Consider the following 57254-nt stretch of genomic DNA (forward strand, 5'->3'; position numbering starts at 1 on the left):
GTTCGGGGAAGGCGCCGACGAGGCCGGAGGGCCCGTGGCCGGCCGCGCGCATCCAGTCGATCATCGGAACCGTCAGGAAGCGCAGCGGCGACAGGCCGAAGATGAGGTTCAGGGTGCAGACGCCCAGCAGGACGAGGATAGAGGTGCCCGTCGAGCGGATGACGGCGCGGCTGGTCAGCGCGCCCAGCGCGGTCGCGGCCAGAGCCGACAGCGGGCACAGCGTGGCGCCGACCGCCATGGCCTGGGGGTTCAACCCGGAACCGGCGGCCTGGGCGAGCAGGTAGACCGGAGCGACCAGTGCCAAAACGGCGCTGAAGACGAACGCGGAGAGCAGGCCGGCGATGAGGGCCCGCCGGCGGCCCGCGGTGACCGCGGACACGTGCCGCTGGACGTCCGGCTCGGTGTCGAGGAGCCCGCGCGCCGCCCAGGCGCAGATCGGGAAGATCAGTACGGCCGCGTCGGCGATGGCGGTGACCGTCCCCTTCCGCACTTCGGCCGGCGTACCCCCGAGCGGACTGGAGAACATGATCGCCAGCAACAGCGCCAGCGCGAGCACCGGGTGCAGCGCACGCACCGACCGCAGGTACCCACTGAGCTGGAAGCGCATTACGGCGATCGTCGACCGTCTCTCGGGGGGCGGCGAAACCGGGAGCGGCGGCCGCCGGCGGTCGAGGTCCGTGTTCATCGGCGGCGGGCGTGGTAGCCGTCGGCGGTCAGGCGCTCGACCAGAGCGTCGGCCTCGTCGGAGCGTACGGTGACCTCCACGATCGTGTGCTCGTCCGGTATGCCTCCCACCGTCACCGTGTGGCCCGACACCCGCCACCGGACGACGCCCGGGAGTTTCCGCAGGTCGCCCTGGTGATCGCTCACCACCACCGACGTGCCGTCCGCGGTGAGGCCGGACAGGAGCGACGGCAGTGCCGCGCGCGTCTCGGCGTCCAGGCCCGCGAAGGGTTCGTCCAGCACGAGGAGCTCCGGCTCGGCGAGCAGCGCCTGGATCAGGCCCGCCTTGTGGGCGCTGCCCTTCGACAGGTCGGGCAGCCGGGTGCCGAGCAGGCCGGAGAAGCCCAGGCGCGCCGCCCACTTCGCCACGGCGGAGTCATCGACGCCCCGGATTCTCGCCATGTGGCCCAGGTAGGCGCTCGCGGTGAAGGGCTGGGCGGCGGGGAAGAGCTCCGGGGCGTACCCGACGCGCGGCGGACGGCCCGACACACGCCCGCGCACCGGGGGCACCACTCCGGCCAGCAGCCGCAGCAGCGTGGACTTGCCCGCTCCGTTGGCCCCACTGACCTCGATGAGCCGCCCGCGGGGTACGGTCAGCGTCACATCGCGGAGCACCCACGGCGCGCCTCGCCGGTAGCGGAAGGCGACCTGGTCCAATTGCACGACCCCGGACTCTACCGGCGTCACATAAGCCCAACGTAAGCGGAAGAATGCCACCATGGACTGCGCGTTCTGCGAGATCGTCGCGGGGAGGCGACCCGCCCACGTCGTGCTGGACGACGACGGGCCCGCCGTGGCCTTCCTCGACACCCGGCCTCTGTTCAAGGGGCACACGCTGCTCGTGCCGCGGGAGCACTACGAGACCCTGCCCGACCTGCCGCCCGAGCTGCTGGCCCCCTACTTCGGCGCCGCCCAGCGGCTCGCCGAGGCGATGGAGACCGTGCTCGGCGCCGCCGGGTCGTTCGTCGCGATGAACAACCGGATCAGCCAGAGCGTGCCGCACCTGCACACCCATGTCGTGCCGCGCAACCGCAAGGACGGCCTGCGCGGGTTCTTCTGGCCGCGCACCAGGTACGACTCCGACGACGAGGCACGCGAGTACGCCAAGCGCCTGCGCGAGGCGCTCGGCTGATGCTCGCCGAGGCCACCGAACCCCGCACCGGCGTGCCCCGGCGGCAGGCGGTGGCCGTCGGCGCGCTCACCGTGGTCGTGGCGGCCGTGTACTCGATCTACTCCCTCCTGCGGTTCTGGGCCTTCCGCACCACGACGTACGACCTGGTGATCTTCGACCAGGCCGTACGGTCCTACAGCCGCCTCCACCTGCCCGTCGCGATCGTCAAGGGCGTGCACAACGGGTTCGGTGCGCACTTCACCGTGCTCGGCGACCACTTCTCGCCGATCCTCGCGCTGCTCGCCCCGCTGTACTGGATCCACGACGGGCCGCAGACCCTTCTCGTCGCCCAGTCGGTGCTGCTCGCGCTCGCGATCGTCCCGCTCTGGGCGTTCACGCGCCGCCGGCTCGGCAGCGGGCCGGCGTACTGCGTCTCCGCCGTGTACGCGCTGGCGTGGCCGGTGGCCGAGACGCTGGCGTTCGACTTCCACGAGATGGCGTTCGCGCCGGTCCTGTCGATGCTCATGCTCGAACGCCACGAGGCCGGCCGGCGGTGGCAGAGCGCGGCGGCGGCCGGTGCCCTGCTGCTCGTCAAGGAGGACATGGGCCTGCTGGTCGCCGGCTTCGGGTTCTACCTGCTGATCCGGCGGGGCGAGCGGAGACGCGCGGTCCTTCTCGTCGTGGCCGGGGTGTTCTGGACCTGGCTCGCCTCCCGGGTGCTGATCCCGGCCTTCGGTGGTTCGGCCGACTACTACTGGGCCTACGACGCGCTCGGCCGCGACCTGCCGCACGCGGCGGCCGGCGCGCTCACCCATCCCTGGACGATCGGGAAGCTCCTGGTCACCCCGCACGTGAAGGTGACGACGATGCTGTGGTTGGTGGCGCCGCTGCTGCTGCTTCCGCTCCTGTCACCGATCACGCTGTCGGTGCTGCCGCTGCTGGCCGAGCGGATGCTGTCGAGCCGGTTCGGGCACTGGTGGGAGCCGCGATTCCACTACAACGTCGCGCTGATCGCCCTGCTCGTCGCGGCCGGCGTCGACGGCGCGGCCCGCCTCGGCCGGCTGCTGCCCCGCCTCCGGCGGCGGCTCGAACGCCGAGAGCGGCCCGGCCTCGGACAGCGGCTCCGTCTCGGGAGGCCGCTGCCGCGAGCCGAGCGCGTCTGGCCGGTGGCCGCCCTCGCCGCGACCCTGCTGGTGGTCCCGCACTTCTCCTTCGCCAAGTTCGCCGAGCCGGACTTCTACCGGCGCGACGCGCGGGCCAGAGCCGCTGCCGCGATCCTGCCCGCCGTACCCGACGGCGCGCTGATCGAGGCGCCCAACGGAATCGGCCCGCAGCTGAGCGGCCGTACGCGGGTGCTGCTGTGGGACGACCGGCCGCGCTGGGCCCCGTGGGTGCTGGCCGACGTGGCGGCCCAGGACTTCCCGTTCCCCTCGGTTCAGGCGCAGCGCGACCGCGTGAGCCTGCTGCGGCGCGAGGGCTATTCGGTGGTCCGGCAGCAGGACGGATACGTGTTGCTCAACCGCCCGAGGTCGGTTCCCGACCTGCGCCCTGCCCGCTGATCGCTCGTACCCGGCAGCGCGGCAGTGGAGACCGCCGTCATGGCGTACAAGAGCCACAACCTCGGCGGAGTGAGCCCGCGCACCTCTTCGCGCACTCGCGGCGTGGTCCTGCCCACGAGATCAAGACCGGGACGGGCGTCAGAGCATCGACCCGCCACTCGTGTCGATCCACTGCCCGGTCACCCATCGTGCGTCTTCGGAGGCGAGGAAGGCGACGACGTCGGCGATGTCGTCCGGCTGTGCGACTCGGTTCAGCGGCGACAGAGCGGCGATCGCGGCACGGCCCTCCTCCGTCGCGAGCCTCGCGGTGTTCATGTCGGTGTCGGTCGCGCCGGGGCCGACCGCGTTCACCGTGATCGCGCGCGGTCCGAGCTCCTTGGCCAGGGTCGCCGTCAGCGAGTCGACCGCGGCCTTCGACATCGCGTACGCGATCAGCTCCGGGATTCGCGCGCCGTGGGTGAAGCGGGTGGAGACGTTGATGATCCGGCCGCCGTCGCGCAGCCGCGACAGGCCGTGCTGGGCGAGGAAGAACGGCGCCTTGGTGTTGACCGCGAAGACCTCGTCATAGCTCGCCTCGTCGATCTCGGCGAAGGGGACGCGCCCACCCAGCACGCCCGCGTTGTTGACCAGAATGTCCACACCGTCGGCGTGTTCATCGAACGCCGCCCACACCGTCTCGGCATCACCCGGGAGTCCGAGCCGAGCCTGGATCGCGAACGCCTGGCCACCACCGTCGCGGATCGTCCGAACGGTCCGTTCGGCGGCTTCGGCGCTGCTGCCGTAGTGCACGCCGACTCGGGCGCCGTCGCGAGCCAGCCGAAGCGCGATCGCCTGGCCGATTCCCCGGCCCGCACCGGTGACCAGCGCCGTCTTACCCGTCAGCGATCCCATGAGGACTCCTTTCTCTAACGACTGTTACAGAACGAACCGTAGCACATTGTCTAACGTTCGTTATAAAATGGGCTCATGACGACGACGCGTGGACGCCCCTCCTCCTTCGACCGGGACGCGGCCCTGGACAAGGCGATCCGGCTGTTCTGGCGGCGGGGCTACGCGGGCACCTCGGTACGGGATCTCAGCGAGGAGCTCGGGATCGGTGCTCCGAGCATCTACAACGCCTTCGGCGACAAGCGGCGGTTCTTCGCCGAGGTCCTCCGCGTGTACGACGAGAAGTACGGCGGGTTCATCGACGCCGCCCTCACCGAGGAGCGCACCGCCAAGGAGGCCGCCGCACGCGTGTTCGCCGAGGCACCGGCCCGTTACAGCCGTCGCGACCTGCCGGCCGGATGCCTCATCATCAGTGGCGACGCCGGCACCGCCGACGCGGAGGTGACGACGCGGTTGCGGCGCATCCGGGAGGCCAAGGTCGCCGGGTTCGCCGACAAGATCCGCGCCGACATGACCTCCGGTGAGCTTCCCGCCGACACCGACGCGCAGGCATTGGCCCGCTACACGATGTCGACGCTGAGCGGAATCGCGCAGGCGGCCCGCGACGGCGTGCGCAGAACCGAACTCGAGCACGTCACACGGATCGCACTGAACGCGTGGCCGTGAACGTCGAACCCATGCTCTTGTCCTTGACCGGCTCGATGCCGTACAAGTAGCCGTCGCCGACGATGCTCAGCCGCCCGGGATCCGTCCCCGGCCTGCGTCCTGAGTGAACAGCGCGGCGATGTGGGCGGGCACCGGGAGGCCGTCCGGGAGCGCCGGGTCGGGTACGGGCGGGCGGCGGACGACCTCCAGCGGCACGACCCCGGCCCAGAGCCCCAGCGAGGCGTCGGGGCCGTCGCCGTCTTCCGGCGGCCCCTCCGCGACCTTCACCGAAGCCTCCTCCAGCGACAGCGCGAAGATCGCTGTGGCGGCCAGCTCCTTACGGCTCGGCCGCCGCGCGTAGTCCCACTGGCCGGGCGCCGCGTGCTCGGTCAGGACGCGCAGCCCCTCGAGCTTGGCCTCGCCGGACAGCGCGCGCGGCAGCCCGTACACCATCGCACTGCGGTAGTTGACCCCGTGTTCGAACACCGAGCGCGCCAGCACCAGCCCGTCCACGTGCGTCACCGTCACGCACACCGTCCGCCCGCCCGCCAGGCTCCGGCTGGCGACCGACCCGTGGAAGTACAGGAACGAGTCGTCGAAGCCGTACACCGTCGGCACGACCATCGGCGTGTCGTCGACGACGACGCCGAGGTGGCAGACGAACCCGGCGCGCAGCACCGCGAACAGGGCCGCCCGGTCCGTACGGCCCTGGTCGCGCAGCCGCCGCAACCGCGTCCGGTCGGTGGACGACAGCGGGGTCACAGCCGCGTCCACGCCTCCGTCAGCACCGACCGTAGGATCCGCTCGATCTCCTCGAAGTGCTCCTGGCCGCAGATCAGTGGCGGTGCGAGCTGGATGACCGGGTCGCCGCGGTCGTCGGCCCGGCAGACCAGGCCGGCTTCGAACAGCGCCGGCGACAGGAACCCGCGCAGCAGCCGTTCGGACTCGTCGTCGTCGAAGGTCAGCTTGGTGGCCTTGTCCTTGACCAGCTCGATGCCGTAGAAGTAGCCGTCGCCGCGTACGTCGCCGACGATGGGCAGGTCGTTCAGCCGCTCCAGGGTGGTGCGGAAGCCGGCCTCGTTCGCGCGGACGTTCTCGAGGATCTTCTCCTTCTCGAACACCTCGAGGTTGGCCAGCGCGACCGCGGTGGAAACCGGATGCCCGGCGAAGGTGATGCCGTGCAGGAAGGTCGCCGTGCCCTCGTTGAACGGCTCCATCAGCCGGTCGTCCACGAGCATGCCGCCCAGCGGTGAGTAGCCGGAGGTCAGGCCCTTGGCGAAGGTGATGATGTCGGGCCGGTAGCCGTACCGCTCGGCGCCGAAGTAGTGGCCGAGCCGCCCGAACGCGCAGATCACCTCGTCGGAGACGAGCAGCACGCCGTGCCGGTCGCAGATCTCGCGGACCCGCGGGAAGTAGCCGGGCGGCGGCGGGAAGCAGCCGCCGGAGTTCTGCACCGGCTCCAGGTACACCGCGGCCACGGTCTCCGGGCCCTCGCGCAGGATGGCCCGCTCGATCTCGTCGGCCGCCCACCGCCCGAACCGCTCCAGCGAGTCGCCGTGCTCCGGCGCGCGGTAGAAGTTGGTGTTCGGCACGCGTACGGACCCGGGCACGAGCGGCTCGAACGGCGGCTTGATGCCGGCCAGGCCGGTGATCGACAGCGCGCCCATCGAGGTGCCGTGGTAGGCGATGTCCCGGCTGATCACCTTGTAGCGCTCCGGCTGCCCGACCAGCTTGAAGTAGGCGCGAGCCAGCTTGAACGCCGACTCGACCGCCTCGGACCCGCTCGTGGTGAAGAACACCCGGTTCAGGTCGCCGGGCGCGAGGGCGGCCAGGCGCTCGGCCAGCTCGACGGCGTTCGGGTGGGCGTAGGACCACAGCGGGAAGTAGGCCAGCTCGCCGGCCTGGCGGCCCGCGGCCTCGGCGAGCTCGGTGCGGCCGTGGCCGAGCTGGGAGACGAACAGGCCGGACAGGCCGTCGAGGTAGCGGCGGCCCCGGTCGTCGTAGACGTAGGGCCCCTCGCCGCGCACGATGACCGGCACGTCGGTGTCGTTGTACGCCGACATCCGGGTGAAGTGCAGCCACAGATGACGTTTGGCCGAATCCTGTGTGTTCATCAGCCGCTCACCCTCCTTACGCTGGGTCATCGCGTTCCCCAGGAGTAGATCTGCTTGCGCAGCTTGAGGTAGACGAAGCTCTCGGTGCTGGTGACGGTCGGGATGGCCCGGATGCGGCCCAGGAGTTCCAGGAGGTGGTCGTCGTTCTCGCAGACGAGTTCGGCGAGCAGGTCGAAGGACCCGGCGGTGATGACGACGTAGTCGATCTCCTCCATCGCGGCCAGCGCGTCCGCGACCGCGGTGAGGTCGCCCTCGCACTTGATGCCGATCATCGCCTGCCGCAGGAAGCCCAGGGACAGGGGGTCGGTGACCGCGACGATCTGCATCACGCCGGCTTCGAGCAGCCGCTGCACCCGCTGGCGCACCGCCGCCTCCGACAGGCCGACGGCCTTGCCGAGCGCGGCGTACGAACGGCGTCCGTCCGCCTGCAGCAACTCAATGATCTTCTTTGACGTCTCGTCGAGGGTCACACCGGTGCGCCGTCCGTTCGGCGTCTGCCGGACGGACGGGGGGTGTTCGTCGCTCATCGAGTCCTCCTCGATGCGACATCGTGTCATCTATGCCTAGATTGTCAAGGAATCCATCGTGAAATCCGATTGTAACAACGGAATCCCTTGTCTCCCCCCGGTTGTTCTGCCATGGTCGGGGCCATCCGTTCCGGACCCCGGAGGTCGAGGATGACTCTGCGAAACCTCGTGGGCGGCGAGTACGTCGAGACCAAGGACGGCCGCGTCTCCGATGTGGTCGACCCGAGTACGGGCGAGCCGTACGACCAGGCTCCGGTGTCGGGACCCGCGGACGTCGACGCGGCGATGACCGCGGCCGAGGCCGCCTTCCCGGGCTGGCGCGACGCCACGCCCGGCGAGCGCAGCCTGGCCCTGCTCCGCATCGCCGACGCCGTCGAGGCCAGGGCGGAGGAGTTCGTCCAGGCCGAGTGCCGCAATACCGGCAAGCCGCTTCAGCTCACCCGGGACGAGGAGATCGGCCCGATGGTGGATGAGTTCCGGTTCTTCGCCGGCTGCGCCCGCCTGCTCGAAGGCCGGTCGGCGGGGGAGTACCTGGCCGGCCACACCTCGATGATCCGTCGCGAGCCCATCGGCGTCTGCGCGCAGGTCACGCCGTGGAACTACCCGATGGTCATGGCCACCTGGAAGATCGCCCCGGCGCTCGCGGCGGGCAACACCGTCGTGCTCAAGCCCTCCGACACGACACCGGTCACGACCCTGATGCTGGCCGAGATCGCGGCCGAGTTCCTCCCGCCCGGCGTGCTCAACGTCGTCTGCGGCGACCGCGGCACCGGGCGCGAACTCGTGGCCCACCGGATTCCGCAGATGGTCTCGGTCACCGGGTCCGTGCGCGCCGGCAAGGAGGTCGCCCGGCAGGCCGCCGACACGCTCAAGAAGGTCCACCTCGAACTCGGCGGCAAGGCGCCCGTGATCGTCTTCGACGACGCCGACGTGGAACGTGCCGCCCAGGGCATCGCCGAGGCGGGCTACTTCAACGCGGGCCAGGACTGCACCGCCGCCACCCGGGTGATCGCCGGCCCCGGCGTCCACGACGACTTCGTCGCCGCCCTGGCCGAGCAGGCCCGCGGGACCAAGGTGGGGCCGCCGTCGGAGGAGGACGCCTTCTACGGCCCGCTCAACAACGCGAACCAGCTCGCCCGCGTGAGCGGCTTCCTCGACCGCGCGCCCGCACACGCCGACGTCGTCGCCGGCGGCGAGCGCCTCGGCGACCGCGGCTACTTCTACGCGCCCACCGTCGTCACCGGACTCGCCCAGGACGACGAGATGATCCAGGACGAGATCTTCGGCCCGGTCATCACCGTGCAGCGATTCACCGACGAAGAACAGGCGCTGCGCTGGGCCAACGGCGTGGAGTACGGCCTGGCGGCGAGCGTGTGGACCACCGACCACGGCCGCGCGCTGCGGATGGCCAAGGGCCTGGACTTCGGCGCCGTGTGGATCAACACGCACATCCCGTTCGCGTCGGAGATGCCGCACGGCGGCTACAAGCACTCGGGGTACGGCAAGGACCTGTCGATGTACGGGTTCGAGGACTACACGCGGATCAAGCACGTGATGAGTCACATCGGAGTCTGACTTGACGGAGACGACAGAGGCGGGCACCACCCCCGTCGGGACCGACCTCGCGGCGATCGAGCTGAAGGGCGTCAAGAAGACGTTCCAGGCGCACGGGGAGGCGGTCTTGGCGGTCCGGGGCCTCGACGTGGCCATCGGGGAGGGCGAGTTCTTCTCGCTGCTCGGCCCGTCCGGGTGCGGCAAGACCACGACGATGCGGATGATCGCCGGCTTCGACGAGCCCACCGAGGGCGAGGTCTTCCTGCACGGCCAGAACGTCGTGGGCGTGCCGCCGAACAAGCGGGACGTCAACATGGTGTTCCAGTCCTACGCGCTGTTCCCGCACATGACCGTGCTGGAGAACGTCGCGTTCGGGCTGCGCCGCAAGGGCGTCGCCAAGGCCGAGGTCGCGCGGCGCGTCGGCGAGATGCTGGAGATCGTCGACCTGAAGGGCCGGGAGAGACGCCGCCCGCGCGAGCTGTCCGGCGGCCAGCAGCAGCGCGTCGCGCTGGCTCGTGCCCTGGTCAACCGTCCCCGCGCCCTGCTGCTCGACGAGCCGCTCGGCGCGCTGGACCTCAAGCTCCGCCAGGCGATGCAGGTCGAGCTCAAGCGCATCCAGCGGGAGGTCGGCATCACGTTCGTGTACGTGACGCACGACCAGAACGAGGCGCTGACGATGTCGGACCGCATCGCCGTGATGAACGACGGCCGGATCGAGCAGCTCGGCACGCCGCGGGAGATCTACGAGCGGCCCGCGACGGCGTTCGTCGCCGGGTTCATCGGCACCTCCAACGTGCTGTCCGGCACCGTCGCCCGCGCCGGTGGGGGCCGCGCGGTCATCGAGCCGGGCCCAGGGGAGCGGATCGTGGTGCCGTGCGACGCCGCGCCGGGTGAGGAGATCGAGCTCACCGTACGGCCGGAGAAGATCGACGTGCGCTCCGACCCTCCGGCCGGCGACGGCTGCGCGCTGCGCGGCACCGTGACCGAGGTGGTGTACCTCGGCATGTTCACCAACTACAACGTGGCGACCTCGACCGGTGCCGAGGTCGTCGTCTTCGTGCAGAACGTCTCCTCCGCGGACGACGTCGCCACCCGGGGGGACAGCGTCTGGCTGTCGTGGGATCCACGCCACTCCTACGTGATCGGAGCCTGACACCTATGACCACAGACCCCGCGTTCCTTCGAGGCATGACGAGCAGCCGCCGCGACGCCCTGCGGCTCCTGGGGCTCACGGGTGCCGGGCTCGGGCTGGCCGCCTGCGGCGTCAAGGGACAGAAGGCCGCCCCGCCCAAGCAGAACGACGTGCAGAAGTACTGGGCCGGCAAGACCAAGCACGGCCACGTGAACTTCGCGAACTGGCCGCTGTACATGGACAAGGCCCGTACGCCGCTGAAGGCGTTCACGAAGGCGACCGGCGTCACGGTGACCTACCGGGAGGTCATCTCGGAGATGCCCCAGTGGTTCGGCAAGATCGCGCCGCAGCTCCAGGCCGGGCAGTCGATCGGCTACGACCTGATGGTGGTCACCAACGGCGTGGAGTTCACCAAGCTCAAGGAGCTCGGCTATCTCGTGCCGCTGGACCACTCACGGCTGCCGAACTTCGCCAAGTACGCCGCGGAGATCTACCGCAAGGAGTCCTTCGACCCGGGAAACGTCTTCAGCGTTCCGTACCAGACGGGGCTCACCGGCATCGCGTACGACCCGGCGAAGACCGGGCGCGAGATCACCAGCATCCAGGACCTGTGGGACCCGGCGTTCAAGGGCAAGGTCGGGATGATGTCCGATCCGCAGGAGATCGGGAACTTCGGGATGTTCGCCATCGGCGTCGACCCGGAGAAGTCCACCCCCGCCGACTGGAAGCGCGCCGCCGCCAGGCTGCAGGAGCAGAAGAGCAAGGGCATCGTCCGCAAGTACTACGAGCAGGACTACATCGACGCCCTGACGCGCGGCGACGTGTGGCTCACCATGGCCTGGTCCGGCGACATCTTCCAGCAGAACCTCTCGGAGAAGTCGAACCTGAAGTTCGTCATCCCCAAGGAGGGCGCGACGCTCTGGACCGACAACCTGATGATCCCCAAGACCGCGGAGAACCCGGTCGACGCGCTCATGCTGATGGACTTCTTCTACCTGCCGGACACCGCCGCCAAGCTGGCCGAGAGCGTCAACTACGTGACCCCGGTGCCCGCCGCGAAGCAGGCCATCGAGGCCGACGCCGCCAAGGCCACCGGCGCGGACCAGAAGTCGCTGCAGCAGATCGCGGGCAGCCCGCTCGTCTTCCCCTCCGACGCCGACTACGCCAAGCTGCGGCACTACCGCACCCTGACGACGGCCGAGGAGAAGGAGTACAACACCACCTTCCAGCACATCACGGCGGGCTGACGATGCGCCGGCGCCTCGCCCCGTACGCCCTGATCCTGCCCGGAGGGCTGTGGCTCGCCATCTTCTTCGTCGTGCCGATGGTGGTGATGCTGTCGTTCTCGCTGATGCAGGGTGACGTCGTCAACGGGTTCCGGCTCACCTGGCACTGGCAGAACTACAGCGACGGCCTGTCCACCTACGCCGACCAGCTCATCCGGTCGCTCGTCTACGGCCTGCTCGCCACGGCGGCCTGCATCGTGCTGGCCTACCCGGTGGCGTACTGGATCGCCTTCCGCGGCGGCGCGCGCAAGACGACGTACCTGTTCCTGATCCTGCTGCCGTTCTTCGTGTCGTTCGTGCTGCGGACCTTCTCCTGGAAGTTCCTGCTGGCCGACGACGGCATCGTGCTGTCGCCGCTGAAGGACGTCGGCCTGCTGCCGCAGGACTTCCACGTGATCGCCACCGGGTTCGCGGTCGTGGCCGGGCTCACGTACAACTACCTGCCGTTCATGGTCCTGCCGATCTACGTGGCGCTGGAGCGGGTGGACCCGAAGATGATCGAGGCGGCCCAGGACCTGTACGCCTCGCCGGCGCAGGCGTTCGCGCGGGTGGTGTTCCCGCTCTCGCTGCCCGGGGTCTTCGCCGGAGTGCTGATGACGTTCGTGCCGGTCAGCGCCGACTACGTGAACTCCACCGTGCTCGGCGGCACCAACAACACGATGATCGGCAACATCATCCAGAACCTCTACCTGGTCAACACCGACTATCCGCAGGCCGCGGCGCTGTCCTTCACGCTGATGGCGATCCTGCTCATCGGGATCTTCCTGTACGCCAAGGCGCTGGGCACCGAGGACGTCCTGGAGGTGGCGACGCGATGACCGCGACCGTGGTGGAGGACGGCTCCCGTACGGCGCGCAGGGCGCGCGGGCGCTGGAGCGATCGGCTGCTGTACGCCTACACCTGGCTGATCATCATCTGGCTGTGCCTGCCGATCGCGGTGATGATCGCGTTCGGGTTCAACGACGCCAAGGGCCGGCTCAACCTCACCTGGCAGGGCTTCACGTTCAAGTGGTACGGCCAGCTGTTCTCGGTGCCGGACCTGACCACGGCGCTGGTGAACTCCCTGACGATCGCGCTGATCGCCACGGTCGGCAGCGCGGTCCTCGGCACGCTGATCGGACTCGCCCTCGGCAGGTACCGCTTCCGCGGACAGGGCTCGCTGAACCTCGTGCAGTTCGCCGCGATCTCCGCGCCGGAGACGGTCATGGGCGCGTCCCTGCTGTCCTTCTTCGTGCAGCTGAACATCGGGCGCGGCTACTGGACGATCGTGATCGCGCACATCATGTTCTCGCTGTCGTTCGTCGCGGTCACCGTGCGCTCGCGGGTGCTCACCCTCGACCCGGCGATCGACGAGGCGGCCCGCGATCTCGGGGCGACCGGCTGGACCGCGTTCCGGCTCGTGACCCTGCCGATGATCTTCCCGGCGGTGCTGGCCGGCGCCCTGCTGGCGTTCGCGCTGTCGATCGACGACTTCATCATCACGAGCTTCAACAGCGGCTCCACCCTGACGTTCCCGCTGTGGATCTGGGGCGCGCAGAAGAACGGCCTCCCGCCGCAGGTCAACGTCATGGGCACGCTGATCTTCGTGGCGGGCGTGCTGCTCGCGGTCGGCAACGCGGTGCTCGCCCGGCGGCGCAGGTGAGGCTCTGATGGACGCACTGAGGGCACTGGCCGAGGCCGAGCCCACGCCGTACTGGCTGACCGATCCGGCGGCGCCCGAGCCCGCCGCCGCGCTGACCGGCCGGGTCGCGGCCGGCCTCGCGGTCGTCGGCGGCGGGTACACCGGGCTGTGGACCGCGCTGCGCGCGCGGGAACGCGACCCGTCGCTCGACGTCGTCCTCCTGGAGGCCGACGTCGCCGGCGGCGCCGCCTCCGGGCGCAACGGCGGCTTCTGCGCGGCGAGCCTCACGCACGGGCTGGGCAACGGCCTGGCCCGCTGGCCCGAGGAGATCGCCACGCTGGAGCGGCTCGGCCGCGAGAACCTCGACGGCATCGAGGCCGCGCTCGCGCGGTACGGCATCGACGCGGAGTTCGAGCGCACCGGCGAGCTCGACGTCGCCACCGAGGACTGGCAACTCGCCGACCTCGCCGAGCTGGCCGAGCGCGCGGGCGAGGCCGGGCGGCACCTCGAACCGCTCGACGCCGATGCCGTGCGGGCCGAGGTGAACTCGCCGACCTACCAGGGCGGCCTGTGGGACCGGGACGGTGTCGCGCTGGTGCATCCGGCCAAGCTCGCCTGGGGGCTGCGGCGGGCGTGCCTGGCGGCCGGAGTGCGGATCTTCGAGCGCACCCCGGTGCTCGCGATCGAGGAGGCGGGAGGCGGGCTCCGGCTGCGGACGCCGTACGGCACGGTCACCGCGGGGGAGGTCGCGCTGGGCACCGGCAGCTTCCCCGCACCGCTGCGCCGCCTGCGCCACTTCATCGCGCCGGTCTATGACTACGCGCTCGTCACCGAGCCGCTCTCCGACGCGCGCCTCGCCTCGGTGGGCTGGCGGAGCCGTACGGGCGTGGGCGACTCCGGCAATCGGTTCCACTACTACCGGCTGACCGCCGACAACCGGATCCTGTGGGGCGGCTACGACGCGATCTACCACTTCGGCGGCGCGGTCCGCGCCGAGCTCGAACGCCGGCCGGCCACGTTCGCGACGCTCGCCGAGCACTTCTTCACGACCTTCCCGCAGCTCGACGGCGTGCGGTTCACCAACGCCTGGGGCGGCGTCATCGACACGTGCAGCCGGTTCTGCGCGTTCTTCGGCACCGCGTACGGCGGGCGGCTCGCCTACGCCGCGGGATACACCGGGCTCGGCGTCGGCGCGACGCGGTTCGGCGCCGACGTCATGCTCGACCTGCTGTCGGGCGAGGAGACCGAGCGCACCCGGCTGGCGATGGTGCGCTCCAAGCCGGTGCCGTTCCCGCCGGAGCCGCTGCGGTACGGCGCGGTGCAGCTCACCCGCTGGTCCCTGGCCCAGGCGGACCGGCACGCGGGCCGCCGCAACCTGTGGCTGCGCACCCTCGACGCCCTGGGCGTCGGCTTCGACTCCTAGTGGTCGCGTCTGATGGTCGCGCTCGCCTCCTCACTCGCTACGCGGACGGCTCGTTCCTCACCGGCCGCTCCGCTCGCTCGTCGGCTCGCCGCTCAGTCGTCCCCATGGCCGAACGCCACCGCGGAGATGTCCAGGTAGATCGACTCCGGCTCGGGGACGTACTCCACTCGTGACAGGGCCTGGTCCTGACCGGCGGACTCCAGCACGATCGTGCCGTAGCCCAGCATCCGGCCCAGGATCGAGCGGTCGACCGTCAGGTCGGTGACCTTCGACAGCGGCATCATGTCGACGCGGCGCGTGACGATGCCGTGGACGAGGATCGCGCGCACCTTGGTGACCGCGAAGAACTCATCGGACCACTCGAACACCTTGAAGACCAGCCGGGAGGCGACCATGAGGAAACCCACCCAGATCACCGTGACGGCGGTGGAGTTGTGCACGAAGCCGGTGAGCACGCCGGCGAGGATCAGCGCGCCGAGCGTCTCGAAGACCTGCTGCAGGAACACGGCGGGATGACGACGGATCAACACCGTGTCATCGTCCATCTCCTGCGGAAGCAGGTACTTCTGGAGATGGTGCGGATTGACGTTTCGTACGGCCAGAAAACCCGGGATCGGCACGTCGGCACTCTAACCCGAGGTCAGCGCGTCCGTGATCCTTTTGGCCACGCGTGGCCTGTTCCCGTGGGCTTGGAGCCCACGGCTCAGTCGCCGGTCACGCCGTCGAGCATCTCGCGCAGGATGTCGATGTGGCCGTTGTGCCGGGCGGTCTCCTCGATGAGGTGCACGATGATCCAGCGGAGCGTGACACGCCCGTTCCGCCGCTCGATCTTCGACTCGGTGTCCAGGCTCAGCGAGCGCAGGACCTCGTTGTTGGCCGAGCACTGCCGCTCGTACGCCGCCAGCAGCTCCGACAGCGGCGTGCCGTCGGCGCGGAAGTCCTTGTCCGGGTCCTCCTCGGTCCACGGCTGCTCGTCCGGGCCGCCGAGCAGCGTGTGCTCGATCCAATAGCGCTCCACCCAGTAGAGGTGGCTGACGAGCCCGGCGACCGTCATCAGGGGAGAGGAGGCGAGCAGCGGACGGTGGGCGAGATCCTCGGCCAGGCCCTCGGTCTTGGCGAACACGGTGGCCCGGTGCCAGTCCAGCCAGGAGATGAGCATCGAGCGCTCATCGGCGGCGTACGGCACGTCGATACGTTCCATGACCTTGGATCATGCCGGTCGGGCGCGACGTGCGGCAAACGGTTTCACGGCGTCCCGGAGGCCGTGCTCGTTTCGTAGGCGGTCACGATCGCGTCCAGCAGCCCGGGAAAGCGGCGGTCGAGCTCCTCCTCGCGGAGCGTGGTCCACCGGCGCGTGCCCTCCTCGCGCTGCCGGATCACCCCGGAGTCGCGCAGCACGCGGAAGTGATGGGACAGCGTCGAGGGCGCGACGTCGACCGGGAACGTTCCGCACGCGCGCTCCGGCGTGGAGCGCAGGGTCTGGACGATCGTCATCCGGGTCGGGTCGGACATCGCGTGCAGGATGTCGAGCACGTCGAAGTCCTCCGGCTCGGGATGGGTGAGCGCCGTGCGGCGGCGCTGAGATCTCGGCATCGTTCCCTCTTTCATTCGACGAACATCGTACAACGGTTGTACGATGTTCGTCGTTCGACAAACATCGAAGGAGTCGTCATGCGCGCACTGGTCATGGCCGGGCCGTCCCAGGACGCCGACCGCACAAGGGTCGCGGAGGTCGAGGAGCCTCATCCGGGCGCGGGTGAGGTGACCGTGAAGGTGGAGTACGCCGGGATCAACTTCATCGACGTGATGGCCCGCCGCGGTGACCCCGGCTACGCCAAGGAGTGGCCGTACCGCCCGGGCCTGGAGGTGTCCGGCACGGTCCGGGAGGCCGGGCCGGGCGTCACGGGCCTGGAGCGGGGCCGGCGGGTCGCCGCGTTCACCGGTGGCGGCGGCCTGGCCGAGGTGGTGCGGGTGCCCGCCGCCTCCGCCGTGCCCGTGCCCGCGGGCGTCCCGTCCCCGGTCGCGGCGGCGGCTCCGCTCATGCTGACCACCGGGCTCCTCCTCCTGCGCGACGCCGCGCGCTTCCGGCCCGGGGAGACCGTGCTGGTCCACTCGGCCGGCGGAGGGATCGGGAGCGCGGTGGCCCGGCTCGTGCCGGTGCTCGGCGGAGGACGGCTGGTCGGCACCGTGAGCCGGCCCGCCGGTGTCGGCCCGGCGCTGGAGAGCGGGTACGACGCCGTGGTGCCGCGGGACGCCGGATTGGAGGAGGCGATTCGCGCGGCCACCGGTGGCGCCGGGGCGGACATCGTGCTCGACCCGCTGGGCACCCGCGCGCTCCGGACCGACCTGGCCGTCACCGCCCCCGGCGGCCGGATCGTCCTGTTCGGCAACGCCGGCGGCGGCGAGCAGGACCCGCTGCCCCCGGCCGGCCGGCTGATCGGCGGCAACCTGTCGGTCGGCGGCTTCAGCATGAGCGGGCTGTGGGCGCACGCCACGCACCGCGCGGCGGCAGGCCTGCGCGAGGTCCTCGATCTCGTCGCCGGAGGCGCGCTGGATCTCCCGGTCACCGAGGTCGACTCGCTCGCGGAGGTGCCGGAGATCCACCAGGCGCTCGCCGAGGGGCGGGGGAGGGGCAAGTACGTCGTCCGGCTCGGGTCGTGACCAGGAACGTGAGGACCCTCGGGATCAGGGTCCCGAGGGTCCTCACGCCGATCCGGTGGGATCGGGATCTGGCCGGAGTATCAGTAGACGCTGACGCCGTACGCGCTCAGCGCCTCGGTCACCGGCTGGAAGAAGGTCGTGCCGCCGGTCGTGCAGTTACCGCTGCCGCCGGACGTCAGACCCAGGGCCGTCGTACCCGCGTAGAGCGGGCCGCCGCTGTCGCCGCCCTCGGCGCAGACGGTGGTCTGGATCATCCCGTACACGGTGCCCTCGGCGTAGTTCACCGTCGCGTTCAGCGCGGTGACCCGGCCGGAGTGCACGCCGGTCGTGCTGCCGCGCCGGTAGACCGTCTGGCCCACGGTGGGGTTGCCGGAGCCGGTGATGTCCTGGCTGCCGACCGTGCCGGACGGCGTGCCACTGGTGGTGTAGCGGACGATGGCGTAGTCGTTGCCCGGGAACGAGCTGCCGGCGGTGTTGCCGAGCACCGACGTGTGGCTCGAGTTGGAGTACCACGTCGAGGCGATGTTCCCGCAGTGGCCCGCGGTCAGGAAGTAGTACGTGCTGCCGCTGCGGACGTTGAAGCCGAGCGAGCAGCGGTACTGCCCGCCGTAGATGGCGTCGCCGCCGCTCAGCCGGGTGGTGAACGAGCCCGGGACGTGGTTGACGCGGACCGCGCCGCCGAGCCGCTGCGCGGCCTTGGTGACCTGGGCGAGTCTGGCGCCGGTGACCGTGCTGTCGACCGACAGCACGACCTGGTCGCTGGCCGGGTCGACCGCCCATGCGGTACCCGGCACGCGAGCCGTGCTCTCCAGCGTGCTCGTGGCCTTGGCGAGCTGGGCGCCGCTGTAGGCGACCGTCTTGGGCACGGCGCCGGCCGCCCGCACGGTCTTGGCGTCGGAGGAGTTGGTGACGGTGACGACGAGCTTGTTCGTGGCGTGGTCCAGGTAGGACCCGGCGGAACGGGATCCGAGCTGGCCGGCCAGCTTTCCGGCGACCTGCGACGGATCCACCTGCGAGGCGGATGCCTGCGCGGATGCGGCGACGAGTGTGCCGCCGACCAGCCCGGCCGCCACGACGATCAGTCCGGCGCGTCGGGATGCAGTGAACCTCACACGAGCCTCCCTCGGGGGGTGGCGGGCGCGCCCCGGTGGCGCGCCCGAGGGATGGCGCGGTACGGCGGGGGCCCGCTTGTGCGGAAGGTCTGGGGTCGTCCGCACTCGCGGGGCGTGAACCGAGTACCTTGCCTGCCGAGAGGTTCACTCATCTAGTAAAATTTTGCAAGATTCATAGTAAGTCCGGTTATGGCCATGAAAGCCGTATCCTCAGGACTGGCGGGGCGTTGGACCCGTAGCGGGGTGTCAGGCCGGGGGTCCGGACTCACCTACGCAAGGTAGTCGATCGGTCGCGGACCGCTATCAAAGGTCAAGGACTACCTGAGAGTTCGCTGTAAATACCCGGCCCAGGTCAGACGACCTGTCCGAATGTGAGAGCCTTGCCTAACGATGGACCATCCTGTATTCGTAGCATTCGTCCTGGTAGCAGGCCTGATCATGGCCGTCCTCGCGCAGTGGCGCGGCTGGCGGCCATCGCTGCGGACCTCCCTCGCGGTGGGTATCGGACTGCGGCTGATCCTCCTGGTCCTCGCCGCCACCGCCGCATGGCAGCCGGTCGACTACAACGAGGGCTTCCGGCACGCCGGGCGCGCCATCCTGCACCACCAGGATCCGGTGCTCGCGACTCAGGGTTCGTGGCACTTCCTGCCGATGATCCCCTACTTCTACGCGCTGGTGCTGGCCACCGGGCTGCCGTGGGAGGTCGCCGGCCGGGTCGTCACGTTCGTGGCCGACGCCGTCCTGATCGTGCTGGTCGGCAAGCTGGCCGGGCGCAAGTACCAGGCGCAGGCGCGCTTTCAGTACGCCTGCAACCCGATCGCCCTGATGATCGCGATCATCCACGGCCAGGTGGAACCCGTCGCCCTCATGTTCCTCGTCGGCGCGTACGTCGTGGCACGTGCGACGCCCGCACCGCACGGCGAGGCCGGAAACCGGGCCGCGATGTACGCCGCGTGGGCGGGCGCGCTGTTCGGGTTCGCGCTGTCGGCCAAGAGTTGGCCGATCATCCTGCTGCCGGTGCTCCTGGCCATGCTGCCCTCCTGGCGCCAGCGCCTGTACGGGCTTCTCGCGGCCGGCGCGGTGCCGGTGTTCTTCCTGGTGACGCTGCCGCTGGTGGTGGACAGCTCGTGGTCGGGCATCCTCGACGTCGCCCGCTATCTCGGTGAGGTACGCCCCATCGTCGGCGAGTGGGGCTGGACCGCCGTGATGACCGGCGGCGACTGGCAGCTCGCCTCGGCCGCCGCCTCGATCGGCCAGGTCATCCTCTACTCCACGATCGCCCTGGTCATGTGGCTGTGGTGGCGCTCGGACCGGATCGACCAGACCTCGGCGATCCTGCTCGCGTTCATGATCGTGACTCCGCGGATGGGCGCACAGTACCTCCTGTGGTTCGTTCCGTTCCTGTGCGCCCGCCCGACGCGCTGGAGCCGCCCGGCCATGACGCTGGCCGCGATCTGGGCCGGGCTGGGGTACCTCTACCTCACCCAGTTCGACGACAACGGCTGGTGGAAGAACCACGAGTGGTGGGCGATCAGTTCGGTGGCGGTGATCCCGCTCCTGCTGCTGGCGATGCCGTGGGCACGCCGCGTGTCGCGCCCGGCCAAGGAGACCGCGATCCCGGAGACCGAACTCGTCACCACGGGCTCCTGATCACCGGCTCGGGTTCATCGGCTCGGGTTCATCGGCTCGGGTTCATCGGCTCTGGCCCGGCCGCCCGACGAACTCCAGCAGGCGGTCCGGGTCCAGGCCGTACGCGGTGACGCCGTCGCGGCCGGTCATCGTCTCGGCCGCCAGCAGGGCGTTCACCACGGCCTCCTCGGTGGCCTCGATCACACCGTGAAAGAGCGGCGTGAGGTGGGCGTCGGCCAGCACGTCGACCTGGAAGACCTGCGGCGGCTCCGCGCCGGGCGCGTCGGCGGGTAGCCGGCCGCGGTTGGCGGTGGAGAACGCCAGGAAGCCGTCGCCGCTGAAGTTCTCCCCGGCGCCGCCCGTACGGGCAATGCCCAGCCCGGCCCGCTGGGCCAGCCGCCGGCACTGGTGCGGGAGCAGCGGCGCGTCGGTCGCCACGATCACGATCACCGAGCCCGCTCCCTCGATCGCCGGCGGACCCGGGGGCGGCACGTCGTCGATCCGCACGGGGACGCCGTCGACGGTGAGGCGTTCGCGCCGGCCGTGGTTGGCCTGCAGCAGCACGCCGACCGTCCAGCCGCCCTCCACCACGCGCGAGGACGTGCCGATCCCGCCCTTGAAGCCGTGACAGATCATGCCGGTGCCGCCGCCGACGCTGCCCTCGGCGACCGCCTCGCCGGGTCCGCTCCGCGCCGCCGCCTCGTACGCCTCGCGTACGTGCGCCGCGGTCACGTGGGCGCCGTCGATGTCGTTGAGGACGCCGTCCCAGGTCTCGCCGACGACCGGTAGCCCCCAGGAGCCGTACCCGCGGCCCCGGCGTTCAAGGTCGATGAGCGCGTCGCGGACCACGCCGACGCTGTGGGTGTTGGTCAGCCCGATGAGCGTGGTGAGCATGCCGCCGTCGTGGATCCACGCGGTGCCCGTGATCTCGCCGTTGCCGTTGAGCCAGTGGTACCCGGCGTACAGCGGCTCGTCCTCCAGCACGCCGTCGTGCGGCAGGATCACCGTCACACCGGTACGGACCGGGCCCTCGCCGACCCGCAGCGGCCCGTCGCCCCGGACGATCGTGGTGTGGCCGACCCGGACACCGGCCACGTCGGTGATCGCGTTCGCCGGCCCGGTGTCCGCCGTGCCGATTCGTATCCCCAGGTCACGAGCGCGTTGTCTCAAGGGTCCTCCTCCTTGGCCGTCGCTCGCTTCGCTCGCTCAAGAGCGGTCCCTTCGTACGGAGTCGAGAGCGAGGAGGGCGACGTGCAGCGACGCGCAGGATTCCACGTCCTCCAGGTCGGTGTCGAGGACGCGTTCGATCCGGCGCAGCCGCTCGTACAGGGCCGGGCGTGACAGGTGGGCCCGCTGGGCGGCGAGCGCCTTGTTGCGCCCGCTGTCGAGGTAGAGCGCGAGCATCTGGACGAGGTCGCCGCCCCGGCGCGCCTCGTGGGCGAGCAGTGGGCCCAGCTCGCGCTCGATGAACGTCTGCAGCCGGGCGTCGTCGCGCAGCAGGTGCAGCAGCCCGCGCAGACGCAGGTCGGGCAGGCGGTAGAACGGCCGGTCGTCGCCTCGCCGCGCGGCCACGTCGGCGACCTGCTCGGCCTCCAGGAACGAGCGCCGCACGTCGCGGATCGACTCGACGATCGACCCGGCCGCCATGACGAAACCGTGCCCGGCCTCCGGAGCCCCTCCGACGGCGTGGTGGGCGCGCAGCCGCTTGGCCACCTCACGGAGGATCCGCTCGTCCTCGGCGCGGGCGGGCAGCGAGGCCAGGACGCCGACCCGCGCCTGGGGCGAGCCCTCGTCGAGGGTGCCGACGAGGGCGGCGAGGCTCGCGTCACGACAGGCGGCGGCGGTCGCGTCGGCCAGCTCCGCGAGCGGCGGAAGTTCGGCCGTACCGGCGGGGCAGGGGAGCACCACGATGCCGAGGAGACGGCGCCCGGTGAGCGGCACGCCGAGGGCACGTGCGCGCGCCGCGGCCTCCTGCGGGTCGGAGTAGGCGTGTGCGAGGATCCCGGCGATGATCGAGCCGTGGGCCTGGCGTTCGAGGCTCTGGGCGTGCTGGTCCAGCAGACGACCGAGCGCGAGGGTCGTCGCCGCGCGCTCGATCAGGACGCCGTCGCGCGGGGACGGCGGCCCCTCCCCGGCGATGATGAGCCGTCCCCAGTCCTCGCCGCGCGCCCCGACGACGGTCACGAGCCACTGCGACGACGCGTCGTAGGCGGTGCGCTCCTCCGCGCGCACCGCGCGGGAGCGGGTCTCCCAGCTCGCCAGCAGCTCGGTGGGGTCGGCGCCCGCGGCGTCGGCGGCCAGCACCTGGTGGGCGAGGTTCTCCAGCACCACCGGACGGCCGGACAGCCGGGCCACCTGACGGACGACCTCGTCGGGCGGTGCCCCGTCCACGGACAGCTGCGTGAAGACCTCGTGCAGCTTGTCCGAGGCGCGCAGCTCGGCGAGCTGCGCGTCGATGATCTGGGCGTGCACGGCCTCGGTGACGTCGACGAACGGCGTCTCACGCGCCCAGGCGATCAACGGCAGCCCGTACTCCTCGGCCGCGGAGATCAACGCGGCCGGCAGCGCGCTGGCGTACTTGCGCCCCAGCTCCACGATGAGGCCGCTGGCACCGACCTCGGCCAGCTCGGCGACGTACCTGCGCAGCCGGTCCGGCTCGTCCGGCAGCGCGATGCCGGTGGTGAGCACGAGCTCGCCGCCGCGCAGCAGGTGGGCGATGTCGGTGACCTCGGCGCTGTGCACCCACCGTACGCGTGCGTCGAGCCGGTCCGCGCCCGCCACGACACGTGGCTCGCCTCGTCGTACCGCGTCCAGGCGCAAGACGTCGGCCAAAGTGGGCAGCACATTCCTGATGGTATGAAACGGAAGTGAGGAGTGCCGAGATGAAGCGGTTGAGCGTGGCCGAGATCGAGCGCGAGCTGGCCGAGACGCCGGGCTGGGAGCTCGCCGAGGACGCCATCGTCCGCACCGTGAAATTCCAGGACTTCAGGGAGGCGATGGCGTACGTCAACCGGGTCGCCGAGGTGGCGGAGGAGCTCAATCACCACCCGGACATCGAGATCCGGTGGAACACCGTCGTCCTCACCCAGACCACCCACGCCGCCGGTGGCCTGACCGAGCACGACTTCCATCTCGCCCGGCGCCTGAACGCGCTGTGACCGAGGCTCGCCGGGTATGACAGCCTGCCAGGCGCCGATCGCGATTCCTGACACTGTGCGGCCTGGCGCGGGGTACGGAAGGACAGGAAGACTCTAGACATGTCGGACTTGCTTGCACGCCATCGCGCGGTCATCCCCACCTGGGTGACTCTCTACTACGACGAGCCCATCGAGATCGTCAGCGGCCGGGGCAACCGTGTCACCGACGCCGAGGGCCGTACCTATCTCGACTTCTTCGCCGGCATCGTGACCAACACCCTGGGCTACGACATCGCCGAGGTGCGCGAGGCCGTGGAGCGCCAGCTCGCGACCGGGGTCGTGCACACCTCGACGCTGTACCTCATGCGCGGGCAGGTGGAGCTGGCGGAGAAGATCGCCCGGCTGTCCGGCATCGAGAACGCCAAGGTGTTCTTCACGGGCTCCGGCACCGAGGCGAACGAGACGGCGCTGCTGCTCGCGACGTACGCGCGCAAGACCAACCAGGTGCTCGCGATGCGGCAGAGCTACCACGGCCGGTCGTTCGGCGCCATCGCGATCACCGCCAACGCCTCGTGGAAGAACAGCGCCCTGTCGCCGCTCAGCGTCTACTTCCTGCACGGCTGCGACCGGCACCTCGCCCAGTTCCGCGGGCTGTCGGACCAGGACTACATCAAGGTGTGCGTGGACGACCTGCGGCACACTCTCGCGACCGTCGTCGGCGGTGACGTGGGTGCGCTGATCGCCGAGCCTATCCAGGGCGTCGGCGGCTTCACCGCGCCGCCCGACGGGCTGTACGCCGCGTACCAGGAGGTCCTCGCCGAGCACGGCATCCTGTTCATCGCCGATGAGGTGCAGACGGGCTGGGGGCGTACCGGGCAGAACTTCTGGGGCATCCAGAACCACGGTGTGACGCCCGACATGATGACCTTCGCCAAGGGGCTCGGCAACGGCTTCGCGATCGGCGGCGTGGTCGCCCGCGGTGAGCTGCTCGACGCGCTGCACGCGAACGGCGTGTCGACGTTCGGCGGCAACCCGATCTCCACCGCGGCGGCGAACGCCACGCTCGACTACATCCTCGACCACGACCTGCAGGCGAACGCCGCCAAGGTCGGGGAGCGGATCATCGACGGGCTCAGGGCCGCCGGCGCACGGCTCGACGTCGTCACCGACGTGCGCGGCAAGGGCCTGATGTTCGCCGTCGAGCTGTCCTCTCCGGAGGCGGCGAAACGCCTGCTGGAGGCCACGAAGGCCCGCGGGCTGCTCATCGGCAAGGGTGGCCTGTACGGCGACACCGTCCGGATGGCGCCGCCCCTCACGCTCACCGAAGACGAGGCCGAAGAGGGCCTGGCCATTCTCATCGACGCACTGGAAGAGATCTCATGACCGAGCGCAGCGAGGGGATCAAAAGGCACGCGCCAGTGGTCACTCCCTCCAACGAAGGAGGACTCATGACTCGCATCACCCACTGGATCGGTGGAAAGCCCTGGACGGGCACGGCCGAGCGCCAGGGCGACGTGTACGACCCCGCGACCGGGCAGGTGAGCGCGCACGTCGACTTCGCGACCGCGGACGACGTCTCCTCGGCCGTGGCGACGGCCAAGGAGGCGTTCCCCGCGTGGCGCGACACCTCGCTGACCAAGCGCTCCTCCGTCCTGTTCGCCTTCCGTGAGCTCGTACGGGAACACCGGGACGAGCTGGCGGCGCTGATCAGCGCCGAGCACGGCAAGGTGCGGTCCGACGCGGCCGGTGAGGTGGCGCGCGGGCTGGAGGTGGTGGAGTTCGCCTGCGGGATCCCGCACCTGCTCAAGGGCGGCTTCTCCGAGAACGTCTCGACCCGGGTCGACTCCTACTCCATCCGCCAGCCGCTGGGCGTCGTGGCGGGCATCACGCCGTTCAACTTCCCGGCGATGGTGCCGATGTGGATGTTCCCGGTGGCGATCGCGACCGGGAACACCTTCGTGCTCAAGCCGTCGGAGAAGGACCCGTCCGCGGCGGTCCGGCTCGCCGAGCTGTGGCAGCAGGCGGGCCTGCCCGACGGCGTGTTCAACGTCGTGCACGGAGACAAGGTGGCCGTCGACGCCCTCCTCACGCATCCGGACGTACGCGCGGTGAGCTTCGTCGGGTCCACGCCGATCGCGCGGTACGTGTACGAGACGGGCACGTCGCACGGCAAGCGGGTGCAGGCGCTCGGCGGGGCCAAGAACCACATGCTCGTCCTGCCCGACGCCGACCTCGACCTGGCCGCCGACGCCGCGGTCTCGGCGGGCTTCGGGTCGGCGGGGGAGCGCTGCATGGCGATCTCCGCGCTGGTCGCCGTCGACCCCGTGGGCGACGAGCTGGTCGCCAAGATCAAGGAACGGGTCGCGGGTCTCCGGGTGGGCCCGGGCACGTCGCCGGACGCGGAGATGGGCCCGCTGGTGACCCGGCAGCACCGCGACAAGGTGGCCTCCTACCTCGACGGGGGCGTCGCCGAGGGCGCGACGCTCGCCGTCGACGGGCGCTCGCACCCGCTGCCCGAGGGCGACGGCTTCTGGCTCGGGCCGACGGTCCTCGACCACGTCACGCCGGAGATGGCCTGCTACCGGGACGAGATCTTCGGCCCGGTCCTGTCGGTCGTACGCGTGCCGTCCTACGACGCGGGCATGAGGCTCATCGCGGACAACCCGTACGGGAACGGCACCGCGATCTTCACCAACGACGGCGGCGCCGCCCGCCGGTTCCAGAACGAGGTGGAGGTCGGCATGATCGGCGTGAACGTGCCGATCCCGGTGCCCATGGCGTATTACTCGTTCGGCGGCTGGAAGGCGTCACTGTTCGGCGACACCCACGTCCACGGCACCGAGGGAGTGCACTTCTACACGCGGGGCAAGGTCATCACCGCCCGCTGGCTCGGTCCCGAGCACGGCGGGGTCAACCTGGGCTTCCCCACGAACGGCTGAGGGCGGCGCGGCGGCCGGGCCGGAGGCCACCGGAGACGGGCCCCGGTCCGGCCGCGAAGCCCGTCACCCGGGCGAGCGCCTGGGAACGTTCCGCGACCGAGAGGGTGTGCTCCGCGAGACCGCGGCTGTACAGGCGGATCAGTTCGTGGAAGTAGTAACGGGGCTCACCGGCGCCCTCCTGCTGCGTGACGTGGAGCAACTGGCTTTCCACGAGGAGTTCCAACCGGGCTTCGGCCTCGTGGATCGAGACGTCGAGCAGTGGCGCGGCGAGCCAGGAGGCGAAGTCCTCCACCTGGAGGATCCCGAGAAGGCAGAACAGTCGGCGGCCGGCCTCGTCGAGGGAGGCGTAGGAGAGACCGAAGCCGGCCCGCACGTCGTGGTTGCCGTAGGCCAGTTCCGCCAGCCTGAGGTCCCTGTCGGCCAGTCTCCGGCACAGGCTCGTCAGGGACCGGTGCGGGCGGGAGGCGAGGCGTGTCGCGCAGATGCGTAACGAGAGCGGGTGCCGGCCGCACAACTCGACGATCTGCGCCGATGACTCGGGCTCCCGCGCGACCCTGTCGGCGCCGATCACGTCGCGGAGAAAGCGGATGGCCTGCTGGTGGCTGAACAGGTCGAGGCGCAGCTGGTGCGCTCCGAACAGCGCGGACAGACGCCGGCCACTCGTCACCAGGACCGCGCACGTCGGACTGCCGGGCACGAGCGGCTCGACCTGCGCCTCGTCCGCGGCGTTGTCCAGGACTATCAGAATGCGACGCCCCGCCAGAACACTGCGGTACAGGGAGATCCGTTCGCCGTAGTCGAGGGGAATCCTCTGCTCGGTGACGCCGACGCCGCGCAGGAACGCGTGCATGACCTCGTAGGGGGTCGGAACCTGCTCCTGGGCGCCCTTCAGGTCGATGAAGAGCTGGCCGTCGGGATAGGCGCCGCTGAGGCGGTGGGCGACATGCACGGCGAACGTCGTCTTCCCCAGGCCGGGCATGCCGTAGATCGCGACCACCGGAACGGCCTTGCGGCCCGTGGGCGAACCGAGCAGCCGGTCCACGGCCGCCAGCGCCTCCTCGCGGCCGGTGAAGTCGGCGATGTCGGGCGGGAGCTGCCGGGGAGGCACCCTGGCGGTCACGGTGAGCTCGGTCGGCCGCCGGTCGGGGACCTTGTGCTCCTCGATCTGACGGTGCAGCAGCCGCAGGTCCGGTCCGGGTCCCACACCCAGTTCGGAGAGAAGCGTGGACCGTGCTCTCTCATAGACCCGTAGTGCCTCGATCCGACGACCCGCGCGGTGGTGCGCGAGCATCAGCTGTTCCCACAGGCGCTCTCGTAACGGATGGGCCGCGACCAGTGGCCGGTTCTGCTCGACCACGTCGGCGTGGCGTCCGTGCGTGAGCCAGTTCTCGGCGCGCATTTCCAAGAGCTCGAGGCGGGATTGTTCCAGTCGTTCCGCCTCGACTGATACGAGCGGTGTCGACGGGATGTCGGCGAAAGCGTCGCCGTGCCAGAGTCCGAGGGCCTCGGCGACGGCGTCGTCGATGTCTTCGGTGGGGTCTTCCGCGAACCGCGAACGGATTCGGGCGGCCCTTTCGTCGAACTCGTGAAAGTCGACCAGGAAGGCATCGCCGAGAGCCAGTCTGTATCCCGTTCCCTGCTTCAGCAGGAGCTTGTCCATGCAGGGGTCGACAGTGAACGAACGCCGTATTCTCGAGACGAGTGACAGCAGGGTTCCCTGGGCGGAGGGAGGTGCGTCGTTGCCCCACAGCTCGGCGATGAGCCGGGTCGTGGAGACGGTGCGCCCCCTGCTGATCAGGAGAAGCGCGATGATGGCACGCTGTTTCGCTGCGCCAATGGTCGTGACGGTGCCATCGTGTTGAATGATAAACGTACCCAGAAGGTCGAATCTAATCATTCTCGCTCATTTCAGCAATGAGCCGCAGGCGCGCCATTGGCGCATCCTGTCAATCCCGCCTTGACGTTTACTCAAGATAGGTTAGTTAGTAAATGACGTCAGGTCTAGATCATTAGGTTATAAATTACGCGAGGTGCTGACCCGGGCGCCCACGGTGACCTCGTGCCCGGTGACCACGAACGACGTCCTCCGCGCCCTCGTCGGCGTGCACCGGGCCGCCGGACCTTCGCGGCCTCCCGGACCATGGCGCTCGTACGGCGCAAGGTTCCCGCAATGCGGCGGCCCCATCATGTCGCTGCTCGTCGAATCCCGCGAGCAGAAGGAAGGCAGGGTCATGTCCGTCCGTCGCCGCCGGCGCTGCTCGTCCGCCTGATGTCACTGCTCGCGATCTCCTCCGATGACGCCGCCGGCCGACGCATCGATCTTCGTGCCGAAAACCGTGGCCGGCTCCCGGCGACGCCGTGGCGGAGACGAAGCAGGTGGCGCCGCGGCCCGCGAGTCCTTGACGGCCGTAATCCCGTCCAGCGCCGGGCGTGCCTTCGGTACGCCCCGAAGTGGTAACCCGAGTGGAGGTAAAGGTGGAGGAAGTCCGGTGCCGTTCAGGCAGAGCCCGTATTATTCCGGGAATTCTGGCGATTTCCGCGTCGGTGCTGCTCGCAGGGTGTGGTACGCAACATTACTCGGCCGCATCGGCGTCACGGGACGACGGCCGGCTGCCGCTCGACTCCTACATGTTGTCCGACGGCCAGGTGGAGACGCTGGCGCGGGCGCAGCAGAAACTCGAGCGTCAGTGCGCTCTGGACTACGGCGTCCCGGCCGCCGTCGCCGACAGCATTCATGTACCGGGCACGAGCGGAATCGATTCCCGCCTGTTCAAGCCGCTGCCCATCGCCGCCGCGCGCTCGACGGGCTACGACACGCTGAACAACGCGGTGTCGAGGCAGACCGCTCCGCAGGCGGCACCGCGGCTGGGCACCGGTCGTGCGAACGCGACCCCGGGCCCCGCCGGGCCGTCGCCGCGGCCGCGGCTGACCAGGCCCCCCGCCGACGCGCCCGCGGTCGTCCTCGGGAAGTCGGCCCCCGTGGCGCAACAGGCCGCCGTGGTGGCGGCCGGCGGAGGCACTCTGCCCAACGGGCGGTACGTACCGCTCGGCGGATGCACCAAGAAGGCGGTTTCCACGCTTCACAAGGGCGCCCCCGATCTCACCGTCGACCCGCGAGGACTCGCGTTGACGGCGCAGTTGTCCGCGGAGAAGGACGCGCGAGTGAGCACGGTCGTCCACGCGTGGTCATCGTGCATGTCCGCGCGCGGATACCGCTACGACTCTCCGTCCACGGCCGAGAACGACACCCGATGGCGAGGGGACCTCACGCGCTCGTCAATTCGTCAACAGGAGCTCAAGACGGCGGCGGCCGACAGCGAGTGCAGGCAGGAGACGCAACTCCCGGACAAGGGGACCGCGGTGGAGGCCGAGTACCAGCAGCGGCTCATCACCGCGCGCGGAGCCGAGCTGAACAAAGCGGCTGCCGTCACCCGAATGTGGTACCGGACGGCGGTCAGCGTCCTCTCCCACTGATTCGCACGTCGTACAGAGCATCGGTTCTCACTCGCCGTCAATAAGGAGCTGCATCGTGATCTCAAAGTGTTCGGGACGTAAGAGACTGGCCGTGCTCACGGCGGCGTTGGCTCTCGTGGCCGCCGTGAACGGCCCGGCCGTGGCCGACACGCCCGCGCCCGCCGACCTGCAGGCGTCCAACGAGACATGGGTCCAGGCGGGTAACTGTCTGGGCGAAGGCTGTAGCCTTTATATGGAGATCTACAATTCCACGAAATACAACGGATCGGTGGTCGATCAGTGGACGTGGAACGGGTCGGCCACCCAATACTGGTACTACTGGTATCTGAGCGGGCCCGTCGTTATGGGCAACAAGCACACCTACAGTAGTTCCGGCGTTCAGGTGATCGAAGACCACGGATGGAAGTCGGACGTCCCTCTCGACACGTGGGCGTGGGTCGGTCAGACGAACGAGGAATGGTATTTCAACCTCGTCGATGCCGGGGTCGGATATACCAATATTCTGTCCAACGTGCACAATTACAACATGATCATCAATGCCAATCTGAAGGGCAACCAGCTTTATCTCTGGGACTCCCAGCCCAGCGGTTGGTGGCCCTATCTCGTGACGCCGGGCTACATAGCGGGATGACGGCGCTTCCGGGGGAAGGCGATCGGTGATCTGGTGGTGCGAGGGCCCGGTCCGGCTTGTCCGGCCCGGGCCCTCCGCGACGGCCGGCGGATGCCCGCCGCGGCGCGGGCGAGCCACGGCGGGCGGCCCCCCGCTCCTCATTCTTCGCCGCCGGAGGCCGGGAGGGCCGCCGGCGAGTTCACGGACCGGCTGCCGCCACGTCGTCCGTCCGTCCGAATCTCGCGGCCCGGATGTCGGTGAGCGTCGTCCGGGGACGCCTGCGGCCATGGTGAGCCTGCTCCGGCCGTCGTCCGCCGGCCCGGCGTCCTCGTGAAGGGCCATAAAAGTCGCGTTCCTTACGGCATTTTGCGCCCCAGCCCTCAGCTCCGTGATTCCACGAGCCGAAAAAAGATGGGGACCTGATTTTCGCGAGGTGCGCCACCGGTTTTCCGGGCGGGGCGAAACACGGTCCACGGTGATGTGGCCGAGAAGGGGCGGCCCCGGAGGGTGGTCACCGGCCACAGAGTAGGTCACCATGGCCTCAGGGGGACCGCTCAACAGGTCCAAGACGGAGGGTGGCCCGGCCGGTGCCGCCCCGAACGTGGTCTGCGGACGGCGGGGAAGATCGTTCCTGTCGCCACGCCGAGCGTGGCGTTGAACAGCGCTTTTGCCCTGCCTGACTTCGTTGACTGGGCAAACTACAAATAATAGCTAGGCCCCTTGACCTCCTCTGTGGCATACGACACACTTCGTACTGTCGACTTTTGCTTCTCGCAAAAAATAAGACGTTCCCCGGTCGTCAGGGAGCCCTCCATGTCTGCCGACGAATCGCTCGACCAGCAGCCGTATTCGTTACTGGCCATGCTGGCGGCACGCTACCCGCACTGGACGATCTGGTTCGGGCAGGCGACTCGTCACTGGTGGGCGCTCCCGCCGCACGAGCGGGGAGCGGACCGCTTCATCGAGGCCATCAACGTGAAGGAGCTGGTCGAGTCGATCGAGGTCATCCAGGCGCGTCGCCGTGTGCCGGACCCGTCATCGCAGCCGGGCGGCATTCTCTTCGGCGAGGCCGTGACGTCACGGGCGGGCCGGGTGCCGGCGGCCGCGTGGCCCGGCGGCCCGCGATGACCGTCCATCCGCCGGCCGTCGACCGCCGTGGCTCCCGCCGCCGCCTCCAGAGCCGCGGTCTCGGGCGAGCGATTTTCAGTCGCGCCGCCTCCCCCTCCAACACCTCCGTGACAGGCGTGACTGCAGAGGGGTGCTCACCCGAGGCCGCATGACGCCCGGACAACCGCGTAGCCCCCGGCGCGGTTGTCCGGGCCTTCTCCTTTCTCCGGCCGGCCGCCCGCCCCGGCATCTCCGACCGTGTCGAACCGGACCCCGTACGCATTCGCTCACGTACGTCGTTACGCTCACCGGCAGAGGTTTCAACGCGACGAACGGAGCGGCATGAGGCGTTCGCGGATGCTCGCGGCGGCCATAGCGGCCACCGCACTCGGTCTCGCGGGCTGCAGCGGCGGGGGCGCCGACGACGGCCGGCGCACCAAAGAGGTGCGTGCGGCGCAGACCATGGGCCAGGGCGAGGGTCTGGTCTCCCTCGTCAGCTGGAACGGCTACGCCGAGAGCGGCGGGAACGACCCGCGCGTCGACTGGATCACTCCGTTCGAGAAGAAGACCAAGTGTCAGGTCAAGATGAAGTACGCGGCGAACCCGCAGGAGATGCTCGACCTGATGTCGAATCCGGACCTCCACTACGACGGGGTCGCGGCCACACCGGAGATCGCCGGCGAGCTCATCGCCTCCAAGCAGGCGGTGCCGATCAACACCGATCTCATCGACGACTACAAGGATCTCGAACCCGAGCTTCGCTCCCAGCTCACCGTGAAGGGCAAGCACTACGCCGTGCCGTTCACCTGGGGGGCGAACCTCCTCATGTACGACCCGCGCACCGTGCGCCCGCAGCCGGACAGCTGGGCGGCGCTGTTCGACTCGGCTCAGGCGAAGAAGTACTCCGGGCGCCTGGTCGTGCGCGACAGTCCGTTGACGTTGGGCGATGCCGCGCTCTACCTGCGGTCGCACAATCGCAAGCTGCACATCAAGGACCCGTTCGCGCTCACGCCCAAGCAGCTCGCGGCGGCGGCCGCGCTGGTGGACAAGCAGCGGCCGATGGTGAAGACCTACTGGCTCAACCCCTCGGACGCGATCGCGGCGTTCGCCACCGGCGACGCGGCGCTGGGCGAGGTCTGGCCGTACCAGGTCGACGTGCTGAGCCGCAGCGGACGGCCGGTCGCGGGCGTCACGCCGCGCGAGGGCGTGACCGGCTGGATGGACGCGTGGATGATGAGCCCCCGCGCCGACCACCCCAACTGCATGTACCAGTGGCTCAACTGGGCCAGCTCTCCGGAGGTGCAGCAGCAGGTGGCCGAGTGGGACGGCGTCGCGCCCGCGAACCCGGACGCCTGCGCCCGTGACCGGCTGCGCCCGCAGTTCTGCAGCGCCTACCACGTGGGCGACCGCGACTACCTGAGCAAGGTGATGTTCGCCCGGATGCCGGCGGCGAGCTGCGTGAACAACAAGAGCTGCGCCGACTACGCGGACTGGAACCGCGCCTGGCGGGACGCCCGCGACTGACCTTCCGGTGCCGCGCACGCTCGCGGAGTGTCCGCCGCCGACCCCGGACAGGTGAAGAGACGCGCGCCCGGCCGCCCCCGCCGGGCGCGCGTCTCCATGAGCGTCCTGGGCTCCCCCCGGACTCAGGACGCTCTCCAATTAGGCTCTGGTCAGGCTCTCGCTTCGCCTGGTCTGCCGGCGCGCGGTGGTTCGCCGGCGCACCGGCTGCGGGATGATCCGCAAGGCCGGTACGCAGTCGTCGCACGCGAACACCCGCGAGTCGTCCGGCAGCCGTCCGACGTGGGCCCTCGGCCGTGGCCACTTCTTGTGGCACACGACGCAGGCCTCTCCGTCGCGCTGCGCGGCGGTCAGACCGTCCGGGTCGAATGTGGGACCGGAACGGGCCATGAAGCTCAGCTCCCCCCAACCTCGTCGGCTCCGCTTCGGCTCCATTTCTATCGCCGGGAAGGTGTTTAATCAGTCGCTGAAATTGCAAAGCACGGCAAAACCGGGCCCGCTGGGGATTACCGTACGCCGCGACCGTCTCACCGGGTCAGAATCCGGCTGTCGGCGACAAACCACCTGGTCGTACCCTCTTGCCGACGTAGCGCGGGCGAGTTCTAGACCGAGCCCTTCTCCAGCCCGATCGTCTTCGCCAGATCATTCAGCTCGGCCTCGAACAATGGTTCCATGTCCTCGAGCATGAAATGCATGTGTCCGAAGACCTCAATGGCCACCAAGCCGTACAGGCGCACCCAGGACGCCGCGAACAGCCGGATGACGCCCAGCGGAGCATCGTCGTCCTCTCCGCAGCACGCGGCGGCGAACAGCCGCAGCTGACGCCTCAGCGCGGGCGTGATCTCCTCGTCCGGCGGCACGGGGAACGGCTGCCGCCGCCACAGCTCGAAGAACAAGGTGAAGAAGATGGCGCCCATCCGCCCGCCGGCCTGGTGCACGCCGCCCTCCTCGGGCTCGGTGTAGCCGGGTACGGGCGCGCCGAAGACCATGGCGAACTCGGGCCGGTGGTCCAGCGACCAGCGGCGGAAGGCGCGGGTCACCGCGACGAGCCGTCCGCCGAGGTCGTCGGCGGGCATCGCGTCGCGCGCCGCCTCCATCGCGTCGCATATCTCGTTCGTGTACGTCTCGATCATCGCGGTCAGGAGATCGTCGAGGCTCGCGTAGTACCGGTACAGCGCCGGAGCGGTCATGCCGAGGTCCCGGGCGATGCCGCGCAGGGAGATGCCGGATGGGCCGTGGGCGCGCAGGTGCTCCCTCGCCACCTCTTTGATCTCCAGCAGCGTCGCGTCGCGCATGCGTTCCCGGCGGGTCGTCGGCACGGTTCCCCCTTGACGGTCGTAAACGGCGTGTGCTTTAGTTAACGCCGTTTACTCGTAAACGGCGTTAACTTTCGCTATCGCCGATAACAGCCTACCTGGGGAGCAGGCGCATGTTCGAATCTCTCGGCCGCTTCGTTCAGCGGCGACGCCGGTGGGTCATCGTCGGCGCCCTGGTGCTGATCGCCGCCGCCTCCGCGTGGGGAACCGGGGTCTTCGGGGCGCTCAAGAGCGGCGGCTTCGACGACCCGGGCTCCGGTTCCTCCCACGCCGCCAAGATCATCAACGACCGGATCGGCCCGGCCGACGACGAACTGGTCGTGCTGTACGAGAGCGCGTCCGCGACCGTGGACGACCCGGCGTTCCGCGCCGCCGTCACCGGTACGCTGGCCCGCCTGCCCTCGGCCGACGTGCCCCATGTCACCACCTACTGGAACAGCGGTTCTCCGGCGCTGGTCTCACGCGACCGGCACGCGACCTACGCCGCGCTCCGGCTGGCCGGTGCCGACCTGCCGGAGCGCCTGAAGACCTACGACCGGATCCGCGACCACCTGGCCGCGCCGGGACTGCGCACCTCCCGCGGGGGCGTCATCGGCACCAACGCCGAGCTGAGCCGGCAGACCGCCGCCGGCCTCGCCCGCGCCGAGATGATCTCGACGCCGATCCTGCTGGTCCTGCTCGTGGTGATCTTCGGCAGCCTGGTGTCGGCACTCCTGCCGCTGGCCATCGGCGGCGTGGCGATCCTCGGCGCCTTCACCGCGCTGCGGCTGATCACGCTGGCCACCGACGTCTCCACCTTCGCGACCAACATCGTGACGATGCTCGGGCTCGGCCTGGCCATCGACTACGCCCTGTTCATGGTCACCCGCTACCGGGAGGAGCTGCGCCGCACCGACTCCGAGCGGGAGGCGCTCGTACGGACCATGGCCACCGCCGGCCGCACGGTCGCCTTCTCCGGCATCACCGTCGCCATCGCGCTCGGCGGCCTGCTGTTCTTCCCCCAGATGTTCCTGCGGTCGATGGGCCTCGGGGGCATGGCGGTCGTGCTCGTCGACATGCTCGCCGCGCTCACCGTCCTGCCCGCGCTGCTGGCGCTGCTGGGCCGTCGCGTCGACGCGCTGCGGTTCGGACGCGCACGCCGGGCGGAGAAGGAGAAGGACCGGGGCGCGTGGTCGCGGCTCGCGGCCAGCGTCATGCGGCGGCCCGTCGCGTACGCCACCGGCTCGGTGCTGGTCCTGCTCGTGCTGGGCGCGCCCTTCCTCGGTATCCGGTTCGGCAGCGTCGACGTGCGCGCGCTGCCGCCCGGCTCCGAACCGCGCACCGTCTCGGCGACCCTCGACCGCGACTTCTCCCACGGCGCACTGTCCCCGATCGACGTCGTCGTCGCGGGTGACGTCGCGAAGGCGGACGTGGACGGTTACACCGGCCGCCTGCGGAGCGTGCGCGGGGTCGCGGGCGCGGACGTCGTCGGCACGGGCCGGAGCGCCACGCACATCGCGGTGCGCACGCCGGCCGACCCGCAGTCGCAGCAGGCGCGTGACCTGGTCAGGCGGATCCGTGCGCTGCCCGCACCGGCGCGGGTGTACGTCGGCGGCCAGAGCGCCGAACTCGTGGACCTGTTGAGCAGCCTCGGCCGCGTGCTGCCGTGGACCGCGCTGTTCGTCGGCGTGGTGACGTTCGCGCTGCTGTTCGCCGCGCTCGGCTCGGTCGTACTCCCGCTCAAGGCGCTCGTGATGAACGCCCTGTCGCTCAGCGCGGCGTTCGGCGTGATGGTCTGGGGCTTCCAGGACGGGCACCTGGCCGGCCCGCTCGGCTTCACCTCCACGGGGACGGTGGAGGCGTCGCAGCCGGTGCTCATCCTCGCGGTGGCCTTCGGGCTGTCGATGGACTACGAGCTGTTCCTGCTCAGCAGGATCCGCGAGGAATGGGATCGTACGAGGGACAACACCGCGGCGGTCGCCGCCGGCCTGCAACGCACCGGCGCGATCATCACGAACGCGGCGCTGCTCCTGGCCATCGTGATCGGCGCCTTCGTCACCTCGGGGATCATGTTCATCAAGCTGATCGGGGTGGGGCTGCTCGCCGCCGTGGTGGTCGACGCCACGCTCGTACGGGCGCTGCTGGTGCCGGCCACGATCCGCCTGCTGGGCCGGGCCAACTGGTGGCTGCCCCGCCCGCTGCGCCGCCTGCACTCTCGCGTCGCCCTCGGCGAGGCCGGTTAGGGGCCGTCACCGCCCTGCGGGGGCGGGCGTTGACACGGGCCCGGGAAGGCGTCGGGCGGACCACGTCCGCCTGACGCTATTTTCCTTATATGAACGAGAGTGTCCGAGTGGTGCTGGCGGACCGATACCACATCCTCGGGCCGCTCGGCCGGGGCGGAATGGGCGCGGTGTGGCGGGCGCGAGACACCGACCTCGACCGCCTGGTGGCCGTCAAGGAACTCCGTCTCCCGGACCACGTCGGTGAGGACGAGCGCCGTGTCTGGTACGCCCGGATGGAGCGCGAGGCGCGGGCGGCGGCCCGGCTCCGGCACCCGGGCATCGTGACGGTGTACGAGCGCGTGGTGGGGGACGACGGGCGCCCGTGGATCGTCATGGAGCTCATCCAGGGCGGTTCCCTGCAGGACCTGCTCCGCGAGAAGGGCCGCCTGCCGGTCCCGCGGGTCGCCGCGATCGGCGAGCAGGTGCTGGCGGCCCTGTCGGCGGCTCACGAACGCGGCATCGTGCACCGCGACATCAAACCCGCCAACGTTCTGCTGGAGGGCGACCGCGCCGTCCTCACCGACTTCGGCATCGCCGCGCTGGACGGCGACGCCACCATCACTCATACCGGCACGCTCCTGGGCACTCCGGCCTTCATGGCGCCCGAACAGGTACGCGGCCTGCGCGCCGGCCCTCGGTCGGACCTGTGGTCCCTGGGCGCCACCCTGTACGCCGCCGTCGAGGGGCATCCGCCCTTCTCCGGCCCCACGCACGGATCGGTCTTCGTCGCCATCGCGACCGAGAACCCCGCCCCGCCCGTCCACGCCGGCCCTCTCACCGAGGTGCTGGCGGGTCTGCTGCGCAAGGACCCGGCCGAGCGGCTGACGGCCGACGCCGTCCGCGGCCTGCTCGCGCCCCTCGCGCACGCGGAACCGCGGCGGCCCGCGCCCGTCGCACCGCCGCCGATCGCGCCGTTGCCGCGTCCGGCCGCGCCGGGCCTGGTCGTGCCGCCGCCGGACTCGCGTACGGCCGTTGAGACGGCACCGCCTCGGCGGTGGCGCGGGCCGCACCGCACCCGTACCCGGGCCCTCACGCTGGCCGCCGCGCTTGTCGTCGTCGCGGGCATCACCGCGGGCGGCTGGACGGCGTTGTCATCCTCGAAGCGGCACTCGGCGCGCACCGGGCGCTCGGCCGGTGCCACGGCAACGCCCGTTTCTCGCGACATGACGATCCCCGCCGGTGGCGGGGCCATCTTCGACGTGGCGTTCGACCCGGACGGCAGGACCTTGGCCAGCGCGGGTGAGGACGGCACGATCCGGCTGTGGGACACGGCCACCGGGCGCCAGACGGCCACGTTGCTGGACGAACCCGGCGATGACAAGTTCAGCGTGGTGTTCAGCCCCGACCGCAGGACCCTGGCCACCGATGGCGACCGCATCAGCCAGATCCGCCTGTGGGAAACGGCCACTCACCGCGCCATCGCAACCCTCGCCGACCCCGACGACGCCGCCGTCACCTCCCTGGCGTTCAGTCCGGACGGCGGCACCCTGGCGGTCGGCGCGGACATCACGCCCACCATCGGGGACCCGGGCACGCGCATGGTTCGATTCTGGGACGTGCGCACCCGGCGGGTCACCGCCACGATCTCCGGCATCAAGAAGGACGTCGACTCGGTGGCGTTCAGCCCGGACGGCAGGACCCTGGCCTACACCGACGACAAGGTCATCCGGCTCGTGGAGGTCGCCACCCACCGTGTCACCGCCACCCTCACCGGCCACGACGACTTCCTCAGGTCGGTGACCTTCAGCCCCGACGGCAGGACCCTGGCCAGCAGCAGCGACGATCACACCATCAAGCTGTGGAACCTGGCCACGCGGAAGCCCGACCTGAACATCACCGGCAGCGAGGGCGGCCAGATCGTCTTCAGCCCGGACGGCCGGACCCTGGCCGGTCGAGGGGGCGACGACACCAAGGTCGTCCGGCTCTGGGACGTGGAGAGCGGCGACATCGTCGCGTCCTTCACCGGGCACACCGACACCGTCTACCCGGTGGCGTTCAGTCCGGACGGCAAGACCCTGGCCGCCGGCGCCAACGACCGGACCATCCGGCTCTGGAAGGTCCCCTGACCGCTCGGGGTCAGCCGGGCCGGCCGCCGGTGACGAGCAGCGACTTCTCGAAGCAGACGCTGGGCCCGGGCCGCCGTCCGAACGGCGCGATCCGGACGTAGCCGCGCGAGACGTAGAGCCCGGCGACGCGCAGGTCGGCCGCTGCCAGGCGGACGACCGCGAAACCGCGCCGCCGGGCGAGGTCCTCCACTCCGGCGAGCAGCAGCCGGGAGATGCCCTGCCCGCGGTACGGCGGCCGTACGTAGAGGCGCTCGACCTCGGCGGTGTCGTCGGCGATGCGCCGCAGCCCGGCGCAGCCGACCGGGCCGTCCGGCACGTCGGCCCGCCGGGCGACGACGAACACGACCCCGGCGTCCGCGGGCACGTGCCGGCCGTACGGGTCCGCTCCGGACCGGGGGCGGGGGACCACCGTCTGGCCCGCCGCCGACGCCTCCGCACGGGGCCGTGCCTTCGCCAGGAGACCGGTCACGATCGGGTCGTCGAACGAGGCCACCACCAACTCGACACGTGGGCTGACGCTCATGAACCCTCCTTCGCCCCACCCCGCGAAAACGCTCCGCAGGCTCCGCGTTTCCCCGGGGACCCCGGGAGGAGCGGAGTGACCATGCGCGCGTGTTTTTTGGTTCGATCGCTCCGCTCGCTCACGCGGGACAACAGTAGAGATCCGCCGGCGCGCGGGCCCGCATTTCACGTCCGCTGGGCGCGGTCGTACATCCGGCGGACCGTGTTGCCGAAATAGGGGCCGTACATCGTGGCCGGGTCGTCGGCGTACTTGAAGCTGCTCACCGAGGTCACGACGCCCGTGCCGGTGCCCGCGTCGAAACGGGTCAGCCACGGCCCGCCGCTGGAGCCCTCGGTCATGTCGCAGCGCAGCCCCTCGTCCTTGGTGATCTTGTGGGAGTCGGGGTAGGTCCGGCCGCTGCAGTACGTCAGCCGCTCGCCGTCGTACCGCCCGCCGGCGGGGTAGCCGAAGCCGTACACCAGCGCGCCGCGCGGTTGGTCGAAGGCGATGCCCTGCGCGCCGACCACGTCGCTGACGTGGCGTCCGGCGGAGGTCGCCAGCGCGACGAGCGCGACGTCGTAGTTCTGGTCGGCGTGCGCCGTCCACGGCCCGGGGACGAACAGGTGACGGGCGGTGAAGGCGCCGTACGGCCGGTGGCCCTCGTCGTAGCCGGGCACGTAGATCCAGTTCTCGGCCCAGTGCCCGGCGGCGTCCCGCGCGCAGTGCCCCGCGGTGACCACCAGATCGCGGTTGGCGCTGGCGACGGTGCCGGCGGAGCAGACGTAGTCGCCGCCGTTGATGGTGAAGAAGACCTTGCCGGTGGTGGCGCGCACGGCGCCGCGCGAGGTCCAGGGCGCGCCCGGGGTCTCCACGGTGCGGCGGCTGGACTGGCGCTCGGGCACGCTGCCGGGAACGGTGACCGGCGTGCCCGGGGCGTCGCCGGCGCCGGAGGCCGTGCCTTCGGTGCGCTCGGTCATGGCGTACGGGCGCGGGCGGTGCGGGGGGACGACGGCGCGCCGCATCCGCTCGACCGTCCAGTAGCGGAGGGTCGCGGACGACGCGGTCGCGATCACGTGGTCGGTCACCGCGGTCACGCCGGGCGCCGGATGCGAGGTCGCCGAGCCGACCATGCCGAGCGCGGCGCTGACGGCGGGGACCACGAGAGCCAAGGGGGATCTGGTGAACATGAGCCAAAAGTGTGCAGCACCGAGGGTGATCACAGGCTCACTTTGAGTAAAAGGGCGCTCGTGATCGGGTGATGTGTGCTTTGACGTCGCGGACCTCTCCGGCCGTGGTGAGAATGGAGAGGTGATTTCCGAGGAGAACCCCGCCGCGGGCGGTGCGAAAGACGTCGTGATCCTGGGCTCGACCGGGTCGATCGGCACGCAGGCCATCGACGTGATCCGGCGTAACCCGGACCGGTTCCGTGTGACCGGGCTCGCGGCGGGCGGAGGCCGGGTCGACCTGCTGGCCGCGCAGACGCTGGACCTGCGCCCCGAGGTGGTCGCGGTGGCCAAGGGCTCGGCCGCCGAGGACCTGCAGCTCGCCCTGTACGCCGAGGCGCAGAAGCGCGGCTACTCCTCCGGCGACTACCGCCTGCCCCGGATCCTCGCCGGTCCGGCCACCATCGCCGAGGCGGCGGCGTGGCCGTGCGACATCGTGCTCAACGGCATCGACGGCGCCGCCGGCCTCACCTCGACCCTCGCCGCCCTCGACGCGGGGCGCACCCTCGCGCTCGCCAACAAGGAGTCGCTGATCATCGGCGGCCCGCTCGTCCGCCAGCGCGCCAAGCCGGGCCAGATCGTCCCGGTCGACTCCGAGCACTCCGCGCTCGCGCAGTGCCTGCGCGGGGGAGACCGCGGCGAGGTGCGCCGGCTCGTCGTCACCGCGAGCGGCGGGCCGTTCCGCGGCCGGAGCCGCGCGGAGATGGAGGACGTCACGTCCGAGCAGGCGCTCGCGCACCCCACCTGGGCGATGGGCCCGCTCATCACGATCAACTCCGCCACGCTGGTCAACAAGGGCCTCGAGGTGATCGAGGCGCACCTGCTGTACGACGTGCCCTTCGAGTCGATCGAGGTCATGGTGCACCCGCAGTCGGCCGTCCACTCGATGGTGGAGTTCGCCGACGGCTCGACGATCGCGCAGGCCAGTCCGCCCGACATGCGCCTGCCGATCGCCCTCGCCCTGGCCTGGCCCGACCGGGTGCCGGACGCCGCCCCCGGCATCGACTGGACCCGCGCGCACACCTGGGAGTTCTTCCCGCTCGACAACGACGCGTTCCCCTCCGTGCGCCTCGCGCGTGAGGTCGGAGCGGCCGGCGGCACGGCCCCGGCGGTCTACAACGGCGCGAATGAGGAGTGCGTGGCGGCCTTCCTCAAGGGAACCGTCAGATTTCCCGCGATTGTCGACACCGTCGCACGGGTAGTGTCGGAGCACATGAGCGGATCCGGCGCTCATCCGCCGGCCGCGCTGACGCTCGACGACGTGCTGGCCGCCGACGACTGGGCACGGACCCGGGCACGGGAGCTGACTTCTGGTTGACCCATCTCTACGGCCTCCTCGGAGTCGTCGCCTTCGTCGTGGCGCTCCTGCTGTCCGTCGTGCTGCACGAGGCCGGACACCTGATCACCGCGAAGCGCTTCGGCATGAAGGCGTCGCAGTTCTTCGCGGGGTTCGGTGCCACCCTGTGGTCGCGCCGGCGGGGCGAGACCGAGTACGGCATCAAGGCGATACCGCTCGGCGGCTTCGTGAAGATCGTCGGCTACACCCCGCTGGAGGAGGTCGACCCCGCCGACGAGCCGCGCGCCTTCTACCGCCAGCCCGCGGCGCGCCGCGCGACGGTCATCGTCGCCGGCGTGGTGATGAACCTTCTCCTGGCGTTCCTGCTGCTGGTCGGGCTGGCCGCCGGGATCGGCCTGCCCTCCGACCGCGCCGCCACGACCGTCGTACGGCGCGTCTCGCCCTGCGTGACGGCCGCCGACACCTGCGCGCCCCGTGACCCGGAGTCCCCGTCGAAGAAGGCGGGGCTGCGGGCGCGCGACCGGATCGTGTCGTTCGGCGGGCGCCCGGTCCGCGACTGGAACCAGCTGTCCGCGGCGATCAAGGACACCGGGCCGGGCCGCCCGGTGACGGTCGTGGTCGAGCGGAACGGCCGGCGGGTCTCCCTGCCGGTCACCGTCGCGGCCCTCCAGGGACACGGTTACCTGGGGGTGGAGCCGGTCGCGCACACGCGCCGGCTCGGACCGGTGGCGTCGGCCCGATTCGCCGGGCGGTTCATGGGGGACATGACGGTCTCGATCGCCGGGGTGGTGGCGGACATCCCGCACGCGATCCCCAAGCTGTTCGGCCACGAGCGCGCCAGTACGCCCGGCGGCCAGGCGGGGAGCATCGTCGGCGGCGCGGAGGCGTCGGGGCAGGTGTTCTCCTCCAGCGACACGTGGCGGGACAAGCTCACGTCCTTCGTGTTGCTCATCGTCTCGCTGAACCTGTTCGTCGGCCTGCTCAACCTGGTGCCGCTGCTGCCGCTGGACGGCGGTCACCTCGCCGTGGTCTGCTACGAGCGGATCAAGGCCCTGGTCTTCCGCGTGCGGGGGCGGCCGGACCCCGGACCGGTCGACATGACGAAGCTGATGCCGCTGACGTACGTCGCGGTGACGCTGCTCGTCGGGCTCGGGGTTTTGCTGATTCTCGCCGATGTCTTCAACCCCCTCAAAGTGCCTCAATAGACCCTTCGGGTGCGCATCACTTCACCCGTTGCCTAGGCTTGTGTCCGTACGTCCGCCTGACAGTGACAACTCGAAAGGAGGGCGCGGCAGCACCCGGAGCACACGGCTCCGTGCCGCGTGACCCATGACCGTCGAACTCGGGATTCCGCAGGCGAGGCCCAAGCCGATCTCTCCGCGCCGCAAGTCGCGGCAGATCATGGTGGGCTCGGTCCCCGTGGGCGGCGACGCCCCGGTGTCGGTGCAGTCCATGACGACGACACTGACGGCGGATGTCAACGCGACTCTTCAGCAGATCGCCGAGTTGACGGCGTCGGGTTGCCAGATCGTGCGGGTGGCGGTGCCGTCGCAGGACGACGCCGACGCGCTGCCGGCGATCGCCCGCAAGTCGCAGATCCCGGTGATCGCCGACATCCACTTCCAGCCCAAGTACGTCTTCGCCGCGATCGACGCCGGGTGCGCGGCGGTACGGGTGAACCCGGGCAACATCAAGAAGTTCGACGACAAGGTCGGTGAGATCGCCCGCGCGGCCAAGGACGCGGGTGTGCCGATCCGCATCGGGGTCAACGCCGGGTCGCTGGACAAGCGCCTGCTGGAAAAGTACGGCAAGGCGACGCCGGAGGCGCTGGTGGAGTCGGCGCTGTGGGAGTGCTCGCTGTTCGAGGAGCACGACTTCCGCGACATCAAGATCTCGGTCAAGCACAACGACCCGGTCGTGATGATCAACGCTTACCGTCAGCTCGCCGCCCAGTGCGACTATCCGCTCCACCTCGGGGTCACCGAGGCCGGGCCGGCGTTCCAGGGCACGATCAAGTCCTCGGTGGCGTTCGGCGCGCTGCTGGCCGAGGGCATCGGCGACACGATCCGGGTCTCCCTGTCGGCGCCGCCGGCCGAGGAGGTCAAGGTCGGCCTGGCGATCCTGGAGTCCCTGGGGCTGCGCGAGCGCGGCCTGGAGATCGTCTCCTGTCCCTCCTGCGGCCGCGCCCAGGTGGACGTCTACTCCCTGGCCGACCAGGTGACCGCCGCGCTGCAGGACTTCCCGGTGCCCCTGCGGGTCGCCGTCATGGGCTGCGTCGTCAACGGCCCCGGCGAGGCGCGCGAGGCCGACCTCGGCGTCGCCTCCGGCAACGGCAAGGGCCAGATCTTCGTCAAGGGCCAGGTCATCAAGACCGTGCCCGAGTCCGCCATCGTCGAGACCCTCATCGAAGAGGCCGTCCGCATCGCCGACGAGATGGGAGTCGACGTCACCGGCGAAGGCCCCGGAGCCGACGTCACCGTCTCCTGAGCGTGGGTGACGGCCCCGCGCCCGCCTGACCACTAGGCTTCGCAAAGCCCCCGGCCGAACGGCCGGGGGCTTTGCCGTGCGTGCGGCCTTTGTGCTGGCCACTGTCGGCCGGACTCTTCCCGGCCGTACGGCGTCGTCACGAAAATCGTGCGTTACCGCATGAACCGGGGTTCATTTCCGAACCCCGCGCGAAAGGGGTTACGTGAAAAAGCTTGCCATCACGGCGGCCGCCGCCGGAGCCGGTCTGGTCGCGTTGGCGCTGGCGCCGACCGTCGCCCAGGCCCGCCCCGCTCAGCCGACCACGAGCCTGAGCTGGTCGGCCTGTACCGACCCGAGCCTGAGCGGCCTGGAGTGCGCCAGCCTCCAAGTGCCACTCGACCACGCCAAACCGCACGGCCGGCAGATCACCCTGGCGCTGTCCCGCTTCAAGCACACGGGCACGACCGGCTACCAGGGCTCCCTGCTGGTCAACCCGGGCGGTCCGGGCGGCACCGGCCGTGACTTCGCGCTGCGCGTGGCGAACGGCCTGCCGGACAGCCTCAAGGCCACCTACGACGTCGTCGGCTTCGACCCGCGCGGCGTCGGCGGCAGCAGCCCGTCGCTCAGCTGCGACCCGAACTACTTCCAGCCGATACGGCCCGACTACGTCCCCACCAGCAAGGCGCTGGAGGCGACGTGGCTGAAGAAGGCGGCCGGGTACGCCAAGGCCTGCGGGAGCAAGTACGGCTCTCTGCTCCAGCACATGAAGACGACGGACGCCGTCCAGGACATGGACGACATCCGCGCCGCGCTGGGCCAGAAGCAGATCAACTACTACGGCGCGTCCTACGGCACGTACCTCGGCTCGGTGTACGCGACGATGTACCCGTCGCATGTCCGCCGGATGGTGCTGGACAGCAACGTCAAGCCGAGTGACGTCTGGTACGACGCCAACCTCGAGCAGGACAAGGCGTTCGAGGGCAACATCAACGCCCTGTTCGCGTGGGCGGCCAAGTACGACTCGGTCTACCACCTGGGCACGACGCAGCAGGCGGTGCGGAAGGTCTTCTTCGACACGCGCGAGAAGCTGGTCAAGTCGCCGGCGGGCGGTGTCGTGGGCGGTGCCGAGTTCATCGACACCTACCTGGTCGCGGGGTACATCGACCTGGGCGCGTACTGGCCGTACCTGACCAACGCCCTGGCCCAGTACAAGGCAGGCAACAGCAAGCCGCTGGTCGACGCCTTCAACCTGCTCGGCGCGACCACGGACGACAACGGCTACGTCGTCTACAACGCCGTGCAGTGCAGCGACGTCCGGTGGCCGCAGAACTGGAACACCTGGCGCAAGGACAACGCGAAGCTGTACGCCCAGGGCTACCAGTTCGAGACCTGGTCCAACGCCTGGTACAACGCGCCGTGCCTGACCTGGCCCGCCAAGCCCGGCAAGCCGGTCGACGTGGGACACGCCAAGGGCATCCCGCCGGTGCTGCTCTTCCAGGCGACCAACGACGCCGCGACGCCGTTCCCCGGCGGCGTGGAGATGAACAAGCGGCTGAAGGGGTCGCGCCTGGTGATCGAGGACGGCGGCCGTACGCACGGCGTCGTCGAGCGGGGCAACACCTGCATCGACTCGAAGTTCGCCGCCTTCCTCACCGACGGCACCCTGCCGGCGAACCAGACGCACTGCCCGCGTCTGCCCGAGCCGGTTCCGCCGTCCTCGGCGTCGTCGGCCACCGCCAAGGCGGCCGTCGCGCCGCAGTTCCCGCAGGCGCTCGTCCGCCCGTAGGAGCGAGAAGGAAGACCCCCGGCGGCGCGCCGGGGGTCTTCCCCTGTCTCGGGTTTCCCGGTAAGCAATCACGATCACGCAACACTTAAATAGCCCCCTTTTCGCCAAATGCCCCGAGCGAAACAATCTGCGCATTCAGACCAGCGCGGCTGTCGTCGGACGCCGCGTGCGTAGGGGGTTTCGTGAAGAGACTTGCTGTCATCACGGCCGTGGCGGGCGTGGGACTCGCCGGCTCGGCCGTGGCCGTGTCCGCGTCGGCCGAGGCGACGCCGGCTCCCGCCGCGATCGCCTGGGCGAAATGCGCCGGCGACGATCCTTATCTGGCCAATGCGGAATGCGCCCAGATCCAGGTGCCGCTGGACTACGGCCATCCGAACGGAAAGAAGATCTCCGTCGCGATCTCACGGGTCAAGCACACCGATGACGCGCACTACAAGGGCGTGCTGATCGGCAACCCCGGCGGCCCGGGCGGCAGCGGGCTGTACCTGTCCGGCGGCCTCGCGAGCTGGTTCAGCGGTGCCGGCCACGACGAGATCCCCGCCGACTACGACATCATCGGGTTCGACCCGCGTGGCGTGGGGGCCAGCGAGCCGGCGCTGACCTGCGACCCGCACTACTCCGACCCCGTGCGGCCCGACTACGTCCCGCACTCGGTGGCGGACGAGGCGGCCTGGCTCAAGAAGTCCAAGGCGTACGCGGAGGCCTGCGCCAAGCGGTTCGGCTGGCTCCTGCCGCACCTGCGCACCACCGACGCGGCACGCGACATCGACGCGATCCGCTCCGCGCTGGGCCAGAAGCAGATCAGCTACTACGGCTTCTCCTACGGCACCTACCTCGGCGCGACGTACGGCACGCTGTTCCCGCAGCGCGTCCGGCACATGATCCTCGACGGCAACGTCGACGACCGCGGCGTCTGGTACGACGCGCAGCTCGAGCAGGACAAGGCGTTCGAGCGGAACATCAAGTTCTTCTTCGGCTGGGTCGCCAAGTACGACTCGGTGTACCACCTCGGCACCACCGAGGCGAAGGTGGAGCAGGCGTACTACGCCATCCGCGCCAAGGCCGGCAAGCAGGCCATCGGCGGGGAGGTCGGCCCCGACGAGCTGGACGACACCTTCCTCAACGCCGGATACAGCACCGGCTGGTACGAGCCGACCGCCGACGTGTTCTCGGCGTACGTGACGAAGGGCGACGCCTCGGCGATCACCGACTTCTACGAGAACTACGTCTTCTCCTCCGACGACAACGGCTTCGCGATGTACAACGCCGTCCAGGCCGCCGACGCGCGGTGGCCGCGGAACTGGAGCAAGTGGCATAACGACGCGGCGAAGCTCTACGCGCAGGGTTACCACTACAACACCTGGGGCAACGTCTGGTTCAACGCCCCGGTCGCCTTCTGGCCATTCCAGGGCGGCCCCAAGCTGAAGATCAAGTCCAGGGGCATGACTCCGGCGCTGCTCGTCCAGTCGACGCTGGACGCCGCGACGCCGTACCCGGGCGGCGAGGAGATGCACAAGCTGCTGCCCTCCCGTCTCGTCGCCGAGATCGGCGGCAAGACCCACGCCAACACGCTGAACGGGAACGCCTGCCTCGACGACAAGGTCGCGGCGTACCTCGCCACGGACGCGCTGCCCAAGGACAGGCCGGGCAACGGCCCGGACGCGACCTGCAAGGCGCTGCCGGACCCGGTGCCCGCCGGAGCCGCCGCCAAGGCGTCGGCCAGGACCTCGGCGGGATCCGTCGCGCCGCGAGTGCCCGCCCGCCCGCTTTTCGGCCGTCCCTGACCTCCGGCTGAGATCGCGGCGCCCCCGGCCTCCGGCCGGGGGCGCCGTTTGTCGCAAGTGCCGTAAATTCCCGAGGATCTCCGCTGATGAGATACCTGTCGTACCTTGGGAGAGATCTTCGGCTGATACTGCCGTACCCTTGACACCGTGAGGGGAGCGGATCTGTCGGCACGGCGGCGATCCGGCCCGCATGGCTCCGAGCGAGCAGCTGAGGAGATCTCGTGAGCCCGGTGCTCCGGACCTCGCCGGTCCGCATACTCGACGACCGCCACCTCGACGAGGCGCTTGCGATCCTTGACGCCGACCCGGTCTCCAACGTCTTCGTCAGTTCCCGCGTCCACGTCGCGGGCCTGGACTACCGGCGCCTGGGCGCCCAGATGTGGGGCTATCTCCCCGACGGGCGGCTGACCTCCCTCTGCTACGCCGGCGCCAATCTCGTGCCGGTCGCCGCGGACGAGCAGGCGGTCCGCCACTTCGCGGACCGGGCCCGCTCGCAGGGACGCCGGTGCTCCTCGATCGTCGGCCCGGTCGGCCCGGTGACCCAGCTCTGGAACGCCCTGCGTCCCTCCTGGGGACCTCCGCGCGCCATCCGCGCCGCCCAGCCGGTCATGTCGACCACGTCGCCGCCGCAGGTCGCCCCCGACACCCAGGTGCGGAGGGTCACGATGAAGGACTTCGACACCCTCTATCCCGCGTGCGTCGCCATGTTCACCGAGGAGGTCGGGATCTCCCCGCAGGCCGGTGACGGGGGAGTCCTCTACCGCGCCCGGGTGGCCGAGCTGATCCGCTCGGGCCGGGCGTTCGCCCGCATCGAGGGCGGACGCGTGGTGTTCAAGGCCGAGATCGGCGCGGTGACCCCGCACGCGTGTCAGGTGCAGGGCGTGTGGGTCAATCCGGAGCTGCGCGGCCGCCGCCACGCGGTTCACGGCATGGCGGCCGTCGTCGACGAGGCTCTGCGGTCCATCGCCCCCGCGGTCTCGCTGTACGTCAACGACTTCAACATCCCGGCGCGCGCCACGTACCGCCGCGTCGGCCTGCACGACGTGAACACCTTCATGTCAGTGATGTTCTAGCGATCGTCCGCCGGCTGCGCGACCTGCTCCCCGCGCTCGCGGGCTCGCCGCACCTGCCGGTCTGACGGCGTACGCGCAGGTCGGCGGGCGTTTCAGCCCCGGGGCCCTCCATACAATCGAAGAAGAAGGGGAGAAAACCGCTGGCGGACTTGGGAGGCCGCTGAGTGGTCGACACCGAGGGGGACACGGCACGCCGGGTCGCGCGGGCGCGTGAGCGGTTCCTGGCCTCCGGAGACGCGCCGCAGATGCCCCTGCGCGCGGGGATCATGGAGTCCTGGCGCCGTTCGCTGTACTCCGGCGTCGACTGCGACCGCCTTGATCCGCCCTATGCCGTTGACCTCGACACCGGTGGCCGTCTCATGTGCGCCGCGCGGCCCGTCCTGGACCGGCTGGAGGAGACGCTCGCCGAGGCCGCGATGGGCCTGCTGCTCGCCGACGCTCAGGGCCGCGTACTGGACCGGCGCGTGAGCGATCGACGCCTGACCCGCCAGCTCGACGAGATCCTGCTCGCCCCGGGCTTCAGCTACGCCGAAGAGCACGTCGGGACCAACGGCATCGGCACCGCGCTCGAGACGCGAGGTGTCTCCTGCGTGTTCGGCAGCGAGCACTTCCTCGAGCCGCTGCAGCGGATGGCGTGCGCCGGCGCGCCCATCCGGGACCGCCTCACCGGGCGGCTGGCCGGGCTGTTCGATATCACGGCCTGGCACTCGGACGCCGGCCCGCTGATGGCGGCCGTGGCGCAGGACGCCGCCCGGGAGATCACCCAGCGGATGGTCGAGCTGGGGTCGGCGGGTGAGCGGGCGATGCTGGAGGAGTTCCTGGCCGCCCGGGCGCGCGGCGGCCGGGCGGTCGTATCGGTCGGAGAGAACCTGACCATGGTGAACCGGCCGGCGGCCGACCTGCTCGACCAGGCCGATTACGCGCTCCTCCAGGACAAGGCGGCCGAGATGTCGCGGTCGGGCCGGGAGACCGTCGGCCGGGTCACGCTGTCGCGGGGCGAGGCGGCCACGCTCCGGTGCCGTGCCGTCGGGACCCCCACCGGGACGGCGGGCGCCGTACTGGAGATCGCCATGGTGGAGGACCGGCCGTCGTCCCCGGCGCCGAACCGGCCCTGCGAGCTGGACCTGGCGGGCGGCTCCGTGGCGTTCAGCCGGGTCTGCGCCGAGTTGTCGGCGCGGTGCCGGGCGCGTACCTGGACGGTCGTGGAGGGTGAGCCCGGCGTGGGCAAGCTGACGCTCGTGGCGGCCGCGCACCGCCGCCGCACCCCCGAGGGCACGCTCTCGGTGATCGAGCCGGAGGACCTCGAGGAGGACCCGGACGCCTGCCTGGAACGGGTGGCCTCGGCCACGCGCCGTCCCGGCTCCACCGTGGTCCTGCGCCACCCGGAGCGGTGCACCGCCGCAGCGCTCGCGGCGATCGCGAGCTGGCTGGACTCCTGGCCGGACGCGGCGTCCGCCTCCGCGGACCGGCCCTGGGTGGTCGCCACCCTCCCGGTGGGAACCGCGCTCGCCGACGAGCTCTCCGGCCGGCTTCCGGTCACGCTCACCGTGCCGGCGCTGCGCCACCGCATCGAGGACGTGCGGGATCTCGTCCCCGCGCTGCTGCGCCGCTTCGCCGCCGGCCGTACGGTGTCGTGCGGTCCGGCGGCCATGCGGATACTGCTGCGGTCGGCCTGGCCGGGCAACGTCGCCGAGCTCGCGGACGTGTTGCGGCAGGTGCTGGCCCGCAGGCGTACCGGGCAGATCGAGCCCGCGGACCTGCCGGCGTCCTGCCACGCGCGGAGCCGGCGCGTCCTGACCCCGTGGGAGACCTCCGAGCGGGACGCGATCGTCGGGGCCCTTTTGGAGACCGGCGGCGACCGGGCCGCCGCGGCCGACCTGCTCGGCATCTCCCGCGCCACCATCTACCGCAAGATCAACCTTTACGGCGTCTCGGTCGGACCGCGATCGGCCGGAGGGCGGCGTGACGTCTCAAGATGAGACACCTTCCGGCGGGAGGCGTGGGGTTGTCTGAAGTCATGGTCGAGACGACGATCCAGAGCGTGCGCTCCCCATCGGCTCGGCGGCGTCACCGACGGACCATCGCTCCCGGCAGGGCCATGACCATCAGCTGCGTGATCGTGGATGACAACGTTCGCTTTCTCAGGGCCGCCGGCGCGCTCCTCGAGCACGAAGGAATCACCGTCGTCGCGGTCGCCACGAACTCCGCGGAGGCGCTGCGGCGGGCCGGAGAGTTCCGGCCGGACGTCCTGCTGGTCGACATCGAGCTGGGCCAGGAGAGCGGCCTGGACCTCACCCGCCGGCTGACCGCCGCCGCACCCGCCCCCTGGTCGCGGGTGATCCTGATGTCGGCGCACTCCGAGGACGATTTCGGGGGCCTGATCGACGCGAGCCCCGCCCTCGGGTTCCTCGCCAAGCCCAGGCTGTCCGGAGTAGCGATCCGCCGCCTCCTCGGCGACGGACACGGGGAACCGGGATGAGCGAACCGCGCCGCGGTGCGCGATGCTCGGGGGCATGACAGATCGCAGACGCGGGCGGGCCGAGCCCGAGACCGACACGACCGTACGCTCGGAGGACTGGGACGGGCGTGACCTGACGGGCGAGCGCCACGAGCGGGTGGCGTTCGTCGACGTCGACCTGACCGAGACCGTCACTCAGGGCACGGCCTTCACCGGCTGCGTGTTCCGCGGCGTCCGGTTCAACGCGTCGGCGCACACCAACACGGCGTTCACCAACTGCGCGTTCACCCGGTGCGCGTTCTTCGACGCGACCTTCACCGGCTGCAAGCTCGTCGGCAGCGCCTTCGACGCCTGCACGTACGGATTGCTGAAGGTCTCCGGCGGCGACTGGTCCTTCGCCGAACTGGCCCGGGCCGACCTCGGCGGCGCCTCCTTCGAGGACGTGCGGATGCGGGAGGCCGACCTGACCGGCGCCCGGCTCGGCGGTGCCACGCTGCGGAACGTCGACCTGTCCGGGGCCTCGTTGCACCGTGCGGATCTGACCGGCTGCGACCTGCGGGGCAGTGACCTGTCCGCGCTCGATCCGCTCTCGGTGGAGCTGAAGGACGCGGTGATCGATCCGGCGCAGGCCATCATGATCGCGACCAGCCTCGGCCTGGAGGTGCGGTCGGGATGAGCGCTGTGCCCGCCGGACGGGCCCCGCAGGTGCGCCCGGGGCCGGGGTGACCGATGCCGCCGCCCTCGGGCGTCTGCGCGAGATGGGCAAGGCGGACCCGTTCTGGGTTACGGGATCTAAAGGACTTTTCGGGGAACTCTTCTCAAGAAGGGCATGGGTTCCCCGCTGGGCGCGAGTCCGGCGTTGATCGCATGCCATCGGTCGAGCGCGTGGAAGCACGGGTGGGTGATCTGGTGCCGGAGCCGAAGAAGGTCGGGCTGCTCTACCGGGATCTCGGCATCGCCGACGTCTCGGTCGGCGACGGGAGGCGCGGCAACGCGCTGTCGAGCGACGACTGGCGTGAGCTGGAGCAGATCTTCCGCCGCCTGGCCGAGGACGACCAGGTGCGCGCGGTGGTCGTCCGGGGCCAGGGTGGCACGTTCAGCTCCGGTTCGGACATGCGCGAGTGGGTCCAGGCGGACCGGATGGACGTCGCGGAGAGCTTCGCGGCGATGGAGGCGGCCTTCACCGCGATCGAGGACCTGCCGGTGCCCGTGGTCGCCGAGGTCGAGGGCGTGGCGGCGGGTGCGGGATGCCAGCTCGCGCTGGCCTGCGACCTTCGGGTGCTGGCCGACACGGCCCGGATCGGGATGCCGATCGCCCGGCTCGGCATCCTCGTCAGCCCGCTGTTCGCGGCCCGGCTGAGCGTGCTGGCCGGCCCCGGGGTCGCGCGGGAACTGCTCTACACGGGGCGCCTCGTGTCGGCCGAGGAGGCGGTGCGCCTCGGCCTGGCCACCCGGAGCGTGCCCGCCGAGGACCTGGCGGCCACCACGCGCAGGCTCGTGCTCTCGGTGGTCCGCCATCCACCGTCGGCGATCCGGGCGGCCAAGCACGCGGTGGACGTGGCGCTCGCCCCGGCCCGCGCGGCGGCACGGGCGCAGGCCGAGGGGCCGCCGGTCGCCTACGACGAGTTCCAGCGAGGGATCATGACGTTCCTCTCGCGCAGTCCCGCGTCCGGCCCCGACCATGATTCTTCCGAGGGCTGAATTCGCCGAACGCATAATGTGCCGACAGTGAAATTCATTGACCGGCCGAATTTTCGCGTATAAGTGCGCGATAAACGCTCCGCCCCTGGCGAACGACCTTTTCCTGGACCGGGAATCGTGATTAATGTCGTTGTCGCCGAACACGCGACAACGAACGGGTGGCATTGTGACGTCACAGACCCTGCCCCGGCCGCTGAACGACGCGAGCGCCGTCGAGTCGCCGCTCGTCTCCCCGGGAGAGCAGCTGCACCAGCGCCTGCTGAACAACCGCATCGTCTTCCTCGGACAGGAGGTGGACGATGAGATCGCGAACCGCATCTGCTCGGAACTGCTGCTCCTGTCCGCCGAGGACCCGCGCGGCGACATCTACCTCTACATCAACTCACCCGGCGGCTCGGTCACCGCCGGCATGGCGATCTACGGGATGATGCAGTACATCCCCAACGACATCGCCACCGTCGCGATGGGGTTCGCGGCGTCGATGGGCCAGTTCCTGCTCTGCGCGGGTACGCCGGGCAAGCGGTACGCCCTGCCGTTCACCCAGGTCGTCATGCACCAGCCGCACGGCGGCGTCGGCGGCACGGCCACCGACGTCAAGATCATGGCCGAGCAGATGCGGCACACCAAGCGCACCCTGGCCGAACGCATCGCCTTCCACACCGGCCGGCCGCTGGAGCAGATCGAGCGCGACTCCGACCGCGACCGCTGGTTCACCGCCGAGGAGGCGCGCGAGTACGGCATCATCGACCACGTCGTACCGGCCGCCCGCCGCGTCGACGGGCCGCTGTCGTGAACGCCCGGTCGGCGGCGCGTGAACGCCACGTGTTGCCCTCCTACGCCGAACGCACGTCGTACGGCCACAAGGAGACGAATCCGTACAACAAACTGTTCGAAGAACGGATCATCTTTCTCGGCACGCCGATCGACGACGCTGCGGCCAATGACGTGATCGCGCAGTTGTTCACGTTGGAGTTCCTGGATCCCGACCGCGACATCAGCGTCTATATCAATTCGCCCGGCGGGTCCCACACGGCGATGACCGCGATCTACGACACGATGCAGTTCGTCCGATGCCGGATCCAGACCGTGTGCGTCGGCCAGGCGGCGGGCCCGGCCGCCGTGCTCCTCGCCGCCGGCGCGCCGGGCGGGCGCGCGGCACTGCCGCACGCGCGGATCCTGCTGCACCAGCCCGCCACCGAGGGCACCCGCGGGCAGGCCAGCGACATCGAGATCCAGGCCGAGGAGATCCTGCGCGTCCGCGCGCAGATCGAGACGCTCCTCGCCCGGCACACCGGCCAGGACCTCGACCGCGTACGCCGCGACATCGAGCGCGATCGGTTCCTGACCCCGGAGCGGGCCCGGACGTACGGCATCGTCGACGAGGTCATCGCGAGCCGCAAACACAGCCTGTACGCCCTGGTGTAGTTCGTCCCCACGCTGGTGGTGACGACGGCGGAACGGCGTCGCCGCCGCTCGTTTCCGGGGTCGGCCGGTCGGCACGGGCGGCGGGGATCCTGACCTGGCCGTCAGGCCCTGCCGGGCGGCGGCCCGGCCGGGCCACGGACGACCGGGGAGCGCTCTGTCATTCCCGGCGCCGGGCAGGTGAAGATCCCCTAGCCTCGACCGGCATGAGCCCCGACCTGTCCGCCGGCGGCGAGCCGGCCGCGCACATCACGGCCATGAGGACGCCGGTCCGGCTGCTCGCCGCCACGGCGGCCACCGCCGGCCTGCTGCTCGCTTCGACCACGGTGCTGATGTGGGCGACCGGCGTGGTCTGGCACGTCGAGCAGCAGCCGTCGGACCCGTCCGCCGGCGTGTTCGTGGCCGTCGAGACGTCCGGGACCGGCCTCTGGGACGGGCCGAACGCCGGTAGCGCGATCCTGCTGCTGACCGTCGCCCTCGCCACCGCGGCGCTCGCCGGGACGGGCGCCCTGCGGCGACGACCTCGCCTGGTCCGGCTGTCGAGCGCCCCGGCCGCGGTCGCCTTCGCGGCCACGTGGGCCCTGATCGTCGGCACCTACGTCTGGGGAGGCTCCCGCCTCCGGAGCGACGTCGGCGGCCACCACATCCAGATCGTGCTACGACCGCGCCCGCGCGTCGAAGCCGCCTGGCCCGCCGCCCTCTGCCTCTCGGCCGTGGCCCTGGCAGCCGCGGCCGGCGCCTGGTGGACTATGCGCCGGCGGTACCGTGCCCTGCCGAGCGGCCGTCCTCCGAGCTAGGAGTCGTCGTCTGCCGGTGGCAGGCCGAACTCGCCGAGATCGTCGAGCAGCCGCTCGCGGGCGGCGGCCAGACGGACGTCGTAGTCGGGCATGAAGATCTCCGCCAGCGAAGTGTCCAGCGTCCCGGAGATCCGGTGAATCGGTGACCAGACCGCCCGGTCCTGGTTCACCAGGCCGTCGAACTCCGCGGTGCCGATCATGCGGTCGAGCCAGTCGGAGAGCAGGAGTGCCTGGTCACGTGTGAGTTTGATCGTCAGGTCGTCGTCGGTCATTTCGTCGAGGCCGCCTTCAACTCGTCATCGCGGGCGTGCGTCAGCGGACCAGGGCGTCCAGGAGGCGGTCCAGCTCGGCGGCGGGGTCGCCGGTCAGGCCGGCGTGGACCGGGCCGGTCTGGACGATGGTGCTCCGCGGCGCGGTCAGCCAGCGGAAGCGGCTGCCGAGCGGCTCGTCGCCGGCCTGGCCGGCGTGCGGGCCGCCGTGGCAGGTGCACTCGACCGCGGTCAGCGCGGCGCGTACGCCCTCCAGGTCCAGGCCGGGGTCGAGGGCGCGGAGCCGGGCCGCGTCGACGTGCACGCGGCAGCCGAGGAAGTCGCGGGCCTGGCAGTAGACGATCACGCCGACGTTCATGCTCTCGCCGCGTTCGACACGAGGCATCACGCGGAGCGTGGCGTACTCGAAGACGTTCATCGGCGCAGCCACCCCGGCCGTGTCTTGCCCCGCGGGGCCGGCGGGCGTGCGGGCCGTGCGGGTCCGACCTCGGGCAGCCACACCGAGGCGTCGGCGGCGCGAGCGTGCAGATGCGTCACGTACGCCGCCGCGAGGTCGGCGGGGGAGTCGAAGCCCGGCTCGTCCTCGAACCACTCGACGGGCACCAGGTCCACCACCGTACGGAGCAGGTCGTCGGTGATCCGCGGGGCGAGCCGGCGTCCGGCGGCCTGAAGGGCCTCGTCGTCGACGAACGTGGTGAGGACGTGGTCGCTCGCGTCGTACGGCTTGGCGGCGAGCCGGTCCGCGCTCGCCCACGCGTGGTGGAAGTACAGGCTCGCCCCGTGGTCGATCAGCCAGACGTCGCCGTGCCAGACGAGGAGGTTCGGGTTGCGCCAGCTGCGGTCGACGTTGCCGATGAACGCGTCGAACCACAGCACCGAGGCGGCGAAGCCGGGGTCGGGGGACCATGCGAGCGGGTCGAAGCCGAGCGAGCCGGGCAGGTAGTCGATGCCGAGGTTGCAGCCCGGGCTCGCCTTGAGCAGGTCCTGCACGTCGGGGTCGGGTTCGTGTCGCCCGATCGCCGGATCGAGGTCGACGGTGACGATGTCGGGGACCCGCAGGCCGAGCCGCCGTGCGAGCTCGCCGGCGATGACCTCGGCGATCAGCGCCTTGCGGCCCTGGCCGGCGCCGTGGAACTTCACGACGTACGTGCCGAGGTCGTCGGTCTCCACGATCGCGGGCAGCGACCCGCCCTCGCGCAGCGGCGTCACGTAGCGGATGGCGGTGACGTTGGACAGCACGGGCATACGGTATCGAGGTGTGGCGGCATGCGAGCACGATGCGCGCGCATGCCGCCCCCGAACGCCACGGACCCAGGCGGACAGGCCCCGGAACCGCCCGCCCGGGGCCAGTGCATCCTAAGCGCGTGTTCGCCACCTGATGTGATGCATATGTCACACGTCGGCGGTTCTGGTGGTCCGTATCCGGGGGAGGGGGCGGAACAGCCGCTCGGCAACGCCCGGCGGGATGAGGACGGTCCTCCCACGGAAGCGCACTCGTCCTTTACTCTCCTCTCGGGCAATATGCGGCATATCAGTCATACCGGGCCGCGCCCGAAAGGGGCATCGATGAGTGTCGAGGTAAGCGAAGCCGCGGTCGCCGGCGTGGACCTGGACGTCCTGGACGAGATCCAGCGGCGGGTGCTGTGGCTCGCGGTGCGCATCGTCGACGCCGCCAACCGCGAGCGGCAGACCGGCGACGGCATCAAGGTGGGCGGGCACCAGGCGTCCAGCGCCTCGCTGGTGACGGCGATGACGGCGCTCTGGTTCGCGTACCTGCGGGCCGAGGACCGGGTGAGCGTCAAGCCGCACGCCTCGCCGGTGTTCCACGCGATCAAGTACCTGCTCGGCGACCTCGACCGCTCCTACCTCACCACGCTGCGGTCCCGCGGCGGGCTCCAGTCCTACCCGAGCCGCACCAAGGACCCCGACGACGTGGACTTCTCCACCGGTTCGGTCGGGCTCGGCGCGGCGGCGCCGCTGTTCGCCGCCGCGGTCCGCCGCTACGTCGACGCCCACTGGGGCAGCGACCACCCGAGGCCGCCGCGGTTCATCGCCCTGCT

Annotated in this window: 53 protein-coding genes and 1 pseudogene (2 of these 54 running past the window's edge); 34 read left to right on the plus strand and 20 right to left on the minus strand. The window is 70.6% G+C overall.

The features are described 5' to 3' along the window. Nucleotides 1-607, minus strand: the 5' portion of a protein-coding gene (locus OG417_RS17030) for a hypothetical protein (protein ID WP_329256545.1). Its footprint begins 74 nt before the window's first position; 607 of the gene's 681 nt are visible here — the first part of the coding sequence; it begins with the start codon at nucleotides 605-607; its stop codon lies beyond the left edge, outside the window. 74 nt (nucleotides 608-681) lie between these two features. Then, nucleotides 682-1386 (minus strand): ATP-binding cassette domain-containing protein, encoded by a 705-nt coding sequence (locus tag OG417_RS17035; protein ID WP_329256547.1) that lies wholly within the window; start codon nucleotides 1384-1386, stop codon nucleotides 682-684. A 46-nt stretch (nucleotides 1387-1432) separates the two neighbouring features. On the opposite strand from OG417_RS17035, the pseudogene OG417_RS17040 reads away from it, so the two are divergent. Continuing rightward, nucleotides 1433-1855: pseudogene (locus tag OG417_RS17040) on the plus strand (HIT family protein); the annotation flags it as partial. Further along, entirely contained in the window at nucleotides 1855-3393 is a 1539-nt protein-coding gene (locus OG417_RS17045) for a DUF2079 domain-containing protein (protein WP_329256549.1), read from the plus strand. The pseudogene OG417_RS17040 and the gene OG417_RS17045, both read left to right, overlap by 1 nt. A 138-nt stretch (nucleotides 3394-3531) precedes the next feature. On the opposite strand, the gene OG417_RS17050 is transcribed toward OG417_RS17045, so the two are convergent. Further along, on the minus strand, nucleotides 3532-4284 hold the full coding sequence (locus OG417_RS17050) for a glucose 1-dehydrogenase (protein ID WP_329256551.1): 753 nt from the start codon (nucleotides 4282-4284) through the stop codon (nucleotides 3532-3534). Nucleotides 4285-4359: 75 nt separating this feature from the next. Here OG417_RS17050 and OG417_RS17055 point away from each other — a divergent pair, with 75 nt between their 5' ends. Beyond that, nucleotides 4360-4947 (plus strand): TetR/AcrR family transcriptional regulator, encoded by a 588-nt coding sequence (locus tag OG417_RS17055; protein WP_329256553.1) that lies wholly within the window; start codon nucleotides 4360-4362, stop codon nucleotides 4945-4947. 66 nt (nucleotides 4948-5013) lie between these two features. Here OG417_RS17055 and OG417_RS17060 read toward each other — a convergent pair whose 3' ends face one another. Genes OG417_RS17060 through OG417_RS17070 form a run of 3 tightly spaced genes read right to left on the minus strand, consistent with a single transcriptional unit; the run spans nucleotide 5014 to nucleotide 7567 of the window. Then, on the minus strand, nucleotides 5014-5700 hold the full coding sequence (locus OG417_RS17060) for a pyridoxamine 5'-phosphate oxidase family protein (protein ID WP_329256556.1): 687 nt from the start codon (nucleotides 5698-5700) through the stop codon (nucleotides 5014-5016). Further along, on the minus strand, nucleotides 5685-7040 hold the full coding sequence (locus OG417_RS17065) for an aspartate aminotransferase family protein (RefSeq protein WP_329256558.1): 1356 nt from the start codon (nucleotides 7038-7040) through the stop codon (nucleotides 5685-5687). The genes OG417_RS17060 and OG417_RS17065 overlap by 16 nt, the downstream gene beginning before the upstream one ends. 26 nt (nucleotides 7041-7066) lie before the next feature. After that, a complete protein-coding gene (locus tag OG417_RS17070; protein WP_329256559.1) occupies nucleotides 7067-7567 on the minus strand; it encodes an Lrp/AsnC family transcriptional regulator in 501 nt (166 codons plus the stop codon). 150 nt (nucleotides 7568-7717) lie between these two features. Between OG417_RS17070 and OG417_RS17075 the strand changes: the two genes are divergently transcribed. Genes OG417_RS17075 through OG417_RS17100 form a run of 6 tightly spaced genes read left to right on the plus strand, consistent with a single transcriptional unit; the run spans nucleotide 7718 to nucleotide 14583 of the window. Then, nucleotides 7718-9142: a gamma-aminobutyraldehyde dehydrogenase gene (locus OG417_RS17075; RefSeq protein WP_329256561.1), complete on the plus strand. Its 1425-nt coding sequence runs from the start codon at nucleotides 7718-7720 to the stop codon at nucleotides 9140-9142. A 1-nt stretch (nucleotide 9143) separates the two neighbouring features. Next, complete coding sequence (locus OG417_RS17080; protein ID WP_329256563.1) at nucleotides 9144-10274, plus strand: ABC transporter ATP-binding protein; 1131 nt, start codon at nucleotides 9144-9146, stop codon at nucleotides 10272-10274. A 5-nt stretch (nucleotides 10275-10279) separates the two neighbouring features. Then, complete coding sequence (locus tag OG417_RS17085; protein ID WP_329256565.1) at nucleotides 10280-11500, plus strand: polyamine ABC transporter substrate-binding protein; 1221 nt, start codon at nucleotides 10280-10282, stop codon at nucleotides 11498-11500. A gap of 2 nt (nucleotides 11501-11502) precedes the next feature. Beyond that, complete coding sequence (locus OG417_RS17090; RefSeq protein WP_329256566.1) at nucleotides 11503-12357, plus strand: ABC transporter permease; 855 nt, start codon at nucleotides 11503-11505, stop codon at nucleotides 12355-12357. Further along, nucleotides 12354-13181, plus strand: a complete 828-nt coding sequence (locus OG417_RS17095; RefSeq protein WP_329256567.1) for an ABC transporter permease — start codon at nucleotides 12354-12356, stop codon at nucleotides 13179-13181. The genes OG417_RS17090 and OG417_RS17095 overlap by 4 nt, the downstream gene beginning before the upstream one ends. A 7-nt stretch (nucleotides 13182-13188) precedes the next feature. Continuing rightward, nucleotides 13189-14583 carry an NAD(P)/FAD-dependent oxidoreductase gene (locus OG417_RS17100; RefSeq protein ID WP_329256569.1) on the plus strand — a complete coding sequence of 465 codons (1395 nt, stop codon included), beginning with the start codon at nucleotides 13189-13191 and terminating at the stop codon, nucleotides 14581-14583. A gap of 92 nt (nucleotides 14584-14675) precedes the next feature. On the opposite strand, the gene OG417_RS17105 is transcribed toward OG417_RS17100, so the two are convergent. From OG417_RS17105 to OG417_RS17115, 3 genes are all read right to left on the minus strand, one after another. Then, on the minus strand, nucleotides 14676-15203 hold the full coding sequence (locus OG417_RS17105; protein ID WP_329256571.1) for a PH domain-containing protein: 528 nt from the start codon (nucleotides 15201-15203) through the stop codon (nucleotides 14676-14678). 83 nt (nucleotides 15204-15286) lie between these two features. Then, nucleotides 15287-15784 carry a DinB family protein gene (locus OG417_RS17110; protein ID WP_329256573.1) on the minus strand — a complete coding sequence of 166 codons (498 nt, stop codon included), beginning with the start codon at nucleotides 15782-15784 and terminating at the stop codon, nucleotides 15287-15289. A 44-nt stretch (nucleotides 15785-15828) separates the two neighbouring features. Continuing rightward, nucleotides 15829-16176, minus strand: coding sequence for an ArsR/SmtB family transcription factor (locus OG417_RS17115; protein WP_329256574.1), 348 nt, complete (start codon nucleotides 16174-16176; stop codon nucleotides 15829-15831). Nucleotides 16177-16254: 78 nt separating this feature from the next. On the opposite strand from OG417_RS17115, the gene OG417_RS17120 reads away from it, so the two are divergent. Further along, on the plus strand, nucleotides 16255-17244 hold the full coding sequence (locus OG417_RS17120; protein WP_329256576.1) for a quinone oxidoreductase family protein: 990 nt from the start codon (nucleotides 16255-16257) through the stop codon (nucleotides 17242-17244). 80 nt (nucleotides 17245-17324) lie between these two features. Here OG417_RS17120 and OG417_RS17125 read toward each other — a convergent pair whose 3' ends face one another. Continuing rightward, on the minus strand, nucleotides 17325-18356 hold the full coding sequence (locus tag OG417_RS17125) for a S1 family peptidase (protein WP_329256578.1): 1032 nt from the start codon (nucleotides 18354-18356) through the stop codon (nucleotides 17325-17327). A 438-nt stretch (nucleotides 18357-18794) separates the two neighbouring features. Between OG417_RS17125 and OG417_RS17130 the strand changes: the two genes are divergently transcribed. Further along, entirely contained in the window at nucleotides 18795-20006 is a 1212-nt protein-coding gene (locus OG417_RS17130; RefSeq protein ID WP_329256580.1) for a hypothetical protein, read from the plus strand. A 42-nt stretch (nucleotides 20007-20048) separates the two neighbouring features. On the opposite strand, the gene OG417_RS17135 is transcribed toward OG417_RS17130, so the two are convergent. Continuing rightward, on the minus strand, nucleotides 20049-21155 hold the full coding sequence (locus OG417_RS17135) for a DmpA family aminopeptidase (RefSeq protein ID WP_329256581.1): 1107 nt from the start codon (nucleotides 21153-21155) through the stop codon (nucleotides 20049-20051). A 36-nt stretch (nucleotides 21156-21191) separates the two neighbouring features. Then, nucleotides 21192-22829, minus strand: a complete 1638-nt coding sequence (locus OG417_RS17140; RefSeq protein WP_329256582.1) for a PucR family transcriptional regulator — start codon at nucleotides 22827-22829, stop codon at nucleotides 21192-21194. 38 nt (nucleotides 22830-22867) lie between these two features. On the opposite strand from OG417_RS17140, the gene OG417_RS17145 reads away from it, so the two are divergent. The 3 genes from OG417_RS17145 to OG417_RS17155 all read left to right on the plus strand — a co-directional run bounded on the left by OG417_RS17145 (nucleotide 22868) and on the right by OG417_RS17155 (nucleotide 26061). Further along, nucleotides 22868-23143: a 4a-hydroxytetrahydrobiopterin dehydratase gene (locus tag OG417_RS17145; RefSeq protein WP_329256583.1), complete on the plus strand. Its 276-nt coding sequence runs from the start codon at nucleotides 22868-22870 to the stop codon at nucleotides 23141-23143. Between the two features lie 99 nt (nucleotides 23144-23242). Then, complete coding sequence (locus OG417_RS17150) at nucleotides 23243-24505, plus strand: aspartate aminotransferase family protein (RefSeq protein ID WP_329256584.1); 1263 nt, start codon at nucleotides 23243-23245, stop codon at nucleotides 24503-24505. Nucleotides 24506-24570: 65 nt separating this feature from the next. Further along, a complete protein-coding gene (locus OG417_RS17155) occupies nucleotides 24571-26061 on the plus strand; it encodes a CoA-acylating methylmalonate-semialdehyde dehydrogenase (RefSeq protein WP_329256585.1) in 1491 nt (496 codons plus the stop codon). Here OG417_RS17155 and OG417_RS17160 read toward each other — a convergent pair. Then, nucleotides 26033-27958, minus strand: a complete 1926-nt coding sequence (locus OG417_RS17160; RefSeq protein ID WP_329256586.1) for an AfsR/SARP family transcriptional regulator — start codon at nucleotides 27956-27958, stop codon at nucleotides 26033-26035. The two genes, OG417_RS17155 and OG417_RS17160, sit on opposite strands and share 29 nt — an antisense overlap. Nucleotides 27959-28536: 578 nt before the next feature. Here OG417_RS17160 and OG417_RS17165 point away from each other — a divergent pair. The 4 genes from OG417_RS17165 to OG417_RS17180 all read left to right on the plus strand — a co-directional run bounded on the left by OG417_RS17165 (nucleotide 28537) and on the right by OG417_RS17180 (nucleotide 32776). Then, nucleotides 28537-29535: a hypothetical protein gene (locus tag OG417_RS17165; protein WP_329256587.1), complete on the plus strand. Its 999-nt coding sequence runs from the start codon at nucleotides 28537-28539 to the stop codon at nucleotides 29533-29535. A 91-nt stretch (nucleotides 29536-29626) separates the two neighbouring features. Further along, nucleotides 29627-30166 carry an RICIN domain-containing protein gene (locus OG417_RS17170; protein WP_329256588.1) on the plus strand — a complete coding sequence of 180 codons (540 nt, stop codon included), beginning with the start codon at nucleotides 29627-29629 and terminating at the stop codon, nucleotides 30164-30166. A 792-nt stretch (nucleotides 30167-30958) separates the two neighbouring features. After that, entirely contained in the window at nucleotides 30959-31273 is a 315-nt protein-coding gene (locus tag OG417_RS17175) for a hypothetical protein (protein ID WP_329256589.1), read from the plus strand. Between the two features lie 321 nt (nucleotides 31274-31594). Beyond that, the gene (locus OG417_RS17180; RefSeq protein WP_329256590.1) at nucleotides 31595-32776 is read left to right on the plus strand and encodes an ABC transporter substrate-binding protein; all 1182 of its coding nucleotides are present in this window, start codon (nucleotides 31595-31597) and stop codon (nucleotides 32774-32776) included. A gap of 138 nt (nucleotides 32777-32914) precedes the next feature. On the opposite strand, the gene OG417_RS17185 is transcribed toward OG417_RS17180, so the two are convergent. Both OG417_RS17185 and OG417_RS17190 read right to left on the minus strand, forming a co-directional pair. Further along, complete coding sequence (locus OG417_RS17185; protein WP_329256592.1) at nucleotides 32915-33163, minus strand: hypothetical protein; 249 nt, start codon at nucleotides 33161-33163, stop codon at nucleotides 32915-32917. Nucleotides 33164-33375: 212 nt separating this feature from the next. Continuing rightward, nucleotides 33376-34092 carry a TetR/AcrR family transcriptional regulator gene (locus tag OG417_RS17190; protein WP_329256595.1) on the minus strand — a complete coding sequence of 239 codons (717 nt, stop codon included), beginning with the start codon at nucleotides 34090-34092 and terminating at the stop codon, nucleotides 33376-33378. A 110-nt stretch (nucleotides 34093-34202) separates the two neighbouring features. On the opposite strand from OG417_RS17190, the gene OG417_RS17195 reads away from it, so the two are divergent. Both OG417_RS17195 and OG417_RS17200 read left to right on the plus strand, forming a co-directional pair. Continuing rightward, nucleotides 34203-36311 (plus strand): MMPL family transporter, encoded by a 2109-nt coding sequence (locus OG417_RS17195; protein WP_329256597.1) that lies wholly within the window; start codon nucleotides 34203-34205, stop codon nucleotides 36309-36311. Nucleotides 36312-36400: 89 nt separating this feature from the next. After that, nucleotides 36401-38416 carry a WD40 repeat domain-containing serine/threonine protein kinase gene (locus tag OG417_RS17200; protein WP_329256599.1) on the plus strand — a complete coding sequence of 672 codons (2016 nt, stop codon included), beginning with the start codon at nucleotides 36401-36403 and terminating at the stop codon, nucleotides 38414-38416. Nucleotides 38417-38426: 10 nt separating this feature from the next. Here OG417_RS17200 and OG417_RS17205 read toward each other — a convergent pair whose 3' ends face one another. Then, nucleotides 38427-38939, minus strand: a complete 513-nt coding sequence (locus OG417_RS17205) for a GNAT family N-acetyltransferase (protein WP_329256601.1) — start codon at nucleotides 38937-38939, stop codon at nucleotides 38427-38429. Nucleotides 38940-39103: 164 nt separating this feature from the next. Further along, entirely contained in the window at nucleotides 39104-40105 is a 1002-nt protein-coding gene (locus OG417_RS17210) for a trypsin-like serine peptidase (RefSeq protein WP_329256603.1), read from the minus strand. Between the two features lie 166 nt (nucleotides 40106-40271). On the opposite strand from OG417_RS17210, the gene dxr reads away from it, so the two are divergent. The 13 genes from dxr to OG417_RS17275 all read left to right on the plus strand — a co-directional run bounded on the left by dxr (nucleotide 40272) and on the right by OG417_RS17275 (nucleotide 54925). After that, a complete protein-coding gene (gene dxr, locus OG417_RS17215) occupies nucleotides 40272-41459 on the plus strand; it encodes a 1-deoxy-D-xylulose-5-phosphate reductoisomerase (RefSeq protein ID WP_442875750.1) in 1188 nt (395 codons plus the stop codon). After that, nucleotides 41456-42643, plus strand: coding sequence for a M50 family metallopeptidase (locus tag OG417_RS17220; protein WP_329256605.1), 1188 nt, complete (start codon nucleotides 41456-41458; stop codon nucleotides 42641-42643). Before dxr ends, OG417_RS17220 begins: the two co-directional genes overlap by 4 nt. Nucleotides 42644-42767: 124 nt before the next feature. Beyond that, a complete protein-coding gene (ispG, locus tag OG417_RS17225) occupies nucleotides 42768-43925 on the plus strand; it encodes a flavodoxin-dependent (E)-4-hydroxy-3-methylbut-2-enyl-diphosphate synthase (RefSeq protein ID WP_329256607.1) in 1158 nt (385 codons plus the stop codon). Between the two features lie 202 nt (nucleotides 43926-44127). Then, entirely contained in the window at nucleotides 44128-45690 is a 1563-nt protein-coding gene (locus tag OG417_RS17230) for an alpha/beta hydrolase (RefSeq protein ID WP_329256610.1), read from the plus strand. A 182-nt stretch (nucleotides 45691-45872) separates the two neighbouring features. Continuing rightward, nucleotides 45873-47474, plus strand: coding sequence for an alpha/beta hydrolase (locus OG417_RS17235; RefSeq protein WP_329256612.1), 1602 nt, complete (start codon nucleotides 45873-45875; stop codon nucleotides 47472-47474). A 230-nt stretch (nucleotides 47475-47704) separates the two neighbouring features. Beyond that, complete coding sequence (locus OG417_RS17240) at nucleotides 47705-48547, plus strand: GNAT family N-acetyltransferase (RefSeq protein ID WP_329262353.1); 843 nt, start codon at nucleotides 47705-47707, stop codon at nucleotides 48545-48547. A gap of 164 nt (nucleotides 48548-48711) precedes the next feature. Next, nucleotides 48712-50526, plus strand: coding sequence for a sigma-54-dependent Fis family transcriptional regulator (locus tag OG417_RS17245; protein ID WP_329256614.1), 1815 nt, complete (start codon nucleotides 48712-48714; stop codon nucleotides 50524-50526). Nucleotides 50527-50660: 134 nt separating this feature from the next. Continuing rightward, entirely contained in the window at nucleotides 50661-51026 is a 366-nt protein-coding gene (locus tag OG417_RS17250; protein WP_329256616.1) for a response regulator, read from the plus strand. A gap of 34 nt (nucleotides 51027-51060) precedes the next feature. Then, complete coding sequence (locus tag OG417_RS17255; protein ID WP_329256618.1) at nucleotides 51061-51681, plus strand: pentapeptide repeat-containing protein; 621 nt, start codon at nucleotides 51061-51063, stop codon at nucleotides 51679-51681. Nucleotides 51682-51902: 221 nt separating this feature from the next. Continuing rightward, nucleotides 51903-52706, plus strand: coding sequence for an enoyl-CoA hydratase/isomerase family protein (locus tag OG417_RS17260; protein WP_329256620.1), 804 nt, complete (start codon nucleotides 51903-51905; stop codon nucleotides 52704-52706). 181 nt (nucleotides 52707-52887) lie between these two features. Further along, a complete protein-coding gene (locus OG417_RS17265) occupies nucleotides 52888-53499 on the plus strand; it encodes a ClpP family protease (protein WP_329262356.1) in 612 nt (203 codons plus the stop codon). Further along, nucleotides 53496-54131 (plus strand): ATP-dependent Clp protease proteolytic subunit, encoded by a 636-nt coding sequence (locus OG417_RS17270; RefSeq protein ID WP_329256622.1) that lies wholly within the window; start codon nucleotides 53496-53498, stop codon nucleotides 54129-54131. Before OG417_RS17265 ends, OG417_RS17270 begins: the two co-directional genes overlap by 4 nt. 203 nt (nucleotides 54132-54334) lie before the next feature. Further along, a complete protein-coding gene (locus OG417_RS17275) occupies nucleotides 54335-54925 on the plus strand; it encodes a hypothetical protein (protein ID WP_329256624.1) in 591 nt (196 codons plus the stop codon). Here the strand turns inward: OG417_RS17275 and OG417_RS17280 are convergent. Genes OG417_RS17280 through OG417_RS17290 form a run of 3 tightly spaced genes read right to left on the minus strand, consistent with a single transcriptional unit; the run spans nucleotide 54922 to nucleotide 56433 of the window. After that, entirely contained in the window at nucleotides 54922-55197 is a 276-nt protein-coding gene (locus OG417_RS17280; protein WP_329256626.1) for a hypothetical protein, read from the minus strand. The genes OG417_RS17275 and OG417_RS17280 overlap by 4 nt on opposite strands. 40 nt (nucleotides 55198-55237) lie before the next feature. After that, nucleotides 55238-55612 carry a DUF3037 domain-containing protein gene (locus tag OG417_RS17285; protein WP_329256628.1) on the minus strand — a complete coding sequence of 125 codons (375 nt, stop codon included), beginning with the start codon at nucleotides 55610-55612 and terminating at the stop codon, nucleotides 55238-55240. Further along, the gene (locus OG417_RS17290) at nucleotides 55609-56433 is read right to left on the minus strand and encodes a HipA family kinase (RefSeq protein WP_442875695.1); all 825 of its coding nucleotides are present in this window, start codon (nucleotides 56431-56433) and stop codon (nucleotides 55609-55611) included. The genes OG417_RS17285 and OG417_RS17290 overlap by 4 nt, the downstream gene beginning before the upstream one ends. 327 nt (nucleotides 56434-56760) lie before the next feature. Here OG417_RS17290 and OG417_RS17295 point away from each other — a divergent pair, with 327 nt between their 5' ends. After that, nucleotides 56761-57254, plus strand: partial view of a transketolase-like TK C-terminal-containing protein gene (locus OG417_RS17295; RefSeq protein WP_329256632.1) — the start only. It continues 1855 nt past the right edge of the window; the window shows 494 of its 2349 coding nt (coding positions 1-494); its start codon is at nucleotides 56761-56763; its stop codon lies off the right edge, out of view.

The sequence above is a fragment of the Actinoallomurus sp. NBC_01490 genome (assembly GCF_036227085.1).
Taxonomy (GTDB): domain Bacteria; phylum Actinomycetota; class Actinomycetes; order Streptosporangiales; family Streptosporangiaceae; genus Actinoallomurus; species Actinoallomurus oryzae.

Excerpts from the sequence above, each read along its gene's own strand:
- OG417_RS17045 (WP_329256549.1), top strand. The coding sequence starts at position 1,855 with ATGCTCGCCGAGGCCACCGAACCCCGCACCGGCGTGCCCCGGCGGCAG.
- OG417_RS17050 (WP_329256551.1), bottom strand. The coding sequence starts at position 4,284 with ATGGGATCGCTGACGGGTAAGACGGCGCTGGTCACCGGTGCGGGCCGG.
- OG417_RS17055 (WP_329256553.1), top strand. The coding sequence starts at position 4,360 with ATGACGACGACGCGTGGACGCCCCTCCTCCTTCGACCGGGACGCGGCC.
- OG417_RS17065 (WP_329256558.1), bottom strand. The coding sequence starts at position 7,040 with ATGAACACACAGGATTCGGCCAAACGTCATCTGTGGCTGCACTTCACC.
- OG417_RS17070 (WP_329256559.1), bottom strand. The coding sequence starts at position 7,567 with ATGAGCGACGAACACCCCCCGTCCGTCCGGCAGACGCCGAACGGACGG.
- OG417_RS17075 (WP_329256561.1), top strand. The coding sequence starts at position 7,718 with ATGACTCTGCGAAACCTCGTGGGCGGCGAGTACGTCGAGACCAAGGAC.
- OG417_RS17085 (WP_329256565.1), top strand. The coding sequence starts at position 10,280 with ATGACCACAGACCCCGCGTTCCTTCGAGGCATGACGAGCAGCCGCCGC.
- OG417_RS17090 (WP_329256566.1), top strand. The coding sequence starts at position 11,503 with ATGCGCCGGCGCCTCGCCCCGTACGCCCTGATCCTGCCCGGAGGGCTG.
- OG417_RS17095 (WP_329256567.1), top strand. The coding sequence starts at position 12,354 with ATGACCGCGACCGTGGTGGAGGACGGCTCCCGTACGGCGCGCAGGGCG.
- OG417_RS17100 (WP_329256569.1), top strand. The coding sequence starts at position 13,189 with ATGGACGCACTGAGGGCACTGGCCGAGGCCGAGCCCACGCCGTACTGG.
- OG417_RS17110 (WP_329256573.1), bottom strand. The coding sequence starts at position 15,784 with ATGGAACGTATCGACGTGCCGTACGCCGCCGATGAGCGCTCGATGCTC.
- OG417_RS17115 (WP_329256574.1), bottom strand. The coding sequence starts at position 16,176 with ATGCCGAGATCTCAGCGCCGCCGCACGGCGCTCACCCATCCCGAGCCG.
- OG417_RS17120 (WP_329256576.1), top strand. The coding sequence starts at position 16,255 with ATGCGCGCACTGGTCATGGCCGGGCCGTCCCAGGACGCCGACCGCACA.
- OG417_RS17130 (WP_329256580.1), top strand. The coding sequence starts at position 18,795 with ATGGCCGTCCTCGCGCAGTGGCGCGGCTGGCGGCCATCGCTGCGGACC.
- OG417_RS17145 (WP_329256583.1), top strand. The coding sequence starts at position 22,868 with ATGAAGCGGTTGAGCGTGGCCGAGATCGAGCGCGAGCTGGCCGAGACG.
- OG417_RS17150 (WP_329256584.1), top strand. The coding sequence starts at position 23,243 with ATGTCGGACTTGCTTGCACGCCATCGCGCGGTCATCCCCACCTGGGTG.
- OG417_RS17155 (WP_329256585.1), top strand. The coding sequence starts at position 24,571 with ATGACTCGCATCACCCACTGGATCGGTGGAAAGCCCTGGACGGGCACG.
- OG417_RS17160 (WP_329256586.1), bottom strand. The coding sequence starts at position 27,958 with ATGATTAGATTCGACCTTCTGGGTACGTTTATCATTCAACACGATGGC.
- OG417_RS17175 (WP_329256589.1), top strand. The coding sequence starts at position 30,959 with ATGTCTGCCGACGAATCGCTCGACCAGCAGCCGTATTCGTTACTGGCC.
- OG417_RS17180 (WP_329256590.1), top strand. The coding sequence starts at position 31,595 with ATGAGGCGTTCGCGGATGCTCGCGGCGGCCATAGCGGCCACCGCACTC.
- OG417_RS17185 (WP_329256592.1), bottom strand. The coding sequence starts at position 33,163 with ATGGCCCGTTCCGGTCCCACATTCGACCCGGACGGTCTGACCGCCGCG.
- OG417_RS17195 (WP_329256597.1), top strand. The coding sequence starts at position 34,203 with ATGTTCGAATCTCTCGGCCGCTTCGTTCAGCGGCGACGCCGGTGGGTC.
- OG417_RS17200 (WP_329256599.1), top strand. The coding sequence starts at position 36,401 with ATGAACGAGAGTGTCCGAGTGGTGCTGGCGGACCGATACCACATCCTC.
- OG417_RS17205 (WP_329256601.1), bottom strand. The coding sequence starts at position 38,939 with ATGAGCGTCAGCCCACGTGTCGAGTTGGTGGTGGCCTCGTTCGACGAC.
- OG417_RS17210 (WP_329256603.1), bottom strand. The coding sequence starts at position 40,105 with ATGTTCACCAGATCCCCCTTGGCTCTCGTGGTCCCCGCCGTCAGCGCC.
- ispG (WP_329256607.1), top strand. The coding sequence starts at position 42,768 with ATGACCGTCGAACTCGGGATTCCGCAGGCGAGGCCCAAGCCGATCTCT.
- OG417_RS17255 (WP_329256618.1), top strand. The coding sequence starts at position 51,061 with ATGACAGATCGCAGACGCGGGCGGGCCGAGCCCGAGACCGACACGACC.
- OG417_RS17275 (WP_329256624.1), top strand. The coding sequence starts at position 54,335 with ATGAGCCCCGACCTGTCCGCCGGCGGCGAGCCGGCCGCGCACATCACG.
- OG417_RS17280 (WP_329256626.1), bottom strand. The coding sequence starts at position 55,197 with ATGACCGACGACGACCTGACGATCAAACTCACACGTGACCAGGCACTC.
- OG417_RS17285 (WP_329256628.1), bottom strand. The coding sequence starts at position 55,612 with ATGAACGTCTTCGAGTACGCCACGCTCCGCGTGATGCCTCGTGTCGAA.